General features: G+C 71.6%; 46 protein-coding genes and 1 riboswitch (1 of these 47 running past the window's edge). Of the genes, 20 read left to right on the top strand and 26 right to left on the bottom strand.

Going from position 1 to position 57,671, the window contains the following annotated elements; genetic code table 11:
• Together FAF44_RS14850 and FAF44_RS14845 are read right to left on the bottom strand one after the other, a co-directional pair.
• A protein-coding gene (locus FAF44_RS14850) for a class II 3-deoxy-7-phosphoheptulonate synthase (protein ID WP_237103725.1) crosses the window boundary here: on the bottom strand, positions 1 to 1,162 show its 5' portion. 176 nt of this gene lie to the left of the window's left edge; only the first 1,162 of its 1,338 coding nucleotides appear in the window; it begins with the start codon at positions 1,160 to 1,162; its stop codon lies beyond the left edge, outside the window.
• Positions 1,163 to 1,253: 91 nt separating this feature from the next.
• Positions 1,254 to 2,450 carry an FAD-dependent oxidoreductase gene (locus tag FAF44_RS14845; protein WP_237103724.1) on the bottom strand — a complete coding sequence of 399 codons (1,197 nt, stop codon included), beginning with the start codon at positions 2,448 to 2,450 and terminating at the stop codon, positions 1,254 to 1,256.
• A gap of 120 nt (positions 2,451 to 2,570) precedes the next feature.
• Between FAF44_RS14845 and FAF44_RS14840 the strand changes: the two genes are divergently transcribed.
• Positions 2,571 to 3,566, top strand: coding sequence for an anti-sigma factor (locus tag FAF44_RS14840; RefSeq protein WP_237103723.1), 996 nt, complete (start codon positions 2,571 to 2,573; stop codon positions 3,564 to 3,566).
• Positions 3,567 to 3,818: 252 nt separating this feature from the next.
• Entirely contained in the window at positions 3,819 to 5,942 is a 2,124-nt protein-coding gene (locus FAF44_RS14835; protein ID WP_237103722.1) for a M64 family metallopeptidase, read from the top strand.
• Here FAF44_RS14835 and FAF44_RS14830 read toward each other — a convergent pair.
• The 8 genes from FAF44_RS14830 to FAF44_RS14795 form a co-directional block, all read right to left on the bottom strand.
• A complete protein-coding gene (locus FAF44_RS14830; protein WP_237103721.1) occupies positions 5,886 to 6,881 on the bottom strand; it encodes a phosphotransferase family protein in 996 nt (331 codons plus the stop codon). The genes FAF44_RS14835 and FAF44_RS14830 overlap by 57 nt on opposite strands.
• Positions 6,882 to 6,895: 14 nt before the next feature.
• The gene (locus FAF44_RS14825) at positions 6,896 to 7,894 is read right to left on the bottom strand and encodes a LacI family DNA-binding transcriptional regulator (protein WP_237103720.1); all 999 of its coding nucleotides are present in this window, start codon (positions 7,892 to 7,894) and stop codon (positions 6,896 to 6,898) included.
• Complete coding sequence (locus FAF44_RS14820) at positions 7,875 to 9,284, bottom strand: GH1 family beta-glucosidase (protein WP_237103719.1); 1,410 nt, start codon at positions 9,282 to 9,284, stop codon at positions 7,875 to 7,877. The genes FAF44_RS14825 and FAF44_RS14820 overlap by 20 nt, the downstream gene beginning before the upstream one ends.
• The gene (locus FAF44_RS14815) at positions 9,281 to 10,111 is read right to left on the bottom strand and encodes a carbohydrate ABC transporter permease (protein ID WP_237103718.1); all 831 of its coding nucleotides are present in this window, start codon (positions 10,109 to 10,111) and stop codon (positions 9,281 to 9,283) included. The genes FAF44_RS14820 and FAF44_RS14815 overlap by 4 nt, the downstream gene beginning before the upstream one ends.
• Positions 10,108 to 11,064, bottom strand: coding sequence for a carbohydrate ABC transporter permease (locus FAF44_RS14810; protein ID WP_237103717.1), 957 nt, complete (start codon positions 11,062 to 11,064; stop codon positions 10,108 to 10,110). Before FAF44_RS14810 ends, FAF44_RS14815 begins: the two co-directional genes overlap by 4 nt.
• A 57-nt stretch (positions 11,065 to 11,121) precedes the next feature.
• Entirely contained in the window at positions 11,122 to 12,459 is a 1,338-nt protein-coding gene (locus tag FAF44_RS14805) for an ABC transporter substrate-binding protein (protein ID WP_237103716.1), read from the bottom strand.
• 602 nt (positions 12,460 to 13,061) lie between these two features.
• Positions 13,062 to 14,321, bottom strand: coding sequence for an RNA polymerase sigma factor (locus tag FAF44_RS14800; protein ID WP_237103715.1), 1,260 nt, complete (start codon positions 14,319 to 14,321; stop codon positions 13,062 to 13,064).
• A gap of 80 nt (positions 14,322 to 14,401) precedes the next feature.
• Positions 14,402 to 14,842 carry a YciI family protein gene (locus FAF44_RS14795; RefSeq protein ID WP_237103714.1) on the bottom strand — a complete coding sequence of 147 codons (441 nt, stop codon included), beginning with the start codon at positions 14,840 to 14,842 and terminating at the stop codon, positions 14,402 to 14,404.
• Positions 14,843 to 15,010: 168 nt separating this feature from the next.
• Here FAF44_RS14795 and FAF44_RS14790 point away from each other — a divergent pair, with 168 nt between their 5' ends.
• The gene (locus tag FAF44_RS14790) at positions 15,011 to 15,829 is read left to right on the top strand and encodes an alpha/beta fold hydrolase (RefSeq protein ID WP_237103713.1); all 819 of its coding nucleotides are present in this window, start codon (positions 15,011 to 15,013) and stop codon (positions 15,827 to 15,829) included.
• 99 nt (positions 15,830 to 15,928) lie between these two features.
• Positions 15,929 to 19,570, top strand: a complete 3,642-nt coding sequence (locus FAF44_RS14785; RefSeq protein ID WP_237103712.1) for an ATP-binding cassette domain-containing protein — start codon at positions 15,929 to 15,931, stop codon at positions 19,568 to 19,570.
• 112 nt (positions 19,571 to 19,682) lie between these two features.
• Here FAF44_RS14785 and FAF44_RS14780 read toward each other — a convergent pair whose 3' ends face one another.
• The 3 genes from FAF44_RS14780 to FAF44_RS14770 all read right to left on the bottom strand — a co-directional run bounded on the left by FAF44_RS14780 (position 19,683) and on the right by FAF44_RS14770 (position 22,522).
• Positions 19,683 to 20,393, bottom strand: a complete 711-nt coding sequence (locus tag FAF44_RS14780; protein ID WP_237103711.1) for a CHAP domain-containing protein — start codon at positions 20,391 to 20,393, stop codon at positions 19,683 to 19,685.
• A 12-nt stretch (positions 20,394 to 20,405) separates the two neighbouring features.
• A riboswitch (cyclic di-AMP (ydaO/yuaA leader) is annotated at positions 20,406 to 20,542 on the bottom strand.
• 118 nt (positions 20,543 to 20,660) lie between these two features.
• On the bottom strand, positions 20,661 to 21,614 hold the full coding sequence (locus FAF44_RS14775) for a Gfo/Idh/MocA family oxidoreductase (RefSeq protein ID WP_308193326.1): 954 nt from the start codon (positions 21,612 to 21,614) through the stop codon (positions 20,661 to 20,663).
• An 86-nt stretch (positions 21,615 to 21,700) separates the two neighbouring features.
• A complete protein-coding gene (locus tag FAF44_RS14770) occupies positions 21,701 to 22,522 on the bottom strand; it encodes an aldo/keto reductase (RefSeq protein ID WP_237103709.1) in 822 nt (273 codons plus the stop codon).
• Between the two features lie 98 nt (positions 22,523 to 22,620).
• On the opposite strand from FAF44_RS14770, the gene FAF44_RS14765 reads away from it, so the two are divergent.
• On the top strand, positions 22,621 to 23,565 hold the full coding sequence (locus FAF44_RS14765) for a hypothetical protein (RefSeq protein ID WP_237103708.1): 945 nt from the start codon (positions 22,621 to 22,623) through the stop codon (positions 23,563 to 23,565).
• Positions 23,562 to 24,728: a DUF6716 putative glycosyltransferase gene (locus FAF44_RS14760; RefSeq protein ID WP_237103707.1), complete on the top strand. Its 1,167-nt coding sequence runs from the start codon at positions 23,562 to 23,564 to the stop codon at positions 24,726 to 24,728. Before FAF44_RS14765 ends, FAF44_RS14760 begins: the two co-directional genes overlap by 4 nt.
• Here FAF44_RS14760 and FAF44_RS14755 read toward each other — a convergent pair.
• The 5 genes from FAF44_RS14755 to FAF44_RS14735 all read right to left on the bottom strand — a co-directional run bounded on the left by FAF44_RS14755 (position 24,712) and on the right by FAF44_RS14735 (position 31,270).
• Positions 24,712 to 25,956 (bottom strand): alpha-2,8-polysialyltransferase family protein, encoded by a 1,245-nt coding sequence (locus FAF44_RS14755; RefSeq protein WP_237103706.1) that lies wholly within the window; start codon positions 25,954 to 25,956, stop codon positions 24,712 to 24,714. The two genes, FAF44_RS14760 and FAF44_RS14755, sit on opposite strands and share 17 nt — an antisense overlap.
• A gap of 2 nt (positions 25,957 to 25,958) precedes the next feature.
• Positions 25,959 to 26,921 carry a glycosyltransferase family 2 protein gene (locus FAF44_RS14750; protein ID WP_237103705.1) on the bottom strand — a complete coding sequence of 321 codons (963 nt, stop codon included), beginning with the start codon at positions 26,919 to 26,921 and terminating at the stop codon, positions 25,959 to 25,961.
• Positions 26,922 to 26,966: 45 nt separating this feature from the next.
• A complete protein-coding gene (locus FAF44_RS14745) occupies positions 26,967 to 29,003 on the bottom strand; it encodes an N-acetylneuraminate synthase family protein (RefSeq protein ID WP_237103704.1) in 2,037 nt (678 codons plus the stop codon).
• Between the two features lie 72 nt (positions 29,004 to 29,075).
• Positions 29,076 to 29,744, bottom strand: a complete 669-nt coding sequence (locus FAF44_RS14740) for a response regulator (RefSeq protein ID WP_237103703.1) — start codon at positions 29,742 to 29,744, stop codon at positions 29,076 to 29,078.
• Complete coding sequence (locus tag FAF44_RS14735; protein WP_237103702.1) at positions 29,741 to 31,270, bottom strand: sensor histidine kinase; 1,530 nt, start codon at positions 31,268 to 31,270, stop codon at positions 29,741 to 29,743. The genes FAF44_RS14740 and FAF44_RS14735 overlap by 4 nt, the downstream gene beginning before the upstream one ends.
• Before the next feature lie 105 nt (positions 31,271 to 31,375).
• Between FAF44_RS14735 and FAF44_RS14730 the strand changes: the two genes are divergently transcribed.
• On the top strand, positions 31,376 to 32,716 hold the full coding sequence (locus FAF44_RS14730) for a cation:dicarboxylase symporter family transporter (RefSeq protein ID WP_237103701.1): 1,341 nt from the start codon (positions 31,376 to 31,378) through the stop codon (positions 32,714 to 32,716).
• A gap of 53 nt (positions 32,717 to 32,769) precedes the next feature.
• Here the strand turns inward: FAF44_RS14730 and FAF44_RS14725 are convergent, their stop codons facing one another.
• From FAF44_RS14725 to FAF44_RS14715, 3 genes are all read right to left on the bottom strand, one after another.
• Positions 32,770 to 33,588, bottom strand: coding sequence for an SAM-dependent methyltransferase (locus FAF44_RS14725; protein ID WP_237103700.1), 819 nt, complete (start codon positions 33,586 to 33,588; stop codon positions 32,770 to 32,772).
• A 69-nt stretch (positions 33,589 to 33,657) separates the two neighbouring features.
• Positions 33,658 to 35,007, bottom strand: a complete 1,350-nt coding sequence (locus FAF44_RS14720; protein ID WP_237103699.1) for a cell wall metabolism sensor histidine kinase WalK — start codon at positions 35,005 to 35,007, stop codon at positions 33,658 to 33,660.
• Between the two features lie 67 nt (positions 35,008 to 35,074).
• Positions 35,075 to 36,568 (bottom strand): glycoside hydrolase family 13 protein, encoded by a 1,494-nt coding sequence (locus FAF44_RS14715; RefSeq protein WP_237103698.1) that lies wholly within the window; start codon positions 36,566 to 36,568, stop codon positions 35,075 to 35,077.
• 309 nt (positions 36,569 to 36,877) lie between these two features.
• Here FAF44_RS14715 and FAF44_RS14710 point away from each other — a divergent pair, with 309 nt between their 5' ends.
• The 5 genes from FAF44_RS14710 to FAF44_RS14690 all read left to right on the top strand — a co-directional run bounded on the left by FAF44_RS14710 (position 36,878) and on the right by FAF44_RS14690 (position 43,638).
• Positions 36,878 to 38,125 (top strand): maltose ABC transporter substrate-binding protein, encoded by a 1,248-nt coding sequence (locus FAF44_RS14710; protein WP_237103697.1) that lies wholly within the window; start codon positions 36,878 to 36,880, stop codon positions 38,123 to 38,125.
• Between the two features lie 4 nt (positions 38,126 to 38,129).
• Positions 38,130 to 39,698: an ABC transporter permease subunit gene (locus FAF44_RS14705; RefSeq protein ID WP_237103696.1), complete on the top strand. Its 1,569-nt coding sequence runs from the start codon at positions 38,130 to 38,132 to the stop codon at positions 39,696 to 39,698.
• 2 nt (positions 39,699 to 39,700) lie between these two features.
• Positions 39,701 to 40,534 carry a sugar ABC transporter permease gene (locus FAF44_RS14700; RefSeq protein ID WP_237103737.1) on the top strand — a complete coding sequence of 278 codons (834 nt, stop codon included), beginning with the start codon at positions 39,701 to 39,703 and terminating at the stop codon, positions 40,532 to 40,534.
• Positions 40,535 to 40,540: 6 nt separating this feature from the next.
• Complete coding sequence (locus FAF44_RS14695) at positions 40,541 to 42,319, top strand: glycoside hydrolase family 13 protein (protein WP_237103695.1); 1,779 nt, start codon at positions 40,541 to 40,543, stop codon at positions 42,317 to 42,319.
• A gap of 68 nt (positions 42,320 to 42,387) precedes the next feature.
• Positions 42,388 to 43,638, top strand: coding sequence for a right-handed parallel beta-helix repeat-containing protein (locus FAF44_RS14690; protein WP_237103694.1), 1,251 nt, complete (start codon positions 42,388 to 42,390; stop codon positions 43,636 to 43,638).
• A gap of 420 nt (positions 43,639 to 44,058) precedes the next feature.
• Here FAF44_RS14690 and FAF44_RS14685 read toward each other — a convergent pair whose 3' ends face one another.
• On the bottom strand, positions 44,059 to 44,400 hold the full coding sequence (locus FAF44_RS14685; protein WP_237103693.1) for a transposase: 342 nt from the start codon (positions 44,398 to 44,400) through the stop codon (positions 44,059 to 44,061).
• Positions 44,401 to 44,828: 428 nt separating this feature from the next.
• Between FAF44_RS14685 and FAF44_RS14680 the strand changes: the two genes are divergently transcribed.
• Positions 44,829 to 45,737, top strand: coding sequence for a MerR family transcriptional regulator (locus tag FAF44_RS14680; RefSeq protein WP_237103692.1), 909 nt, complete (start codon positions 44,829 to 44,831; stop codon positions 45,735 to 45,737).
• 57 nt (positions 45,738 to 45,794) lie between these two features.
• The gene (locus FAF44_RS14675; protein ID WP_237103691.1) at positions 45,795 to 46,436 is read left to right on the top strand and encodes an FMN-dependent NADH-azoreductase; all 642 of its coding nucleotides are present in this window, start codon (positions 45,795 to 45,797) and stop codon (positions 46,434 to 46,436) included.
• A gap of 39 nt (positions 46,437 to 46,475) precedes the next feature.
• Here the strand turns inward: FAF44_RS14675 and FAF44_RS14670 are convergent, their stop codons facing one another.
• Positions 46,476 to 48,875 carry an excinuclease ABC subunit UvrA gene (locus FAF44_RS14670; RefSeq protein ID WP_237103690.1) on the bottom strand — a complete coding sequence of 800 codons (2,400 nt, stop codon included), beginning with the start codon at positions 48,873 to 48,875 and terminating at the stop codon, positions 46,476 to 46,478.
• Between the two features lie 76 nt (positions 48,876 to 48,951).
• Positions 48,952 to 49,299, bottom strand: a complete 348-nt coding sequence (locus FAF44_RS14665; protein WP_237103689.1) for a VOC family protein — start codon at positions 49,297 to 49,299, stop codon at positions 48,952 to 48,954.
• Positions 49,300 to 49,447: 148 nt separating this feature from the next.
• Here FAF44_RS14665 and FAF44_RS14660 point away from each other — a divergent pair, with 148 nt between their 5' ends.
• The gene (locus FAF44_RS14660; RefSeq protein ID WP_237103688.1) at positions 49,448 to 49,762 is read left to right on the top strand and encodes a hypothetical protein; all 315 of its coding nucleotides are present in this window, start codon (positions 49,448 to 49,450) and stop codon (positions 49,760 to 49,762) included.
• An 18-nt stretch (positions 49,763 to 49,780) separates the two neighbouring features.
• On the opposite strand, the gene FAF44_RS14655 is transcribed toward FAF44_RS14660, so the two are convergent.
• Positions 49,781 to 50,344 carry a TetR/AcrR family transcriptional regulator gene (locus tag FAF44_RS14655; RefSeq protein ID WP_237103687.1) on the bottom strand — a complete coding sequence of 188 codons (564 nt, stop codon included), beginning with the start codon at positions 50,342 to 50,344 and terminating at the stop codon, positions 49,781 to 49,783.
• Positions 50,345 to 50,397: 53 nt separating this feature from the next.
• Here FAF44_RS14655 and FAF44_RS14650 point away from each other — a divergent pair, with 53 nt between their 5' ends.
• The 4 genes from FAF44_RS14650 (at position 50,398) to FAF44_RS14635 (ending at position 56,115) form a co-directional block, all read left to right on the top strand.
• A complete protein-coding gene (locus tag FAF44_RS14650) occupies positions 50,398 to 53,508 on the top strand; it encodes a bifunctional cytochrome P450/NADPH--P450 reductase (protein WP_237103686.1) in 3,111 nt (1,036 codons plus the stop codon).
• A 234-nt stretch (positions 53,509 to 53,742) separates the two neighbouring features.
• The gene (locus FAF44_RS14645) at positions 53,743 to 54,360 is read left to right on the top strand and encodes an ACT domain-containing protein (protein WP_237103685.1); all 618 of its coding nucleotides are present in this window, start codon (positions 53,743 to 53,745) and stop codon (positions 54,358 to 54,360) included.
• A gap of 62 nt (positions 54,361 to 54,422) precedes the next feature.
• Positions 54,423 to 54,935 carry a MaoC family dehydratase gene (locus FAF44_RS14640; protein WP_237103684.1) on the top strand — a complete coding sequence of 171 codons (513 nt, stop codon included), beginning with the start codon at positions 54,423 to 54,425 and terminating at the stop codon, positions 54,933 to 54,935.
• A gap of 16 nt (positions 54,936 to 54,951) precedes the next feature.
• Positions 54,952 to 56,115: an acyl-CoA dehydrogenase family protein gene (locus tag FAF44_RS14635; protein ID WP_237103683.1), complete on the top strand. Its 1,164-nt coding sequence runs from the start codon at positions 54,952 to 54,954 to the stop codon at positions 56,113 to 56,115.
• Positions 56,116 to 56,147: 32 nt separating this feature from the next.
• Here the strand turns inward: FAF44_RS14635 and FAF44_RS14630 are convergent, their stop codons facing one another.
• Complete coding sequence (locus FAF44_RS14630; RefSeq protein ID WP_237103682.1) at positions 56,148 to 56,489, bottom strand: metalloregulator ArsR/SmtB family transcription factor; 342 nt, start codon at positions 56,487 to 56,489, stop codon at positions 56,148 to 56,150.
• A 213-nt stretch (positions 56,490 to 56,702) separates the two neighbouring features.
• On the opposite strand from FAF44_RS14630, the gene FAF44_RS14625 reads away from it, so the two are divergent.
• The coding region (locus FAF44_RS14625) for a cation diffusion facilitator family transporter (RefSeq protein WP_237103681.1) at positions 56,703 to 57,671 on the top strand (969 nt) is incomplete at its 3' end.

The following is a 57,671-nucleotide window of genomic DNA, read 5'->3' as shown; positions in this document are numbered from 1 at the left end:
GGTGCGTGCCCAGCGACCGGTGCACCTCGAAGAAGCCGGCCACCTCGTCGAGCACGTCGTCGAGCCGCCGCGTCTTGTGCCCGCTCGGCGCCTCGAAGGTGTTGCCGTGCATCGGGTCGCAGATCCAGGCCACCTTGGCCCCGGTGGCGGTGACCTCCTTGACCAGCGGCGGCAGCAGCTCGCGGATCTTGGAGGCGCCCATCCGCGTGATGAACGTGAGCCGCCCCGCCTCGTTGGCCGGGTTGAGCTTCTCGATCAGCGCCAGCGCCTCGTCGGCCGAGGTGGTGGGGCCCAGCTTGACGCCGATCGGGTTGCGGATCCGCGCGAAGAAGTCGACGTGCGCCCCGTCGAGCTGACGGGTGCGCTCGCCGATCCAGACCATGTGCGCCGACACGTCGTACGGCAGCCCCGTACGCGAGTCGATGCGGGTGAGCGCCCGGTCGTAGTCGAGGATCAGCGCCTCGTGCGAGGAGTAGAACTCGACCGTGTGGAACTCCTCGGGATCGGCCCCGCACGCCCGCATGAACGCCAGGGCCTGGTCGATCTCCCTGGCGAGCTGCTCGTAGCGGCGCCCGGCCGGCGACTCGGCCACGAAGTCCTGGTTCCACGCGTGCACCTGCCGCAGGTCGGCGTAGCCGCCCTTGGTGAACGCGCGCGCCAGGTTGAGCGTCACGGCCGAGGAGTGGTAGGCCTTGAGCAGCCGCCACGGGTCGGGCGTGCGCGCCTCGGTGGTGAAGTCGAAGCCGTTGACCATGTCACCCCGGTAGGCGGGCAACTCGACGTCGCCGCGCACCTCGGTGCCCTTGGACCGGGGCTTGGCGAACTGCCCGGCCACCCGGCCGATCTTCACCACCGGCACCCGGCCCGCATACGTCAGCACGATGGCCATCTGGAGCAACGTCTTCAACTTTTGGCGCACGTTGTCGGCCGTCGCGCCCGCGAAGGTCTCGGCGCAGTCACCGCCCTGAAGGACGAACGCCTCGCCGCGGGCTACCGCGGCCATCTGCTCCTTGAGCTGGTCGCACTCGCCGGCGAAGACCAGCGGGGGCAGGCCGCCGAGCTCGGCGACAACCTTGTCGAGCTCGCCGCGGTCCGGCCAGTCGGGCTGCTGCGCCGCGGGGAGTGCTCGCCAGGAATCGAGATCCACTAGATTGCTGCTCACGAGATACGAGGGTATTCCACTGGCTCGGCCCAACCGACCCCCATGTCCACGTTGTGAGAAGGCGGTTACCGGTGCGGAGGCCGGAAGACGGTCAAACTTCCCTGACGGCGACGTGCTCGGGCCGTACGCCGTGGCCGATGAAACCCGCCGTCAGCCGGTTGAGCAGCGGGATCTTCGTCAGGTCGGGCGGCAGCCTCGACGGGTCCAGCGAGCGCGTCAGCGCGGGGCTGATCACCCGATCCTGCACCAGCCGCTGGGCCGCCTGCGTGAGCCTGGTCGGCGGCATGCGCCGCCGCTGCAGCCGGTGCAGCGCCGACTCCGGGATCGGCGCGCCCGACCTGAGCGGGCCCGCCAGCAGGTTGGCGGTGGCCACGGCGTCCTGGACGGCCAGGTTGATGCCCACCCCGAACACCGGTGACATCGCGTGCGCGGCGTCCCCGATGCACAGGAAGCCGGGACGGTGCCAGCGGCGCAGCCGGTCGAGCGCGACGGTGAGCACGCTGACGTCGTCGTACGACTCGATCCCCGCGACCCGGTCGGCCATCCACGGCATCAGCTCGGAGACCGGCCGGCGCAGCGCGTCGATGCCGCGCGCGGTCATCTCGTCGTAGCCGCCCTTGAGGATGACGAAGGCGAGCTGCCAGTAGCTCTCCCGGTTGATCGCGACCATGATGCGGCCCGGCGCGATCCGCAGGAACGTGTCGTCGCGGTCGCCGGACTCCCGTGGGAGCCGGAACCACACCACGTCCATGGGCGCGCCCAGGTTCTCCGGCCTGAGGCCGGCCCGCTCGCGCAGCACCGAGTGCCGGCCGTCGGCGGCTACCGTCAGGTCCGCCCTGATCTCGTGCTCGCCGGAGGCGTCCCGGTAGCGCAGGCCGCGTACGGCCCCGTCCTCGCGGATCAGGTCGTACGCCTCGGCGTTCAGCACCATCCGGAAGCCCGGGTAGCGCCCGGCGGCCGAGGTGAGGAGGTTGAGGAAGTCCCACTGCGGCACGAACGCGATGTAGTTGTAGGCGCCCCGCAGCCGGCGCAGGCTCGCGAGCCGGACCTCGCCGCGGTCGGTGACCAGGCTGAGCTGGTACGCCTTGCGGTGCGGCAGTCGCAGGAACTCCTGCGCCAGGCCGAGTTCGTCGAGCACCTGGATCGTCGAGGGGTGGATCGTGTCACCCCGGAAGTCGCGCAGGAAGTCGCCGTGCTTCTCCAGGAGCGTCACCTCGACGCCGGACCTGGCCAGCAGCAGGGCGAGCATCACTCCGGCGGGCCCACCGCCCGCTATCACGCATCCCATAATTCATCACCCAATGAGATTGTCTCCGCCTCATGCGAAAAGAGCAAGTCCCTGCGGCCATCCGGCGTGCCCGAGCCGCCGAAGTACATGCGTGAGCCGCCTCTCACACAGGGAGTGGACATGAACGACGAGCTCCACACCCTCTCTGGCGCCTACGCCGTGCACGCACTGCCGTACGCCGAGTGGGCGCAGTTCGAGCAGCACCTGAACGCGTGCGGCGCCTGCGCGGCCGAGGTGCGACGCCTGCGGGAAACGGCCGCGAGGCTGGCCGAGGCGGTGGCCGAACGGCCGCCGGCCGGGCTGCGCGGGCGTCTCCTCGACGCCGCGCGGCGCTCACGGCACTCCTGGGACCGGTCCGAGCCGACTCGCGACGGTTCCACCGCCTGGCCGCCCTCCGACGCCCCGACGGTGCGCATCACCCCCGCTCCCGCCACACTCCACCTGCCCCCGGACCCCACTCCGGCCCCTTCACCGCGAACCCCCGCACCTCCTGTCACGTCGGCATCTCCTGGCACGCAGGCACCGCAGGCACCCCCTGGCACGGAGGCACCTCGTGTCCCGCAAGCACCCCCTGGCACGCGCGTGACGCCTGGCACGGGCATGGTGTTCGGGGCGTCCGTGCCGGGTGGTGCGGAGGTCGTGCCGCTGCGGCGGCGGGCGCGGGTGCCGACGGTGCTGGCCGCGCTCGCCACCGCGGCGGCCGTCGCGCTCGGCGTCGTCGCCCTCGACGCCCGCCGCGACCTGGGCGACCTCAGCGCCAGGAACGGGGAGCTGGCCGCGGTGCTGGCCGCGCCCGACGCCACCACGGTGCGCCGGCCCGTCGCCACCGGCGGCACCGGCACGCTCGTCATCTCGCGCCGCGTGGGCCGCATGGTGTTCACCACGTCCGGCCTGCCCGAACTGCCCGGTGCGAAGGGGTACGCGCTGTGGCTGATGGGCCCGGACGGCCCGCGTCCCGCCGGCCTGCTCGACCGGCGGCCGGACGGCCTGACCAGCCCCCTGGTCGTGGCCCCGCTCGGCCGTGACGCGCGTGTGGCGCTCACGATCGAGGCCGCGACCGGCTCGCGCACGCCCACGACACGCCCCATCATGCTGGCCGACCTGCCAGGGACGTGAAACGACCCGGGATGGACGGGCGGCCCCCGGCGGCCCGATAGTGCGATCATGCGTATCCTCGCGGCACTCTCACTGGCCGCAGCCCTGTTATGCCTCTCCCCGGCAACTCCCGCCACCGCCGAACCAGCAGGCACCGAACCAGCAGCCGCCGAACCAGCAGGCACCGAACCAGCAGCCGCCGAACCAGCAGGCACCGAACCAGCAGGCACCGCGCCCACTGCCACTGGGCCAGGCTCCGCGACAGTCGTGCCCGTGCAGGTCACCGGCGTCCCGGCCAAGAGGTTCAACCTGATCATCCTCGGTGACGGCTACACCGAGGCCGAGCAGTCGAAGTTCCGGTCCGACGCCGACCGGCACCTCAACGTGATGTGGTCGATCGAGCCGTTCAAGTCCTACCGCAACTACATCAACGTCTACAGAGTGGACATCGTCTCGGGGGAGTCGGGCATCAGTTGCGATCCCGGCCTGGACGCGCCGCGCCGTACGACGCCGCTCAGCATGGGCTTCTGGGGCCGCTGCAACCCCGCCAGCGTGCAGCGCCTGATCACCATGGACAACGCCGCCGCCACCCGCTACGCCGACCTGGTCACCGGCACCGCCTCGGGCAACCGGCAGATCCTGGCGCTGGCCAACAGCGGCACCTACGGCGGCGCGGGCGGCTCGTACGCCACCGCCTCCGGCAGCAACAGCATGTCCGCCCTGATCAGCCCGCACGAGCTGGGCCACTCCCTGGGCGGTCTCCAGGACGAGTACGACTACTACCAGCGCGGCGTCCCCGGCGGCGGCTACACCGGCGGCGAGCCGTCCAGCGCCCACCACACGCTGCTGACCGAGCGGGAGCTGAGCGACCAGCGGCGCAAGTGGTGGCGCTGGCTGGGTGAGCCCAGCGAGTCGGGCGGCCCGATCGCCCGCTACGAGGGCGGCCTCTACTACACGACCGGCGTGTGGCGGCCCAGCGCCCACTCCATGATGAAGACCCTCGGCTACTACTTCGACCAGGTCGGCCGCGAGGTCATGACGCAGCGCATCACCGCCAAGACCCCGGTCATCCAGGACGCCACCCCCACCGGCGCGCCGGTCGGGGCCGACCGCGTGTTGTGGGTCGAGCCCATGCGCCCCGTCAGCCACTCCCTGGTGACCGCCTGGACCGTGGACGGCAAGGCCCTGCCGGGCGACCGCGACGCCCTCGACCTGCGCACGCTCGGCCTGACCCCCGGCACCCACACGGTCACCGCGACCGTCTCGGACCCGACCGGGTTCGTCCGGGACCCGGCCGTCAAGGAGGCCATGACCAGGACCCGCACCTGGACCGTGGACACCGCGCTCAGCACCCCGCCGGACGGCGTCGAGCCCGCGTTCGTCTCCTCCACCCCGGCCGACCGGCCGCTCGGCCGCGCGGACGTCGTGTACGTCGAGACCACCCACCCGGCCGCCGCCGTCCCCGAGGTCACCTGGACGGTGAACGGCCGCCGCCACACCGGCGGCGACCTGGACCTCGGCGCGCTCGACCTGCCCAAGGGCAGCCACACCCTCACCGCGGCCCTCGGCGGGCGCACCCTGACCTGGACCGTCGACGCCACCGGGCCCGCCACCGCGTACGAGCTGTCGCGGCCGCTGGCCTCGGCCGGCGACACCTACGTCTACAACGGCCCCTTCACCATGCGCCTCACCGGCACCGACGACCGCGAGGGGTACGTCGTCTCGGAGTCGCGGGTGGACGGCGACGGCTGGTTCAACTACTTCGGCTGGCCGACCTCCTCGGAGCTGCCGTGGACGTTCTCCGAGCAGGGCACGGTGATCGACTCCCTCGTGTACGGCAAGCTGCCGCGCGGCCGGCACACCATCGAGTACCGCTCGATCGACGCCGCCGGCAACCCCGGCAGGGCGAAGGAGTTCACGGTCACGACCATCGCCCCGCCGCCCGCCTGCACCCGTACCGTCACCGGCGTCCACCGTGGTGCGCTCACCGTCGCCGGCGGCGTCACCTGCCTCGACGGCGCGCAGGTGGCGGGCGCGGTCACGGTCCGGCAGGGCGCCTCGCTGGTGGTCACCGGCGGCTCCGTCACCGGCGCGCTCACCGCCGTCGAGCCCGCCGAGGTGCACCTGCTCGGCGCGCGCGTCGGCGGCGCGCTCGTCGTGAACGGCGCGGCGAACCTGACCGTCGTGGGGGCCGACCTGCGCGGCGCCGCGCTGTTCAGCGGCAACGCGGCGGCCGTCGTGTCGGGCACCACGGTCAAGGGCACGCTGGCCTGCCCCGGCGACACGCCCGCCGACCTCGGCGTGCCGAACACCGTCAAGGGCGGCAACCGGTGCGGCGAGCTACCCGACGGGACCGGCGGACGGGCCTACGAGGCGGTCCAGCACCTCCGTCAGTGACGCCGTCGCGGCATCGCGGACCCTGGCGTACGCGTCCGGCGGGTACTGCCGGGGTCCGTTCTCGATGAGCAGGATCAGATGCAGGTAGGCACGGTAGAGGTCGAGCCGGGTGCGCGCCGCCGGGGTCAGCTCCAGCGGCGTCACCTCGCGGTAGCCCGCCAGCAGCGGGTCGTCCTCGGCCAGGTCGCCGAAGAGCGTCGGCGTGACGAACTCGGCGAGCGGGTCGCCCCAGAAGGCCCGCTCGTGGTCGATGATCGCCTGGATCCGCGGCGTCCCGCTCAGGTCGAGGAAGACGTTGCCCGCCCACACGTCGAAGTGCACCAGCCGCGGCGTCGTCACCTCGTCCAGCGCCGGCGCCGCGGCCTCGAACACCGCCATGATCTCCCCGGCGGGACGCGGCAGCGGCGTCGGGTAGCGCCGGGTGTCGTCCAGCAGCGCCGCCACCATCGCCAGGAACGCCTCCCGCCACGTGGCGCCCGTGATGCCCGCGTGCGGGTAGCCGAACACCTCGCCCGTCACCGCGTTGAACCTGGCCAGGTGGCCGCCCAGCTCCCTGCGCAGCGCCCGCTGGTCGTCGGGCTTGACGGCGTTCCACGACACGCCGTCGAGCGCGGCCAGCAGCAGGTAGTCGCCGCCCAGCACCGGATCGTCGTAACCGGCCCGCAGCAGCTCCGCCACGGGCACACCCGCCGCGGAGGCCAGCCCGATCGCGGCGGCCTCCATGCGCAGCAGGTTGCGCTCGTAGCTGAGCTGATCGAGGTCGGGCGGGGGAGACAGCTTGAGCACCGCCTCCCGCCCGTCGTCCAGCCGCAGCCGCCAGACGGCGTTGGCGAAGCCGTCGGTCAGCTCGGTGGCGTCGGTGACGCCCGTGCCCACCGCGCGGCGTACCAGCGCGTCGAGCTCGGCCCGCGACAGGCGGCGCTTCGTCCTGCTGTCCAAGAGACCTCTTTCGCTCAGGCGGACTCGCGGCGCACCAGGTGCGTGTCGAGGATGACGACGGGCTGGCGCAGCTCCTCGCCGTTGATGCGGGCCACCAGCAACTGCGCCATCTGCCGGCCCATGGACTCGGTCGGCTGGTGCACGGTGGTCAGCGGCGGGTCGGCGTGCAGCGCCGCCTTGGAGTCGTCGAACCCGATCACGGCCACGTCGCCGGGGATCGACCGGCCCTCGGCCTTGAGCACGCGCATCGCGCCCAGCGCCATCGGGTCGGACGCGGCGAACACCGCGTCGAGATCGGGATGCTCCAGCAGCAGCTCGTGCATCGCCGCGGCGCCGCTGTGCTCGGAGAAGTCACCGTAGGCCACCAGCTCCCGCAGGCCCGACGGCAGCAGCGCGTCGCGGTAACCCGACAGGCGGTCGACGCCCACGCCCATGTCCTGGGAACCGGCGATCGTGGCGATCGCCCTGCGGCCGAGACCCAGCAGGTGTTTGACCGCCTGCCGGGCCCCTGCCCGGTTGTCCATGTCCACGTAGCTGTAGGGGTCGAGGCCGACGGGCCGGCCGCCCAGCACGGTCGGCACGCCCATCGCCTCCAGCCTGCCGGGCAGCGGGTCGGCGCCGTGCAGCGACAGCAGCAGCACACCGTCGACGTGCTGACCCGTCAGGTAGTGCTCCAGCCGCGCGTGCTCCTCAGGGGTGCGCGCCATCGCCAGGATGAGCTGCAGGCCGGTCTCGGCCAGCGCCGAGCCGATGCCGCGGATGGTGCCCGCGAAGTACGGCTCGTCGAAGACCCGGAACTGGGACTCGGACACCACCAGCGCGACGGTGTCCGTGCGGCGCGTGACCAGCGCCCGCGCCGCCCGGTTGGGTACGTAGCCCAGCTCGCGGATGGCCAGCTCGACGGCCTCGCGGGCCTTGGCGCTGACGTTCGGCGAGCCGTTGATGACTCTCGACACCGTGCCCCGGCCCACCCCGGCCCGAGCAGCAACTGCCTCAAGAGTCGGTCGGTTCATGGCGCCTATTCTGCCGGATGATCTCCGCATACCAGAGCGCGCTGTCCTTCAGCACCCGCTCCTGTGTCTCGAAGTCGACGCGAACCAGGCCGAAGCGCTTGCCGTACCCCCACGCCCACTCGAAGTTGTCCATCAGCGACCAGGCGAAATAGCCCTCCAGGGGCACGCCCGCGTCGATGGCCTCCTTGCAGGCGCCCAGGTGCGCCTCCACGTACGCCAGCCGCTCCCTGTCGTGGACGCGGCCGTTGTCGAGCACGTCCTCGAAGGCCGCGCCGTTCTCCGAGACCACCATCGGGATCGGCGGGTACTCCCGCGCCACCCTGGTGAGGATCTCCACGAGGCCGCCCTCGTCGATCTCCCAGCCCATCGCGGTGACCGGCCGGCCGCCGTTGACGAACGACACGTGCTCGCTGCCCACCCACGGAGAACCCGTGTCCGTGGGGGCAGCCGCCGCCGACTGCTTGCCGCCCGGTGCTCCCGAGACCGTGAAGCGGCTGTAGTAGTTGACGAGCAGCACGTCGATGGGCGCGTTGATGGTCTTCATGTCGCCGGGCTCGATGAAGCCCTGGTCGAAGCGCAGGTCGGCGAGCACGTCCTCCGGGTAGCGGCCCAGCAGCAGGGCATCCAGGAAGAAGCGGTTCTGCAGGCCGTCGATGCGGCGGGCCGCGTCCAGGTCGCGCTCGCTGTCGGTCTCGGGCGTGATCGCGTACAGGTTGACGCAGCCGCCGACCCTGCGCGCGTTCATCGCCTGGACGGCCAGCCCGTGCGCCAGGTTCAGGTGGTGCGCGCCCCTGATCGCGTTCTCGGGCTCGCGCCTGCCGGGGGCGTGCTCGCCCGAGGCGTAGCCGAGGAACGCCGAGCACCACGGTTCGTTGACCGTGCTGAAGGTGTGGACGTGGTCCTTGAGCGCGTCGTGCACCGCCGCCGCGTACTCCGCGAAGCGGTAGGCCGTGTCGCGGTTGGGCCAGCCGCCCTTGTCCTCCAGCTCCTGGGGCAGGTCCCAGTGGTAGAGGGTCAGCCAGGGGTCGATGCCGTGCCGGCGCAGTTCGTCGGTCAGCCGCTTGTAGAAGTCGAGGCCCTTGTGGTTGATCGCGCCCGAGCCGGCGGGCTGGATGCGCGGCCAGGACACGGAGAACCGGTAGGCCGACAGGCCCAGGTCCGCCATGACGGCGACGTCGTCGCGGTAGCGGTGGTAGTGGTCGATGGCCACGTCCGCGTTGTGGCCGTTGAGCACCCGGCCGGGAACCTTGGTGAAGGTGTCCCAGATCGAGGCGCCGCGGCCGTCCTCGGCGACCGCCCCTTCGATCTGGTACGCCGAGGTGGCGGCCCCCCACGTGAAGCTCGCGGGGAAGCGCAGCCCGGCACGCGTCTGTTCTTCTTGAGTCGTCACGCCTTGACCGCACCTTCCATGAGTCCGCCGACGATCTGACGGCCGAAGAGGACGAAAACCAGTACGAGCGGGATGATGGACAGCGCCGTGCCCGCGAAGATCAGCGAGTACTCCGTGGAGAACCTCGCGTTGAGCGAGTTGATCGCGATCTGCACGGTCGGGTTGTCCTGGTTGAGCACGATCAGCGGCCACATGTAGTCGTTCCACATGAGCATGAACGTGTTGATGCCGAGCACGGCCATGCCGGGCCGCACGGCGGGCAGCACGACGTTCCACCAGATGCGCAGCGTGGCGGCGCCGTCCACCCGGGCGGCCTCGACCAGCTCCATCGGCACCGACTGCCGGGTGTACTGCGTCATCAGGAACACGCCGAACCCGTTGAGCAGGTACGGCAGGATGACCGCCTTGAGCGTGCCCGTCCACTCCAGGCTCACCATGAGCCGGTAGAGCGGCACCACGCCCATCTGCTGCAGCGGCACCGCCATCGTCAGCAGCACGAGCAGCAGCAGCGCGTTGCGGCCCTTGAAGCTGAGGTTGGCGAAGGCGAAGCCGGCCAGCGTCGAGATGATGATGACGGAGAAGGTGACGACGCTCGCCACGATGAACGAGTTCGCCAGGCCCTGCAGGAACTGGGCCTCCGGGTGGGTGAGCACCGCGACGATGTTGTGGCCCAGGTTGCCGCCCGGCAGGAAGCGCGGCGGCGAGGCCACCGCGTCGGAGTTCGTCCGCGAGGCGATGACCAGCATCCAGTACAGCGGGAACGCCGACAGGAAGATGGCCAGCCCCAGCAGGACCCGCGTCAGGACGGTCGGTTTCCAGACGGTCATTTCGTGCCCCCGATCCTGCGCACGAACAGGAAGTTGATCGCCGCTCCGATGAGGATCAGCAGGAACAGCAGCCAGGCCGCGGCCGACGCGTAGCCGTAGTCGAACTCGCGGAAGGCCTCCTTGTAGACGAACATGGCGACCGTCTGGAACTGGCCCTGCGAGCCGCCGTCGGGGTTGCCGTTGTAGAACGTCATCGGCTCCGAGAACAGCGTCAGACCGCCGATCGTGGAGTTCAGCACCACGAAGATCATGGTGGGGCGCAGCATCGGCAGCGTGATCTGCCAGAACTGCCTGCGCCGCGAGGCGCCGTCGATGGAGGCCGCCTCGTACAGGTCGCGCGGGATCGTCTGCATGCCGGCCAGGAAGATGATCGCGTTGTAGCCGGTCCAGCGCCAGTCGACCATGGTGGCGATCGCGATCCACGACGGGATGCGCTCGGCCCGCCAGTTCGTCGGATCGACCCCGGCCAGGCCCAGGAGGTAGTTGACCAGGCCCCAGTCGCGGGCGAAGAGCTGCGTGAACACCACCGCGACCGCGACGACCGACGTGACCAGCGGCAGCAGCACGCTCATCCGGATCGCCAGCCGGAACCGCAGCCGCTTGTTCAGCGCGTTGGCCAGGAACAGGGCCAGCAGCATCTGCGGGATGGTGGCCAGCAGGAACATGGACACCGTGTTGAGCGTGGCGCGCCAGAAGGCGGAGTCCGCCAGCAGCGCCGCGTAGTTGTCCAGCCCGGCCCACTCGGTGGTGCCGGTCAGGTCGTAGTCGTAGAGCGAGTAGTAGAGCGTGAAGGCCAGCGGGAAGAGCCCGAAGGCGGCGAACAGGATGAAGTACGGAGACACCAGGGCATACGGCATCGCCTTGACGTCCAGACGCGAACGCCAGCGGCGGCCGGGCGGACGGGCGCGGCGGTGGTTGTTCCGCATCGCCCGTGGAAGGGTGTCGAGGCTCATGTCAGACCTTTCGGCGGCAACAAGCCCGGCCCGCTGTCGGCGGGCCGGGCGGGAGGTTCAGCCCGCGGCCTTGACCGCGTCGTCGACCAACTGCTGCCAGGCCTTGTCGTACGGGACGGAGCCGTCGTCCATGCCCTGGACGACCGACTCGATGGCGTTCTTCACCTGGGCGTGCTTCACGCCGAGGAAGACCGGCTGGAGGCTGGCGGCGGACTTGGCGAAGATCTCACCGATGGGCGCGTCGTTGAAGAACTCGTTCTTCGCGCCCTGCACCGCCGGGTCCTGCTGGGCCTTGGTGTTGCTCGGCATGTTGCCGAAGTCGGTGAAGACGCTCGCCTCGGTCTGCGCCTGCGTCAGGTAGTCGGCGACCTGGGCGGCTTCCTTCGGGTGCTTGGACTGCTTCGGCACGGCCAGCCACGAGCCGCCCCAGTTGCCGCCGCCGCCCGGGACCGAGGCGACGTCCCACTTGCCCTTGCCGTCGTCGCCGGCGTTGCCGCTGACCACGCCGAGCATCCAGGACGGGCAGCCGACCGTGGCGAACGAGCCCTTCTGGGTGCCCGTCGCCCACTCGTCGGTGAAGTTGCGCAGCTTGGCGGTCAGCCCCTGCTGGCTCATCTTCTGGGCGAAGTCGAAGGCCGTCTTGACGGCCGGGTTCTTGTCGACGACGAGGTTGTTGGTCGTGTCGAAGTAGGAGATGTTGCCGTTCTTGGCCGCCTCCTGGTAGAGCACCACCTGGTAGAGGGTGTTGGTGCCGTCGGCGAACTTGGTGTCCTTCACCTTGTCCTGGAACTTCTTGGCGACGTTCATGTACTCGTCCCACGTCGGCCACAGGGCGCCGACCGCCTCGCGGTCCGCGGGCAGGCCGGCCTTCTCGAACAGGTCCTTGCGGTAGCAGATGCTCATTCCGCCGATGTCGGTGCCCAGGGCGAACAGCTTGCCGTCGCCGGCGACGCCGTTCTCCCACTTCCACGCCGGGAAATCGGCCTTGCGGGACTCCAGGCCGTACTCCTTCAGGTCGGCCCACCACTCGGTGCGGGCCTTGGCCAGGCCCATACCGCCCTCATCGATGCCGACCACGTCGCCCGCGCCGGTGCCCGAGGTCAGCCACTGGATCATCTGGGGCCAGTACTGCTGCTCGAACTGGTCGGTGAGGTTCTCGTACTTGATCTGGATGTCCTTGTGCTCGGCGTTCCACTTGTCGACGGCGTTCTTGTAGCCGAAGTTGCTGCCGCCGCCGAAGGTCTGCACCCGGATGGTGACCGGCTCAGCGGCGGCCGAGGAGGCCGGGGCGCTGGACTCGGGGGTGCTGCCGGAGCTACAGGACGAGACGGCGAGCGCCGCCGCGGCCAGGGCCGAGGCCGCGGCAAGACCGCCGCGACGCTTGCTGATCAACATGGTGGACCCCTTCTCGGGTGAATGTTGGGGGGAAGCACCGCGGCACGCGCTCCGCCGCGGTGGAAGTCTTTGGGAGCGCTCCCACAAAGGGTGCACTTGTGGGGTCTGAACGTCAATCCCGCGAAACGTAACCGTTACCAATGGTGCAGTTTGGACGAATGAAACCACCTTTGTTGGGATATATGCCCCAAAGGGCTGCTTGGGAGCGCTCCCACCTCAAGAGGCATGTTTCGTGTCACATCAAGGGCATGTCGCCCGCACCAGCGGCCCTTTCCCCCGGTCAGCCGCCCTGTGGGAGCCGGGGCCGCCCGCCCGGCGCCGGATCCCGGCCACCGTCACGCGACGCCGGCCGCGGGGCGCGGTGGTGGACCTCCGGGATGCCGTGCCCGGCCCGCCGTCGCGCGACGCCGGGCCTCCGGGCCCGGGACTCGTCACGGGGATGGCGGGCCTCCGGGCCCGGGACTCGTCACGGGATGGCGGGTCGCCAGGGTCCGGAGGTCGTCACGGGGATGGCGGGTCGCCAGGGCGCCGGGCCGGGCGTCGGGATGCCGCGCCGGGCCGCCGTCACGCCGTGCCGGATCGCCGGGAAGGCCGTTCGTGCCTCAGGCGGCCGGGTCCGCGGTGGGACGGCAGGCGGCGGCGCGTTCCTCCAGGAGGGTGCGCTCGCGGGCGTTGCGGGTCATCCCCGCCGCCCGCTCGAACTCCGCCCGCGCCTCCGCCCGCCGCCCCAGCTTGGCCAGCAGGTCGCCGCGCACGCTGGGCAGCAGGTGGTAGTCCTTGAGCGACGGCTCGGCCACGATCTGGTCGAGCAGGTCGAGCCCGGCCGCCGGGCCGTAGGCCATCGACAGGGCCACCGCCCGGTTCAGCTCCACGACGGGGGAGCGGGACATCCTGGCCAGCGCCTCGTACAACTCGGCGATCCGCACCCAGTCGGTGTCCTCCGCGACGACCGCGCGGGCGTGACAGGCGGCGATGGCCGCCTGCAGCGTGTACGGCCCGTACCCGCCCGACGACTCCTGCGCGCGCTCCAGCGCGGCCAGCCCGCGCCCGATGAGGAGACGGTCCCAGCGGGCCCGGTCCTGCTCCAGCAGCAGGATCGGCTCGCCCGACGGGCCCACCCGCGCCGCCGAGCGGGACGCCTGGATCTCCATGAGCGCCACCAGGCCGTGCACCTCGGGCTCCTTGGGCATGAGCCCGGCCAGCACCCGGCCCAGCCGCAGCGCGTCCGCGCACAACGCCGGGCGCATCCAGTCGTCGCCCGCCGTGGCGGAGTAGCCCTCGTTGAAGACCAGGTAGATGACCTCCAGCACGGACGACAGCCGCCCGGCCAGTTCGTCCCCCTGCGGCACTTCGAACGGGACGCGCCGGTCGGCGAGGGTGCGCTTGGCCCGCACGATGCGCTGCGCCACCGTGGCCTCCGGCACCAGGAACGCCCGTGCGATCTCCTCGGTGGTCAGGCCGCCGAGCACGCGCAGCGTCAGCGCCACCCGCGCCTCCATCGACAGCGCGGGGTGGCAGGCCGTGAACACCAGCCGCAGCAGGTCGTCCTCGATCTCGTCGATCTCCGGCGGGTCCGCCTCCAGGTCGAGGCGGTGGCCCAACTCGGCGAGGTGGTGCCGCAGGCGTTCGTTCCTGCGGATCAGGTCGATGGCGCGGCGCTTGGAGACCGTCATCAGCCACGCGCCCGGGTTGCGCGGAACGCCCGACTCCGGCCACTGCTCCAGGGCGGCGACCAGCGCGTCCTGCGCCAGTTCCTCGGCCAGCCCGACGTCGCGCACCAGCCCGGCCAGCCCGGCGATCAGCCGGGCCGCCTCGATGCGCCACACCGCCTCGATGGCGCGGTGCGTGTCGGAAGTGGTCACGGGGCCCATCAGACCAGCGGCGGGGGCACGATCGCAACCGGGCCGGCGTCCCCGCCGCCCGCCTCACCCGCGACGGCCGGTCAGCTCTCGGGGCCGTCCACGCCCAGCCGCTCGCGCAGCGCCTCCTCACGCGCGCGCTCCTCGGCGGGCATCGAGCCGTCCGGGACGTCGGCGGCGTCGAAGACCTGCCACACGTGCACCCCGATCCCGTCGTGCCCCGGCGGCACCGGCAGCCGCAGGGCCCACTCCATCGCCTCCTCGCGCGACTTGACCTGGATCAGCCAGAACCCGGCGATGAGCTCCTTGGCCTCGGTGAACGGCCCGTCGATCACGCTCGCCCTGCCGCCGCTGTAGGCGATCCGCGCGCCGCGCTCGCTGGGATAGAGGCCCTCGGCCGCCAGCAGCACGCCCGCCCTGGCCAGCGAGTCGTTGTAGGCGTGCATGGCGTCCACCAGCTCCTGGCTGGGCAGCACCCCGGCCTCGGTCTCGGCGTTGCCCTTGCCCACGATCATGAACTTCATCGGTCGTCAGGTCTCCTTCGGTCCGTACCGGCTGTTCGTCGACGCGTCGAACGGCGGTGGCGCGGATCGACACGGCCCGGGGAACCGGTTTCGCGCGCCGTCCCAGAAGGTACCGGAGGCCGTCCTGTCCGGTGTTTGACCAGGAAGGTTTCCGAACATCATGGTGGCGTGGCCACGCGAACGACGGCAGAGGTCGACGGGCGGCGCGTCAGTTACCTGACGGCCGGCACCCGGGGGCCGGTGGTGGTGCTGCTGCACGGCACGTACTGGAGCAGGGTGTGGGAGCCGGTGCTCGACCGGCTCGCGGCGGCCGGGTTGCGGCCGGTCGCGGTGGACCTGCCGGGGCTGGGCCGCTCCGAGGGCGAGCTGACGCCGGAGACGGCCGCCGTCCCGGCGCTGGCGCGGTGGGCGGGCCGGTTCGCGGCGGCGATCGGGGCCACGCAGCCGGTGTCCGTGGCCGGGCACGACATCGGCGGCGCGGTGGCCCAGTGGCTGCTGGCCGGTGAGGTGCTGAAGGTGCGCAGGCTGGCGCTGGTGAACTCGGTCCTGTACGACTCGTGGCCGGTGCCGGCGGTGGCCCGTTACCGGGACCCCGCCGTGGTGGCCGCCACGACGGTTGAGCAACTGCTGGAGGCGCGCCGTGCGGCCGTCACCGCGGCGCTGGACCGTCCGGCCACCGAGGCGGAGCTGACCGACTACCTCAGCCCCTGGACCGACCCGCGCGTCTGCCGCTCCTGGATGGCCCTCGCCGGCGCGGCCGACAGCCGCCACACCCTGGCGGCGGTGCCCGCGCTGCGGGCCGACGAGACGCCGAAACTGCTGGTGTGGGGGGAGGACGACGCCTTCCAGGAGGTACGGCACGCGGAGCGGTTCGCCGCCGAGATGCCGAACACCCGGCTCGTCCGGATCGCGGGGGCGGGTCACATCCCCATGGAGAACGACCCCGAGGGGGTGGCCAGGGCGCTGGCCCGCTTCTTCCTGGAGTAGCGCTTTCGCGATGTGACCCCATCGGTTTGACCTGGTCGGCGCGGGCGGGTTAGCGTCACGTGCATGGCAAACCAATGTGATCGCATTGGGTTGACCGGAGTGAAGGCCGTCCGAGGCGTCGCCGGACGGCGGTTCCCGGCCCTGGAGCGGACGCTCACGCTCGCCGGGCTGCTGCGGTCGGCCGGAGCGCGGCGGTTGCTGCCGTTCGCGGTCTTCAGTGCCGGGGCGGCGACGCTGGGGCCGCTCAGTACGGTGCCGCTCGGCCTCCTGGTCTCCGGGGGCGGGCTCGCCGCGCTGGTCACGTTGCTGCTGGTGCTGCTCGCTCAGGAGCTCTGCACGGCCCTGCGCGACCCGTCCGGCGCCGCCGTGGCCCGCCACGTGGACGGCGCACTCCGCCGGCGGGTACGCGCCGCCACGGCCCGCATGTCGCTCACCCGCCTGGAGGACCCGCAGGTGCAGGCCGACGTGCGCCTCGCGCTCGACGGGCACCGGGGCAGGACCGCGGGCACGGCGGCGGTGGCCGTGGCGGGCGAGGCGGGCCGGCTGGCGTCGGCGCTGCTGGGCGCGGTCGTCCTGACCGGCCACGTGTGGTGGCTGGGAGGCGTCGCGTTCGCGCTCGCCCTGGCGCAGAACCGGCGCATCGCGGGCATGCTGGTCGGCCCCGGGGGAGTGGAGTCGCCGGCCGGCGACCCCGAGCAGGCGCGCCGCCTGCGCCGGGCCGGCTACCTGGCGGAGGTGGCCGGCGGGCCGGGCGGCGAGGCCAAGGAGATCCGCGTCTTCGGGCTGCAGGCGTTCTTCGTCGGCCGGTACGTGGCGGCGATGCGCGCATACCTTGGCCCGCTCTCACGTGGCCGCCGGGCCGTGGTCCGGGGATACGGGTGGGTGCTGGCGGCGCAGGCGCTCGCCGCGTGCGGCACGTTCGCCGTGCTCGTCTGGCAGGCCGGGACGGGGCGCATGGAGGCCGGCGCGCTGGCGCAGTGCGTGCTGGCCGCGCTGCTGGTGTTCGCGTACGGGGCGGGCAGCTACCAGATGTTCGAGATCGCCTACGGGTCCGAGCCGCACCACGCTGTCACCCGCCTCCTGAGCGCCCCTGCCGATCCCGTGCCCGCTGAGGCGGGTGCGGGCGGTGGCGTCGCGCTCGCCGGGGTCGCCTTCGCCTATCCCCACACCGCCGCCCCCGTGCTGGACGGCCTCGACCTGCGCGTCCGCCCGGGGGAGCGGCTGGCGATCGTCGGACGCAACGGCGCCGGCAAGACCACCCTGGTCAAGCTGCTCGCCGGCCTCTACGCTCCGCGGCGCGGCACCGCCGCCACCCGTCCGGCCGTCGTGGTGTTCCAGGACTTCGTCCGCTATCCGCTCCCGCTGCGCGACAACATCCGCCTCGGCGCCCCCGCGTTCGACGGCACGGACGCCGACGTCCTGGCGGCCCTGGAGGCGGTGGACGCGCTGGAGCTGCTCCGCGGCCTCCCCGACGGCCTCGACACCCCGCTCTCGCGCGCCTTCACCGGCGGGCGCGACCTGTCCGGCGGCCAGTGGCAAGAAGGTGGCCCTGGCCCGCGCCGTCTACGCGCTCGACGCGGACCGCCGCCGCGTCCTGATCGTGGACGAGCCCACCGCCCACCTCGACGCCCGCGCCGAGCGCGAGGTCTTCGACCGGCTCCTCGACCACACGCGGGGCCGCACGCTGGTGCTCATCTCGCACCGCTTCGCCACGGTACGGCGCGCCGACCGGATCGCCGTCCTCGACGGCGGCGTCATCATCGAGCAGGGCAGCCACGCCGAGCTCATGTCCGCCGGCGGCCCGTACGCGCACTGGTACCGCCTCCAGGCCGACCTGATCACCAGGGGCGATCGATGAGCCCCCGGCCCGGACCGCCGGCGGCCACCACCACGCGGGGCACCCTGCGCGCCCTGCTGCTCCTGGCCTGGCGCACCGACCGGCGGGCCGGGCTCGCGCTGGCCGCGTTCCTGCTGTCGGGTGCGGTGAGCCAGGGCTTGGTGGGCGTGTTCCTGCGCGGGCTCACCGACGCCGCGACCTCCGGCCGTCCGCTCCAGGCCGTGTTGTGGGCCGGGGCGGCGGGGACGGCGCTGGCGGCGGGCGTCGCGCTGGGGCGCGCCGAACTGGCCCTGATGCAGGAGCTGGCCGAGCGCATGGGCCTGGCCGTACAGGAGGAGATCCTCACCCTCACCGCCGGCGTCCCCACGATCGAGCACCTGGAACGGCCCGCCTACCTCGACCGGCTGCAGGCGCTGCGGGAGGAGAGCGGGCAGCTCTACTTCGCGGTGTGGGCGCTGGCCCTCGTGGCGGAGCACGCGGCGCAGATCGGGCTCGGCGTGGTGCTGCTGGCCGCCGTGCACCCGCTGCTGCCGCTCCTGCTGGGCGGCGCGGTCCTGCCGTCGCTGCTGGTGCGGGGCCGCTCGGCCCGGCACGTCGATGTCGCCGCCGAACGCAGTGCCGAGGCCGCCCGCCTGGAGCGGCGTCTGTCGGAGACGGTCACGGCCGCCGACCCGGCCAAGGAGGCCCGCCTCAGCGGCGCCGCACCCGTCCTGGACGCCCTGGCCGGGCGGCACTGGGACGAGGTGACGGCCGTCCGGTCACGGGCCGGGATCCGCGCGGGGCTGCTCACGTTCGCCGGATCGGCCACCTTCCTGGCCGGGTACGTGTCCGCGCTCGGTCACACCGCCTGGCTCGCGGGCCAGGGGGCGGCCGGGGCCGGGGACGTCGTGCTGGTGGCCACGGTCGGGGTGCAGTTCGCCACCCAGGCGTCCCGGCTGGCCTTCCACTTCGGCTCGGCCGCCGCGGGCCTGCGCGCCGCCGCCCGCCTGACCTGGCTACGCACCTACGCCCGCCACCCCACCCCGCATAACCCACCGGGCCAGCCGGACCGGCCGGAGTGGCGGGGCCCGGCGCACAAGCCGGGCCAGTCGGGCCAGTCGGGCCAGTCGGGCCGGACGGGTCTGCCGGAGCGGCTCGTCGGGGGGATCACGTTGCGTCAGGTGTCCTTCAGCTACCCCGGCACCAGCCGTCAGGTCCTGCACGACCTCGACCTGCACCTGCCCGCCGGAGCCACCGTCGCCCTGGTCGGAGCGCACGGTTCGGGCAAGACCACCCTGGCCAAGCTGCTGTGCGCCCTCTACCACCCGGACCGGGGCGAGATCAGGGCGGACGGCCTGCCGATCCACCACCTCGCCCCCGAGGAGTGGCGAAGCCGGGTCAGCGCGGTCTTCCAGGACCTGGCCCGCTTCGAGCTGACCGCCGCCGAGACGGTCGGCGTGGGCGACCTGCCCCGCCTGGACGACCACGAGGCCGTCCGGGCGGCCCTGGCCCGCGCGGGCGCCACCGCCCTGATCGACCGCCTCCCCGGCGGCCTGTCCACCGAGCTGGGCGACACCTTCGCACGCGGCCACCGCCTGTCGGGCGGCCAGTGGCAGCAACTCGCCCTGGCCCGCGCCTCGATGCGCCCCGACCCGCTCCTCCTCGTGCTGGACGAGCCGACCGCCTCCCTCGACGCCCCCGCCGAGAGCGCGGTCTTCGCCCGCTACGCCGCGGCCGCCCGCCGTCACCCCGGCGCGGTCACCCTGCTGATCACCCACCGCTTCCCGACGGTCAGGACGGCCGACCTGATCGTCGTCCTCGACGGCGGCCGGATCGTGCAGCGGGGCACGCATGACGACCTCGTCACCCGCCCTGGGCCGTACGCCGAGTTGTACGCCATCCAGCGGGACGCCTACACCGCCTGACCCGCAGGCCGGCGTGCGGGCAAAGCGAAACGCGCGTCCCCTTGGCAGGGACGCGCGTTTCCTCGCGTCATGGAGGGCGAGGAGCGGGCTCCACGCCGTTCCCGAGAGCGGGTCAGGCGGCGTACGAGGGGTAGCCGTAGCCGACGACCTGCGACTTCGGACGGACGCGCTCCTCGACCTTGCCGTTGCCGGTGTTGCCCTCGACGGTCGAGATGGTGCCGTCCTGGTTGTCCTTCACGACGAACCCGACGTGCTGGATGTCGTTCAGCTTCTTGCCGCCGTCCCAGGCGAAGAACACCACGGAGCCGGGCTTGGCGACGGTGCCCCAGCGGCCGTTGGCGGCGAACCACTTGGCGTGGGTGACGGTGTAGGCGTCCCAGCCGATCTGCGGGCGGGCGCCGCTGTGCTCACCGACCCAGGAGACGAACATCGAGCACCAGGCGGCGTTCAGGTACGCGGCGCGGTTGCCGCCGTCCCGGGCGACGGTCTCACTGGCGCGCGGGGAGTCGGCGTACCACTGCTGGAACTTGGTGCCGCCGCCGGCGGCGTTCTCGGAGATGCCGACCTGGGCCTTGGCCAGGGTCAGGACCTGGTCAGCGGTGACGTTGACGGTGGTCTCGGCCCGCTCGTCCATCGCTCCGGCCTTGTGGGCGGCGATGGCGGTGTTCGGGTGCTTCGCGGCGGTGGCCGCGGCGACGCCGGTGGCGGTGTCCGCGTTGGCGGTCACGGCGCCGGTGCCGAGTGCGGTGGCGATGACGGTCGCGCCCAGAACGGCGCGGGTGATGCTGGACTTCGCGACATCGGTAATACGGTGCTTGGCCATCGTGGGAGGTACTCCTTGCTTCCATGCCGCTTACCGGGTTAGCTGACGGGTTCGGGCGTGGAAGCTGCCCTACGGCACCGGAGTGCCGATTCACCCCAAGGACCTGGGTCCCCGGTTCCGCCCGGAGGCGGATTCAGCGGTCGCAGGACTATCCTGCGATCTTGTCGTGCGATGGTCTGACATAGCCGGACAAACCGGACTTATGCCTCAAGATGCCCCATAAGGTAATACATGAGGCAAGAGGATTACAAATCCATAAAAGCCCATCTAGGCAAGTTGCCGGCGGGCATCGGCCAGAAGCCCCATCATGGCAAGGGATTCGTCAAGGGGCATGATCGAGGATTCGGTCCTGCCCTCGGCCGTGGCGGCGCGGACTTCGCGGAGCTCTCCGGCATATCCGTTGTCGGCCGGATCGAGCACATGTTCTTCCGGCTCCATCGAAGGCCCGGTGAGAACGATCCGCTGCGGAGCCCAGAACGGCGCCTGGATGTCCGCCCGCATCTGAGTACCTACAACACTGGCCAGGTTGGGGTAATTCCCCAGCAATGAGGTGGCCACGAGAGCGTGCCGTCCGCCGGGGTAGAGCAAGACGCCGGCCGCCTCGGCGTCCACCCCGTTCGGGGCCAGGGAGCCGGTGATGCGCAGGTCAGAGGGCATGCCGAGGAGGAGCTGAGCCAGCCCGAACGGGTAGATCCCCAGGTCGAGCAGGGCCCCGCCGCCCAGTTCCGGGGCCCACAGCCGGTGCGCGGGGTCGTAGGGCAGGGAGAAGCCGAAACTGGCCTGCACCGAGCGGATCTCGCCGAAGCGCGGATCGGCCGCCACCCGCCGGATGAGCGGGTTGAAGCGCATCCACATGGCTTCCATCAGGAACACGCCCGCCTCGCGTGCCAGGCGTACCATCTTCTCCGCGTCGTCCACGGTGGCCGCCAGGGGTTTCTCGCAGAGCACGGCTTTACCTGCGGCGATGGCCGCCTCGGCGACCTGGAGGTGCTGCGCGTGCGGGGTGGCCACGTAGACCGCGTCCACCGCCGGATCGGCGCACAGGGCCTCGTAGGAGCCGTACGCCGACTCCGCGCCCAGTTCCGCGGCGAGGGCCCGCGCCTTGGCCTCATTCCGTGAGCCGACCGCGGCCACCCGCATTCCGGGCTCCGCCACGATGGCGGCCCCGACCGTACGGGCGATGCCGCCGGTTGCCGCAATTCCCCAAGTGAAATCTCGCACGCGGGAGATCGTATATCAGGGTAAAGAATTGGTTATGGCGGCATATGTCGTTTTTGGGGATGTGGAACAAATGCCACATCCGTCACTCAGGTCAGATTGAACGTGTCCGGATCCGGTCCGAGACGCTGGCCCTTGTTCAGCGCGCCGATGGCCGACATGTCCTCGGCGTCGAGAATGAAGTCGAACACGTCGAGGTTCTCCGCGATCCGGGCCGGCGTGACGGACTTCGGGATCACCACGTTCCCGAGCTGCAACTGCCAGCGCAGCGCGATCTGCGCCGGGGTCTTGCCGTACTTGCCCGACAACACCGCCAGCGCCGGGTCCGACAGCAGCCCCTTGCCCTGCCCCAGCGGGCCCCACGCCTCGGTGAGGATGCCGTTGGCCTCGTGGAAGGCCCGCATCTCGCGCTGCTGCAGGTACGGGTGGAGCTCGATCTGGTTGAGCGCGGGCGTGATGCCGGTCTCCTCCATGAGCCGGGTGAGCGTGTTCACGGTGAAGTTGGAGACCCCGATGGCCCTGGCCCGGCCGTCACGGTAGATCTTCTCCATCGCCTTCCACGCCTGCACGTACCTGTCCTGCTCCGGCACCGGCCAGTGGATCAGGTAAAGATCTACGTGGTCGAGGCCCAGCCGGGCCAGGCTGTCGTCGAAGGCCGCCTCCGCCCGGCCGTGGTCGCCGTTCCACAACTTCGTGGTCACGAACACCTTCTCGCGGGGCAGCCCGCTCCCGCGCACAGCCCGGCCCACGCCCTCCTCGTTGCCGTAGGCGGCGGCGGTGTCGACGTGCCGGTAACCGGCCTTGAGAGCGGCGGCGACCGCCTGCTCGGCCTCCTCGGCCGGGACCTGGAAGACGCCGTAGCCGAGCTGCGGGATCTGCACGCCGTCGGTGTTGAGCATGAGCGAGTTCATACTCTCCATTGTTCACGCCGCGTTTCTGGGGGCTTAAGCCGGTGGGGCTAGCTTGAAGCGGTCGTTAACGCGTCATCACCCCGCTGGGAGGGCAACGAGTGGTCGAACAGGCGTCGGCCTGGGTGGAGTCCCCCCTCCAGATGCTGTGCGCCGTCGAGGCCCACCACGCCGGGCTGCTCGGCCCCGAGACGGTCGTCGTGCCGCGCGCGGGCCTGCGTCCGCTGAAGGCCACCCGGCGCGAGCTGCGCTCGCTGGGCCTGCCCGACGGGCTGGTGCTGGCCGAGCCGCGCGATCGGATGCCCAGGCGGGTACAGGCCGTCGGGGACGCCTTCTCCGGCAAGGTGCAGCTCCGCTGGCTCACCTCCAGGCCCGGCCACATCGTCATCGTGGACGACGGGCTGGCCACGCTGCGGCTGCTCGAACTGCTCGCCGCCGGACCGTTCCGGCCGCTGCTGCGCGCCCGCGCCCGGCCCACCGGGCCGCGCTCCGCCCTGGGCCTGGCGGCGGCGCTGCGGCTGCGCCTGAGCAAAGTCTCCGTCTTCACCGCCCTGACCGTGGACGAACAGCTCGCGGCGGACGTCCGCCGGGCCGGAGTCGATCTCGTCCACCACGAGTTCGCCTGGCTGCGCGCCCAGCCGCCCAGCAGCCAGGGCCCGGCCGAGCGCACGGTCGTGCTCGGCACCTCCCTCGTGCGCAACGGCCTCGTGCACCGCGAGCGCTACCTGCGCTGGCTGACCGACCTGGCCGCGCGCGAGCCCCTCGCCTACTATCCGCACCGCCGCGAGGACCCCGTGGACGTCGCCCTGATCCGGGAGCGCCCCGGCATCACCGTGCACGACGCGGGCGTGCCCGCCGAGCTGACGCTGCGCGGCCTCGACGCCGGCCAGCGCGTGCTCAGCCTCCCCTCGACCGCGATCACCTCGCTGCGGGTGCTGCTCAGCCCGCGCGGTGTCGCCGTCGAGCCCGTGGACGTTCCCGATGACTGGTGGACCAGCAGGGCGGCCCCCGCCCTGCGATCGCATTTGACTGGAGTGTCCGGGTGAGAGTGTTGGCGGTCGCCGACTCCGACTCATATCTGAAGTGGGCGGCCTGCCTGCTCGGTGACCTGCCCGCGGGCTGCGTGACCGAGCTGGTCGTGGTGCGCACGCCGATCGCCCCCTCGCAGGAGCAGATCGCCGCCGCCGTGGGCGGCGCGCAGCCTCCGCCGGTGCTGAGCGCCCGCTCGGTGCGGCGGCTGGCCGAGCGCACCCGTCCTGACGTGATCCTCGTGGCCTGCACCGGCCCCGTGGTGGACGTCCTGGTGGCCGAGGTGCTGACCGGGCTGCGCCCGCGGCCGGTGTTCGTCAGCGGGCTGCCGGGCATCTCGGTGCCGGCGACGGAGAAGGCGTGGGTGTTCCGCAGCGGCTGCGACCTGTTCGTGCTGCACAGCGAGCGGGAGGTGGCGGAGTTCTCCGAGATCGCCGCCAGGCTCGGCGGGGGCGGGGCGGTGGGCCTGGCCCGGCTGCCGTTCCTGCGGCCCGACCTGACCGCCCAGGGCGGCGACCGGGTCGTGTTCGCCACCCAGGCCAAGGTGCCGAAGGGCCGGGAGGAGCGCGAGCGCATCCTGCGCGCGCTGGCCGAACTGGCCGGACGCCGTCCCGACCTCGACGTCGTGGTCAAGCTGCGCGCGCTGGAGGACGAGCGGCAGACGCACAACGAGCGCTTCCACTACCAGCGGCTGTGGCGGGAGATGGGGGAGCCGGGCCGGCTGACGTTCGCGGCCGGGTCGATGCAGGACCAGCTCCGGCAGGCGGCCGGGTTCGTGACCGTGAGCTCGACGGCCGCGCTGGAGGCCGTCGCGATGGGCGTGCCGTCGCTCGTGCTGCGCGACTTCGGCGTCAGCGCCGAGATGATCAACCTGGTGTTCGAGGGCAGCGACCTGCTGGGCACCATGGAGGAGCTGGCCGACGGCGACTTCCGCGCCGCCTCCGCGCACTGGTGCGCGGCCAACTACTTCCAGCCGGCCGAGCGCAACGACTGGACGGGGCTGCTGGCCGGGCTGGTGATCGCCCGGCCGCGGACGCCCGCCAGGTCGCTGCTCGACGGGCCGGAGTTCGCGTCCGCGCGGCGCCGGGCCCGCCTCCGGGTGGAGGTGCCGCCCAAGATGTTGCGGGTGGGCTACCGGGCCAAGCGCCGCATGCGCCGCTACCTCAGATCGCTGACCTGATCTTCCTGCGGATCCTGGCCAGGGCGCCGGGCTTGTCGGCCTCCGTGACGAAGCCCAGCGTCTCCAGGCGCTTGCGCTTGAAGTAGCGCGGGTCGTGCTCGATGTGCTCCGGCCGCAGGTCGGGGTAGGCGTCGGCCTGCATGCAGTAGCCGACCGCGCGCACCAGCGCCTGCAGGTCGGTGACCGGCGGGCGCTCGATGTGCCCCTCGGGGGACAGCTTGGGCAACATCGCGTCCACGACGGTGACGGGGATCCGGTTGCTGTTCTCGTACGGGGCCAGCCGCTCCAGCACCACGTCCGTGCCGTACGAGGCCACCTGGAGCCCGAAGTAGCGCCGCGCGGTGACCAGCCCCGTGGAGAAGCAGCCCACCACCAGCTCGGGACGCAGCGCCGCGAAGCACACCTCGGCCGGCACGCTCTCCCCGGCCACCGACAGCCGCACGCCCAGGTCACCGGCGGCGGCGCGCAGGAGCTGGGCGTGCCGGCGGCCGGCGGCCGGATGCGGCTTGAAGACGACGTCGGTGCAGCCGCGCGCCGCCAGCGCCCTGAGCATGCTCTCGTGCAGCCCGGCCTCCTCCTCGGGCGTGAGCAGCTCCAGCGCCGACAGGTACTGGCCGAGGATCATCGCCTGCCCGGCCATCATGTCGGGGGCGGTGGCGGTGACCTCGTGCACGACCGACAGGAACCGCTCGTCCGGCAGGATCTCGGGGGCGACGCCGTACTCGCTGAGCAGCAGCGGCTTCAGGCCCGGCACGAGGTCCAGGTGGAGCAGCCGGTCGATGCGACGGAAGATCTCGGCCGGCAGCGGGTCGCGGGTCGGGCCGTAGCTCATCAGCCCGTCGGAGTAGACGGAGATCGGGCAGTCGCGCACCAGGCCCGCGATCGTGCGCGCGGGCGGCACCGCGATCGACTCCAGCACCAGCTCCTCGACCTCGTCCAGCCCCCAGTGGGAGCGGATGAGGCGCTCGGTCATCGGCACCTCGATGACGCGGGCCCGCCAGTCGGAGGGGTGCAGCGGCGCGATCAGCTCGTTCCACGAGCGCACCTCGTCGAAGCGCGAGCGCAGCACGGTGAAGCCGGGCGTCCGGTCCAGCGGCACCGCCACCTCGGGGATGGCCGCGTTGTTGGAGACGATCAGGACGCGGCGGCCGTCGCCGAACCGCCCGTCGTCGATGGCGGCGGCCAGTGACATCGCCCCGAACAACGTCGAGGCGTAGAAGACCTTCACCTTCAGGACTCCTCCCGGTCGCGGCGGACCCGGACGTGCGGGCTGGGGGGCAGGTCGGGCACCAGGGCCCGCAGGACGGCCGCGCGTTCGACGGACATCCGCGACACCGAGTCGGTCACCAGCTCCGGCGGCAGCGCCCGCACCATCTGCGCGCCGCGCTCCCCGAAGCGGGCCCGCAACTCCGGCGTGAGCCGGTCGCCGATCTCCAGATGGTGGGCGAGCAGTGCGCAGAAGTTCCGCGTGGCCTTCGGCAGGAACTCCGGTTCCAGGTCCTTGAAGACCAGCTCGAACGCGTCGAAGAAGTGCAGTTGGCGCTCGTCGCCCACCTGCGTGAGCGACCCCGGCACCATGCGCCGGTAGAACACCCCCGCCAGCGACGCCACCGCGAACGTGGCGGCCTCCCGGTGCAGCCGCCAGATCCACGGCCGGTCCTCGGCCGTGTGCAGGGAGCCGGGGAAGTGCAGCAGGTCGCCCAGGGAACGCCGGTAGACGCCGGCCCAGGCGTACGGGTAGTCCACCATGGTGCGCACCCCGGCCGGCAGGATGGCCTCACGAGGGTCGAGCACCACGCCCCGCCGCGCCTGCGGAGCGCGGTGCACGACCCGCTTGCGGCCCTCGGCCTGCACGTGGTCCACGCGCACGAAGTCGCAGCCGAGCCCGTCGATCACCTCGACGAGCCGGGCCAGGTAGCCGGGGGCGAGCCAGTCGTCGCCGTCCATGTACGTGACGTACCGGCCGGTCGCGATTGACAGGCCCGTGTTGCGCGCGTCCGCCAGCCCCAGCGGGGCGGGGTTGCGCACCACGACCAGGCCGGGCAGCTCACCGATGAAGTCATCGATGATCGCGCCCGTGGCGTCCACGGACCCGTCGTTCACGACGATGAACTCGAAGTCGTCGCGCCGGTTGCGCGCCAGGGAGGTGAGCGCGTCGGCGATGAACCGCTCGCCGTCCCGGATGGGCACCACGACCGAGAGTGTGATCAATGTGTTGGTTCTTCCTGATGGGAACGGTCAGACGGTCACCCGGCGCAGGCGGGCCTTCGGAGCCTCCTCACCGGGGAAGACCCGCTTGACGCCGTCACCCAGCGCCTGCTCGATGATGCGGATGTCGCGGACGAGGTGCTCCAGCCCGGACGGCTCCAGCGAGGCGGCGTGGTCGGAGCCCCACATGGTGCGGTCGAGGGTGATGTGCCGCTCCACGCAGACCGCGCCGAGCGTGACCGCGGCCAGCGAGATCTGCAGCCCGCGCTCGTGGCCCGAGTAGCCGACGGGGACGCCGTAGCGCTCCTTGAGCGCGGTGATCGTCCGCAGGTTCGCCTCCTCGGGCGGCAGCGGGTACGTGGACGTGGCGTGCATCATGATCAGCTTCTCGGTGCCGAGGATCTCGACGGCCGCGTCGATCTCCGGCAGCGTGGACATGCCGGTCGAGAGGATCAGCGGCTTGCCGGTGGCGGCCAGGGCACGCAGCAGTTCGTGGTCGGCCACGCTGGCCGAGGCCACCTTGTGCACCAGGACGTCCATCTCCTCCAGGAACTCCACCGACGGCACGTCCCACGGGGAGGCGAACCAGTGCAGCCCGCGCTCGTCGCAGTACTTCGCGATCTGCGTGTACTCGTCGCGGCCGAACTCGGTGCGCTCCTTGTACTCCAGGTACGTCATCTCGCCCCACGGCGTCTGGCGGATCTGGCCCTTCTGCTCCTCCGGCACGCAGATCGCGGGCGTGCGCTTCTGGAACTTCACCGCCTGGCAGCCGGCCTCGGCCGCCACGTCGATGAGCTGCCTGGCCAGGTCGATGTCGCCGTTGTGGTTGATGCCGATCTCGCCGATGACGTACACCGGCTCGCCGTCGCCGACCGGCACGTCACCGATCGCCACCGGCCCGAACCGCGGTCTCGCGCGCACCTCCACGGGGGCCGGCTCGGGACGGGCGGCCACCACGCGCTCGCACAGCTCGCGCACCGCCCCGCTGCCGCCGGCGCTGGTCAGCACCACGCGGGCGGCGGCCCGCACCCGCGGGTGGGCGTCGGGGGTGGCGACGGGCCAGCCGACCTCGCCCATCGGGCCCAGGTCGTTGACGTCGTTGCCGACGTAGGCCACGCGGGCCGGGTCGAGGCCCTCGATGCGCAGCCAGTCGCGCAGCACGGTGCGCTTGTCGGCCAGCCCCTGCAGCACGGGCACGCCGAGCTTGCGGGCGCGGGCGGCCACCACCGGGTTCTGCTCGGTGGACATGATCAGCACTTTGACGCCGGAGCGCCGCAGCAGCGAGACGCCCATCCCGTCGGAGCGGCTGACCAGCACCATCTCGCGGCCCTCGGAGTCGACGTAGGCGCGGTCGTCGGTGTGCACGCCGTCGAAGTCGGTGATGACCGCGTCCACGTCGATCGGCTCAGGCAGGTCGATGAACGGGGCGAGGGCGCGCACGAGCTCGAGGTCCTCCGGGTTGTCGATCTCGATGGCGTGCTTGACGGGCACCGGCTGGACGGCGATCTCGCCGAAGAAGCGGTGGCCGTGCGCGCGCAGGCCCGCGGTGCGCATGACGTAGAACGCGCCGTTCTCGCGGAACTCCGGCGCGCGGTCCTGGCGGCGCTGCCTGACGGCCGGGTCGTGGTTGACGCCGGAGCCGCCGGCCGTCCAGAGGAACTCGTGCGTGGGCAGGCCCGACACCACGGCGTCGGCCTCGCCGTCGAGCACCTTGCGCACCGCCGCCGACAGGTCATCGGGGTCGATGAACGCGCTGGTCGCCTGGACCAGCACGACGATCTCGGGGTCCGCGCCCAGGGCGTCGAGCGCGTGCAGCACCGCGGACTCGCTGGAGGCGGTGGCGCCGCTCAGCTCCTCCGGGCGCTCGACCACGATCGCGCCCGCCTGCCTGGCGGTCTCGGCGATCCCGTCGTGGTCGGTGCTGACCACGACCTGGTCCACCAGCTCGGCACGCAGGCAGGCCCGCACCGCCCGGGTGACCAACGGAACGCCCCCGACCAGGGCGAGGTTCTTCAGGGGTACGCCCGCTGAACCTCCGCGGGCGGGAACAACGGCCAGGACTCGCAACTGTGTCTCCTCAGTGCATCGGATTGCACCCAGAAGCTAGAGGGCCGGATTGAACGGCCAGCGTCACCGCCATTAACTTTCCATGGGGATCCGGTAGAGCAACTCTGGCCGGCCCACTCCGCCGTAGCGCGGCAGGCGGACCGCGACCCCCAGCTCCACCAGGTACTCCAGGTATCTGCGCGCGGTCACACGGGACACCCCCATCGCGTCCGCCACCCCCTGCGCGGCCATTCCCTCCGGGCGCTCGCGCAACCGCGCGGCCACCGTGTCCAGGGTGTCGCGGGCCATGCCTTTCGGCAGCTCCGAGGGGCCGCGCAGGGCGCCGAGCACCCGATCCACGTCACCCTGCCCGACCGCCAGGCCCGCCTCCTCCTTGAACCGGGCGTAACGCGTCAGCTTCTCGGCCAGTGTCGCGAAGGTGAACGGCTTGAGCAGGTACTGGGAGACCCCCAGCGACACCGCCGACCGGACCATGGCCAGATCGCGGGCCGAGGTCACCGCGATCACGTCGCACATCAGGCCGCCCGCCCGCACCGCCCGGCACACGTCCAGGCCGTGCATGTCGGGCAGGTACAGGTCGAGCAGGACGAGGTCCACCGGCCGCCCGCGCAGGAAGCGCAGCGCCTGCGCGCCGGACCTGGCCACCCCGGCCACCTCGAAGCCCGGCACCCGCCCGACGTAGATGCGGTTCGCCTCGGCGGTGATCTCCTCGTCCTCCACCACCAGCACCGAGAACGTCATCGGACGTGCTCCGGAACCGGCAGCCGCACGGTGAACACCGATCCTGACGATGGCCCTTTCTCCGGGCCATTCTCCGGGCCCGTCATCTCGATCGTGCCGCCGAGCCGCCGCACCGCCTGCCCCACCAGCGCCAGCCCGAGCCCGTGACCGTCGCCCTTGGTGGTCCAGCCCTTCTCGAACGCGCCCCGGTCGGCCAGCCCCGGGCCGTCGTCGGCCACCCTGAGCAGCACGCCCCGCTCGTCCGCGCTCAGGTGCACCTCCACCCGCGAGGCCGCGTCGATCGCGTTGTCGATCAGGTTCCCCAGGATCGTGACCAGCTCGCGGGCGTCCAGGCCCAGATCGTCCAGCTCGCTGTCGTCGCTGATCACCAGCTCCGCGCCGCGCTCGGCCGCCTCGGCGCTCTTGCCCAGCAGCAGCGCCGCCAGCACCGGCTCGCGCACCGCGCCCACCACCCGGTCGGTCAGCTCCTGCGCGGCCCGCAACTCGGCCGTGCCCAGCGCCACCGCCTGCTCGGTGCGGCCCAGCTCCACCAGCGTGATCACCGTGTGCAGCCGGTTGGCCGCCTCGTGCGCCGCCGAGCGCAGCGTCTCGGCGAAGCCGCGCTCCGCGTCGAGCTGGCCGCTCAGCGCCTGCAACTCGGTGTGGTCGCGGACGGTGACGACCGTGCCGAGCCTGCTGACGGCGCTGTTGACGGCCAGCACCCGGTCGCCCACCAGGTGGATGCGCTCCTCGTCGTCGGCCAGCACCTCGGCCAGGCCCAGCTCCCGCACGTGCCGCCCCTCGGCGTCGGCGGGCAGGTCCAGCAGCAGCCGGGCCGCGTCGTTGCACAGCGTCAGCGTGCCCTCCCGGCCGACCAGCAGCAGGCCCTCCCTGACGGCGTGCAGGACCGCGTCGTGGTGCTCGTGGATGCGGCCCAGCTCGACCGGGCCCAGGCCGTGCGTCTGGCGGCGCAGCCGTACGGTGACCAGCCAGGTGCCGGCCGCGCCCAGGCCGAGCGCCAGCGCCACGATGAGGCCGCCCCAGGCGAGCTGGTCGCGCAGCCTGGCGCTGATCCGGTCGATCGTGATCCCGGCGCTGACCAGCGCCCGCACCCGCCCGCCGGCCATGACCGGCGTCACCGCCCGCTTCGACGCGCCGAGCGTGCCGGTGTAGGTCTCCGTGAACGTCTCGCCGCGCAGCGCCCGCTCGATGTGGCCGAGGAAGCGCCGGCCGATCTCGGACTCGTTCGGATGGGTGTAGCGGGTGCCGTCCGGCTTCATGATGGTGATGAAGTCGACCCCCGTCGCCACGCGCACCCGCTGCGCGTACGGCTGCAGCCGCGCGGTCGGGTCCGGCTCGCCGAGCGCCTCCAGCACGTCCGGCGAGGCGGCCACCGCCACGGCCGCGGCGGTGGCCGTGGCCCCCGCCTCCTCTGTGAGCAGCTCGTGCGCCTGCACCAGGGCGAGCGTCGCGCCGCCCGTCGCGGTGACGGCGACCACGAGCAACTGCAGCACCAGCATCTGGCCCGCCAGGCTCCAGCCCCGCATCCGGGTTCCTTTCATGTACGAAACTTACGCAATGGTGACCTGCATCACTCTGACCCGCATAGTCGCACAACGAGAAGGTCACTCAAACCGCCGGAGAACCCCCCTATGCGTGATCGCACCCGCTACCTCTATCTGGCCGTCATCGTGGCGGTCCTGTTCGGGATCCTGGTCGGCTTCATCTGGCCCGACCTGGGCAGAGAGCTCAAACCCCTCGGCACCGGCTTCGTCGCGCTGATCCAGATGGTGATCGGCCCGATCATCTTCTGCACGATCGTGCTCGGCATCGGCTCCGTACGCCAGGCCGCCCAGGTCGGCAAGGTCGGCGGGCTCGCCCTCGGCTACTTCATCGCCATGTCCACGGTCGCCCTGATCATCGGCCTGGCCGTGGGCAACGTCATCGACCCGGGCTCGGGCCTGCAACTCACCGAGACCGCCAAGGAGGCCGCCGAGGCCGAGGCGGCCAAGGTCGCGGAGGCCAGCACGGTCGACTTCCTGCTCGGCATCATCCCCAAGACGGTGGTCTCGGCGCTCACCGACGGCTCGGTGCTCCAGGCGCTGCTGGTCGCGCTGCTCGCCGGCTTCGCGCTGCAGGCCATGGGGGCCAAGGGCGCGCCGATCCTGCGGGGCGTGGAGCACTTCCAGCGGCTCGTGTTCCGCATCCTCGCCATGATCATGTGGGCGGCGCCGGTGGGCGCGTTCGGCGCGATCGCCGCCGTCGTGGGCGCCACCGGCATCGAGGCGCTCAAGAGCCTGGCCATCATCATGATCGCCTTCTACGTGACGTGCCTGCTGTTCGTCGGCGTGGTGCTCGGCACGATCCTGTGGCTGGTGGCCCGGATCAACCTGTGGTCGCTGCTGCGCTACCTCGGCAGGGAGTTCCTGCTCATCCTGTCCACGTCGTCGTCGGAGACGGCCCTGCCCCGGCTCATCGCGAAGATGGAGCACCTGGGCGTGAGCAAGACCGTGGCCGGCATCACCGTGCCGACCGGCTACTCCTTCAACCTCGACGGCACCGCCATCTACCTGACCATGGCCACGCTGTTCATCGCCACGGCCACCGGGTCGCCGCTGGAGTTCGGCGAGCAGGTCGCGCTGCTGCTGTTCATGATGGTCGCCTCGAAGGGCGCCGCCGGCGTCACCGGGGCGGGCCTGGCCACGCTCGCCGGCGGCCTGCAGGCGCACCGGCCCGAGCTGGTGGACGGGGTCGGCCTCATCGTGGGCATCGACCGGTTCATGTCGGAGGCGCGGGCGCTGACCAACTTCGCCGGCAACGCCGTCGCCACCGTGCTCGTGGGCACCTGGACCGGGGAGTTCGACCGGGACCGGGCCGAGCGGGTGCTGGCCGGGCAGGCGCCGTTCGACGAGGCCAGGCTGCTCGACGAGGACGACGACACGGACGGGGAGGACGGGCCGCGCGAGCAGGCCAAGGAGATGTCACCCGCCTGACCGCCCCGCTCCCGCCGCCCCCGTGCCACCGGTGCGCGGGGGCGGTCAGGGGGTCACGGCTTGCGGCCGATGCCCGCGTACGCCATGCGGGCCAGGTCCTCGTCCACGAAGACGGGGTTGGCCGGGTCGGTGAACGGCCAGATCTGGTGCGGCGGCAGCCCCGAGGCCAGGCCGGGCGGGATGAGCTCGAAGTCGCCGAAGAAGGCGGCGATCTCCTTGCCCGGCCGCGGCGTGAAGTCCGCGTTGGCCTTGCGGTAGAACTCCGTGACCTGCGCCGCGCGCTCGGTCGCCACGTCGTTGGTGACGTGCGAGATGGCCAGGTAGCTGCCCGGCGCCAGCGCGTCCCGGTAGGCGGCCACGAACCGCTGCGGGTCGTCCTGCTCGCCGATGAGGTGCAGGACGAACATCATGAGCACCGCCACCGGCCGGTCGAAGTCGATCAGCCCGCGCACTTCCGGGTCGGCGAGGATCTCCTCCGGCCTGCGGCAGTCGCCCAGCACCATCGCCACCCGGTTCGGGTCGGCCAGCAGCGCCCGGCCGTGCGTGGCCACCACCGGGTCGCTGTCCACGTACACCACGCGGGCCTCGGGGGCGTGGCGCAGCGCGACCTCGTGCACGTTCTCCTGCGCGGGCAGGCCCGAGCCCAGATCGAGGAACTGGGTGATGCCCTGGTCGCACAGGTAGCGCACCACCCGGCCGATCAGCCCCCGGTTCTCCCTGGTGCCCTCGCGCACCTCCGGCATCACGCTCAGCACCATGTCGCCCAGGTCCCGGTCGGACTTGAAGTTGTCCTTGCCGCCGAGAAAGTAGTCATACATCCGCGCCGCGTTGGGGATGTGGGGGTTCACGCCCTGCGGCGCCTGCTCCGTCATGCGCTCCATGATCCAGGACCGAGGCGGGGGAAATCTAGCGAAACGTCGCGATCGTCCCGCAGCGAACGGTCACACGGCGGGCAGGCGCAGGACGAAACGGGCACCGCCCGGGTAGTCCTCGACGCAGATCCGGCCACGGTGCGCCATCGCCACGTCGCGGGCGATGGCCAGGCCGAGCCCGGTCCCGCCCGCGTCGCGGCTGCGGGCGGCGTCCAGGCGGGTGAAGCGCTCGAAGATGCGCTCGCGGTCGGCCTCGGCGATCTCCATCCCGTCGTTCTCGACCGCCAGCACCGCCGTGCCCGGGTCGCCCTCGGCGCGCGCGACCGTGACCCGGACGGTGTGCTCGGCGTGCCGCTGGGCGTTGTCCAGCAGGTTCGTCAGGACCCGCGTCAGTTGCAGCCGCACCCCCTCGACCACCACCCCGTCCTCCAGCTCCACCTGCACGGGCAGCTTGTCGCTGCGCACGGCGAGTTCCTCGCGGACCAGGTCGGCCAGATCGACGCGCTCCTTGGCCACGTCCACCCGGGAGCCGATCCGGGCCAGCAGCAGCAGGTCCGTGATGATCGCCTCCAGCCGGTCGGTGTCGCGCAGCGCGCTCTCCACCAGCGCCTCCAGGTCGGTGTCCTGCGGGTAGAGCTGGGCGCTCTCCAACTGGGCGCGCAGCCCGGCGATCGGGGTGCGCAGCTCGTGGGAGGCGTCGGAGGCGAACTGGCGCTGCTGCTCGGCCGAGCGCTCCAGCCGGGCCAGGGTGCCGTTGACGGAATGGGCGAGCTGGGCCACCTCGTCGTCGCCGGCGGGCTCGGTGACGCGGTGGCTGAGGTCGGCCGCGTGCACGGCGTCGAGCTCGGCCCGCATGGTGGCCACCGGCCGCAGCGCCCGCCCGGTGACCAGCCAGGTGGCCCACGCCGTCAGCCCGATGAGCAGGGCGATCTCCGCGAACACGATGAGGTCGAGGGTGCGGGAGGTGAGCAGTTCGGGGGTGCTGCGGCCGGCGTAGACGATGGGGGAGTCGGCGAAGATGCTCACCCGCACCGCCGACAGGTACACGCACTCGGTCGGCAGGCAGCTCGTGGTGTTGATCACCCGGTTCTCGGCGGTCGGGCGCACGTCGCTGAGCGGCGGCAGGTTCCTGGCCGCGTCGCTCGTGGACAGCAGCCGCCCGTCGGGGCCGACCACCTGGATCAGGTCCACCGACGGGTTCGGCACCGGGATGGCCGCGCCCAGGGGCAGCGCGCCGCCGCGCATCTCGTACGCGATCCGCTCGGCCGTGTCCCTGGTCTCGTCGAACACGTTGGAGGCGATCACGGACCGGGTCACGACCACGCCGCCGACGCCCACGGGGACGAGCACGAGGGCGGCTACGGCCGTCGCGATGAGGGTGACGCGCCCCCGCAGGGACCTGGCCCACCAGGGTGCCATCCCACGAGGCTACCGAGAGTGATCGCCGACAATTGCCGCGTAAGGGGAAAGCTTTCCCCAACCCCGCTCAGCGCTGCAGCCAGAGCGTGGCGTCCGGAGGGAGCACGCCAGGCTCCGGCAGCGGGCCGCTGGACAGCAGCACCTCGCCCGGCACGTCCAGGCGCACCGGCTCCTCGCCCGTGTTGAGCGCCACGACCAGGCCCGGCTCGCGCTCGATGAGCAGCACGTCCTTGGGGGAGTCGAGCCACGCGAGCGGGCCGCCGCCGAGCGCGGGGTGCCGCCTGCGCAGGGCGAGCGCGGCCCGGTAGAGGTTCAGCGTGGAGGCGGGGTCGTCCTCCTGGGCCTCGGCCGACAGCTCCGCCCAGCCGGCGGGGATCGGCAGCCACGGGTCGCGCCAGCCGAGGTCGCCGCCGGCGGTCCAGGGCAGCGGCACCCGGCAGCCGTCGCGGCTCTCGCCCCGGTGCCGGAACGCGGGGTCCTGGCGCAGCTCGTCCGGCAGGTCGAGCACCTCGGGCAGGCCGAGCTCCTCGCCGTTGTAGAGGTAGGCCGAGCCGGGCAGCGCCAGCATGAGCAGGGTGGCCGCGCGGGCGCGGGCCAGGCTGCCGTGCCGGGTGACGTGGCGGGGCTTGTCGTGGTTGGACAGCACCCAGGTGGTGGGCGCGCCGACCAGCTCGGCCTCGCGCAGCGACTTCTCGATGACGGTCCGGAACGACTTGGCGTGGAAGTCCGCCATCATGAACTCGAAGTTGAACGCCTGGTGCAGCTCGTCCGGCCCCACATAGCGGGCCAGCCGCTCGGGCGAGGACACCCACGCCTCGGCGACGGCCATCCGCCCGCCCGGGTAGGAGTCGAGGATCGGCCGCCACTCGCGGTAGATGTCGTGCACGCCGTCCTGGTCGAAGTACGGCACCTGCTCGTCGCCGAGCATCTCGGCCTGCGGGCCGTCCTTCTGGCCCACGTCCGGCAGGCCCTCGGCCTTGATCATGCCGTGCGCCACGTCGACGCGGAAGCCGTCCACGCCCCGGTCGAGCCAGAAGCGCAGGATGTCGCGGAACTCGGCGCGCACCTCGGGGTTGGCCCAGTTGAGGTCCGGCTGCTCGGGGGCGAACAGGTGCAGGTACCACTGGCCGTCCTCGACCTGGGTCCAGGCGCTGCCGCCGAAGATCGACTCCCAGTCGTTGGGCCGGTCGCGGAAGACGTAGCGGTCGCGCAGCCCGGCCTGGAACCAGGGGTGCTGGTCGGAGGAGTGGTTCGGCACCAGGTCGGCGATGATCCGGATGCCCCGGGCGTGGGCGTCGGCGACGAGCGCGTCGAAGTCGGCGAGCGTGCCGAACATGGGGTCCACGTCGCGGTAGTCGGCGACGTCGTAGCCGCCGTCGGCCATGGGGGAGGTGTAGAAGGGGCTCAGCCAGAGGGCGTCCACGCCGAGCCGGGCGAGGTAGTCCAGCCGCTGGCGGACGCCTTCCAGGTCGCCCATGCCGTCGCCGTCGGCGTCGGCGAAGCTTCGCGGGTACACCTGGTACACGACGGCGTCACGCCACCAGTCGTCGTTGCCGAGCATGGCTGTCCTTCCCCGGATGGCCCGAGCTGTCGGGTGATGTCGCGGTCAACGATGTCGCGATCATCCGCAAACGGTCAAGCGCAAGTTGCGGAAACTTGCGACCGCGCCCATCAGGATACGAGAGCCCGTCACGAGGTCAGACGCGATGCGCGGATGTGGATCAGGTAACGCTCTTTCGCAAGTTCTTCCAATTCTTGCAAAGAGCCGCTAACGTCCCGGAAACGTTCAAGGTTTCCCCCGGCGGCGCGCGCCGCGCCGCCCTTCTTCCGTGACCTCGGGAGGTCCCCCATGCGCATGCGGGCTCTGGGTGTGGCAACACTCGCGACCCTGGCGTTCACCGCGACGGCGTGCGGCAGTTCCCAACCGGCCGCTCCGGCGGCGAGCGCCGGCGCGTCCTCCTCGGCCCCGGCCGTCGGCGGCGGCACCCTCGTGATCTGGGCCGACCCCCCGCGGGTCAAGCCGCTCAAGCCCTTCGCCGACCGGTTCGGCGCCGAGAACGGCGTCACCGTCGAGGTGAAGGAGATCAGCAAGGACAACCAGGTGACCTTCCTGACCGCCTCCCAGCAGGGCAGCGGCCCGGACATCATGATCGGCGCCCACGACTGGATCGGGAACCTGGTGCAGAACGGCGCCATCGACCCGGTCACGCTCACCGAGGAGCAGAAGGCGTCGTTCTCCGCCAAGGCCGTACAGGCCGTGACGTTCGACGGGCAGATCTACGGAGCCCCGTACGCGCTGGAGAACATCGCCCTGATCCGCAACACCGACCTCGCCCCCGACGCCCCCGCCACCATCGAGGACATGGTCGAGCAGGGCAAGGCGCTCAAGAAGGACGGCAAGGTCGACGAGGTGCTGTGCATCCCCGTCGGCCAGAAGGGCGACGCCTTCCACGTCTACCCGATCTTCGCCTCGGGCGGCGGCGCGCTGTTCGGCGCCACCCCCTCCGGCGACCCCGACCCCAAGCAGGTGCTGCTCGGCTCGGAGGGCTCGGTCAAGGCGTTCGGCAAGCTCAAGGAGCTCGGCGAGAAGGGCGACGGCGCGCTGCGCACCTCCCTGACCAACGAGAACTACATCGTCAACTTCGCCGGCGGCAAGTGCGCCTACCTCGTCTCGGGCCCGTGGGCGATCAGCGAGGTCAAGAAGGCCGGCGTCGCCTACGACATCAGCGCCGTCCCGCCGTTCGAGGGCGGCCAGGCAGCCACCCCGTTCGTCGGCGTGCAGACCTTCTTCGTGGCCTCCAAGGGCAAGAACAAGGCCCTGGCCCAGGAGTTCGTCGCCAACTACGTGACGAACAAGGACGTCGCCAAGGCCCTGTACGAGGCCGACCCGCGGCCCCCGGCGCTGACCGCCGCCCTGGAGGAGGTACGGGCGAGCGACCCGGACGCCGGCAAGTTCCTCGACGCCGGCAAGGACGGCCTGCCGATGCCCGCCATCCCCGAGATGGCCGCCATCTGGGAGCCGTTCGGCATCGCCGAGAACGCCGTGGTCAAGGGCGGCGACGCGGCCAAGGCCGCCACGGCGGCGCAGAAGGCCATCGACGGCTCGCTCAAGAACTGACGTCATGGCTCTCGACGCGCGAGAGGCCACGCGGGCGAGCGCGCACGCACGGCCCCGCCGGGAGATCACCACGGCGTTCGTGGTGAGCAGGATCGCGGTGCTCGCCGTGACCGCCGCGATCCTGCTCTACGCCGCGCCGCCGCTGGCCGCCACCGGGTCGTGGGTCGCGCTCGGGCTGCTGTGCGCCGTGAGCGCGACCGCCGCCTGGCTCTACCTGACCCGGCGCTTCATCCCGGCCAAGTACCTCATCCCCGGCACCGTCTTCCTCGTCGCCTTCCAGGTGTTCCCGGTGGTCTACACCCTGACCACCGCGTTCACCAACTTCGGCGACGGGCACCGCGGCGACAAGGCCGAGGCCGTCACCGCCATCGAGACCGGCTCGGTCCGGCAGGCGCCCGGCTCGCCCGAGTACACCATGACCGTGGCGCTGCGCGGCGACGAGCTGGTGTTCCTGCTCGTGGACCCGGCCACCAAGCAGGTCTCGCTGGGCGCGGCCGGCGGCCTCACCCCGCTCGACGGCGCCCGGCTCGGCGCCACCGGCAAGGTGCTCGCCGCGCCCGGCGTGAGCGTGCTCAAGGCACCCGAGGCCGCCGCGCGCGGGCCGGAGATCTCCGCGCTGGCCGTCCCCACCCCCGGCGGCCTGATCAAGGCCAACGGCCTCAGCCGCGCCGTCGAGGGCAAGGCCACGCTCGGGTACGACGCCACGTGCGACTGCGTACGCGGCGACGGCGGCACCTGGACGGCCGACGAGAGCCGCGGCTACTTCGTCAATGCCAAGGGCGAGAACCTTTCGCAGGGCTGGCAGGTCAACGTCGGCCTGGACAACTTCTCGCGAGTGCTGACGAACCCCACCATCTCCGGGCACTTCGCGGGCGTCCTCGGCTGGAACCTGGTCTTCGCCCTCGCCTCGGTGGTCGGCTGCTTCGCCCTCGGCATGGGGGTCGCCCTGGCCCTGCACCATCCGCGCATGCGCGGCACCCGCGTCTACCGGATCGTGCTGATCCTGCCGTACGCCATGCCCGCCTTCGCCATGCTGCTGGTCTGGCGCGACATGTTCAACCGCGACTTCGGCCTGATCAACCAGCTCCTCGGCACCGAGATCGACTGGCTCGGCCAGACCATGACCGCCCGGTTCGGCGTCATCCTGGTCAACCTCTGGCTCGGCTTCCCGTACATGTTCCTCGTCACCACCGGGGCGCTGCAGGCCATCCCGCGCGAGCTGACCGAGGCCGCCTCCATCGACGGGGCCGCGCCCTGGACGGCCTTCCGCCGGGTCACGCTGCCGCTGCTGCTCGTCGCGCTCACGCCGCTGCTGATCTCGTCGTTCGCCTTCAACTTCAACAACTTCAACGCCATCGCGCTCACCACCGACGGCGGCCCGTTCCCCGCCGAGAGCCCGCAGGTGGGCGGCACCGACCTGCTCATCACCTACACCTTCAGGCTGGCCTTCGGCGCGGGCGGCGCGCAGTTCGGCTTCGCCGCGGCGATCTCGGTGTTCATCTTCGCCATCGTGGCCGTCATCTCGGCCGTGGCGTTCCGCCGCACCCGCAGGCAGGAGGAGGTCTACGCGTGAGGATGACGCTCCGGCACGTCTTCGTGCTCGCCGTGTGCGCGTTCGCGGTCTTCCCGATTCTCTTCGTGGTCTCGGCCGCGCTCAACCCGATGGGCACGCTGGCCTCCACCTCGCTGCTGCCCGCCGGCGCGAGCGCGGACAACTTCGCGAACCTGCTGACCTCCGACGCCTACCCCTTCGGACGGTGGTTCCTCAACTCGGTGTTCATCGCGCTGGCCTCGTCGTTCGCGAGCCTGCTGCTGTCGATGCTGGCCGCCTACGCCTTCAGCCGGATGCGCTTCGCCGGCCGCCGGGCCGGCATGATGGCGCTGCTGCTCATCCAGATGTTCCCGCAGTTCCTCGCCATCGTGACGATCTTCATGATCTTCACCGAGGTGACCGAGCTCTACCCCGCCTTCGGCTTCAACACCGCGTGGGGCCTGCTGCTGCTCTACCTCGGCGGCGCGCTCGGCGTGAACACCTGGCTGATGAAGGGCTTCCTCGACACCGTGCCCAAGGAGCTCGACGAGGCCGCCACCATGGACGGCGCCTCGCACGCCCAGATCTTCTGGCGCGTCATCATGCCGCTGGTCACGCCGATCCTCGCGGTCACCGCACTGCTGGCGTTCATCGGCACCATGAGCGAGTTCCTCATGGCCAACGTGTTCCTGCGCGACACCGAGAGCAAGACCCTCGCCGTCGGCATGTACGGCATGATCGCCGGCGACCACCGCAACGCGAACTTCGGCATGTTCGCCGCCGGCACGCTGATCACCGCCGTTCCCACGGTCGGTGTGTTCCTCTGGTTGCAGAAGTACATCGTCTCCGGCCTGACCGCCGGGGCAGTCAAGGGATAGGAACCCGTGCTGCGTCATCTCGGGGAGCCGCATCACGACGGCTCGGCACTGTACGTCCCCGACCAGCGCCCCACGCTCGGGGCGCGGGTCACGCTCTGGCTGCGCGCGCCGCGGGCCGCCGGCGTCACCGCCGTGCTCGTACGCGCGGTGCACGACGGCGAGCCGCGCTACGCCGAGGCCGCCGTGGACCCCGGCCGGCAGGCGACCGGCTACGGCAGGACCGACGACTGGTGGCGGGCCGAGATCACCGCCGTCAACCCCGTCACCCCGTACCGTTTCCTGCTGCGCACCGCGACCGGCCAGCAGTGGCTGACCGCGGCCGGGCTGACCGGCCACGACGTCACCGACGCCGGCGACTTCCGGCTGGTCTGCCACCAGGCGCCCCCGGAGTGGATGCCGGACGCGATCGTCTACCAGATCTTCCCCGACCGCTTCGACCGCTCCGGGCCGATGGCCGACGTGCCCGACTGGGCGCTGCCGCGCGACTGGGACCGCGACCCGGTCATCCCCAGCGGCCACGGCACCGCCGAGCAGTTCTACGGCGGCGACCTCGACGGCGTCACCAGGCGGCTCGACCACGTCCAGAGCCTCGGCGTGGACACCGTCTACCTGACGCCGATCTTCCCCGCCCGCTCCAACCACCGCTACAACGCCTCGACGTTCGAGCACGTGGACCCGCTGCTCGGCGGCGACGAGGCCCTGCGCCGGCTGTCGGACGCGGTGCACGCGCGCGGCATGCGGCTGCTCGGCGACGTCACCACCAACCACTGCGGCGACACGCACGAGTGGTTCACCGCGGCCGTCTCCGACGTGCACGCGCCCGAGCGCGAGATGTTCTACTTCGACCCGGAGACGGGCGGCTACGCGTCGTGGTGGGGCTTCAAGAGCCTGCCCAAGCTCAACTGGGGCAGCGAACGCGTCCGCGCCGGCATGACGGCGGTGCTGAAGAAGTGGCTCGGCCCGTTCGACGGCTGGCGGGTGGACGTGGCCAACATGACCGGCAGGCACGCCGGCGACGACCACAACCACGAGGTGGCCGCCCGGCTGCGCGCCGAACTCGGCCCCGGCGTCGCCCTCATCGCCGAGCACAACCACGACGCCACCCGCGACCTCGACCTCGACGGCTGGCACGGCACCATGAACTACGGCGGCTTCACCCGTCCCGTCTGGGCCTGGCTGCGCGGCCCCGACCTCGACCTCGACCACTTCCTCGGCGTCCCCGGCGGCGTGCCCCGGCGCGACGGCACGCAGGCGCTGGCCACCTACCGGGCGTTCGCCTCGCAGATGTCGTGGCGCTCGCTCGTGCACTCCTGGCAGCTCCTCGACTCGCACGACACCCCCCGGATCCGCACCGTGACCGGCTCGCGCGAGCGCCACCTGCTCGCCCTCGGCCTGCAGGCCACGCTGCCAGGCACGCCCATGGTGTTCGCCGGCAGCGAGTTCGGCCTGACCGGCGTCAACGGCGAGCACTCCCGCACCCCGATGCCCTGGAACCGGCCCGCCGACCAGGACCTGCGCACGCTGGCCGGCTACCGCGACCTGCTCGGGCTGCGCCGGGCCGAGCCCGCCCTGCGCCGCGGCGGCCTGCGCTGGCTGCACGCCGACGCCGACTGCCTGGTCTTCGCCCGCGAGACGGAGGAGGAGACGATCCTCGTGGCCGCCCGCCGCGCGCCCGGCCGGCCGCTGGCCATCGGCACGCACGCCACCGGCCTCTACAACGCCCAGGACGGCGACGTCGTCCCGGGGGACGGACCTTCTCTGCGTATGTGGCGCCTCACACACTGATCACGCTACGGTGTCCTCTGCTGACTCTCCCGTCCCATCCGTGGCCTACTCGTTAGTGGTGTGCTCGTATGAGGTTGCTGTCCGTGGCCGTCCTGGCTTCGCTCCTGCCTGCCGTGCCGTCCGGGGCACTGGCCGCCGCGGGCACCACCTACTACGTCGACTCACGGGCCGGTGACGACGGCGCGGCCGGCACCAGCGCCGCCACCGCGTGGAAGTCGCTGGACAAGCTCGCCGCCGCCGAGCTCAAGCCGGGCGACACCGTCGCCGTCAAGCGCGGCAGCGGCTTCGCCGGCCCGCTCGAGCTCGAGCCGAGCGGCACCGCCGCCCGGCCCCTCACGATCAAGGCGTACGGCAAGGGCCCGCTGGCCAAGATCAGCGGCACCCAGGACGACTGCGTGATCGTCAGCGGCAACCACTGGCGCATCAGCGGGCTGCGCGCCTCCAACTGCCGCTGGGCCGGCTTCGAGCTCCGCGGCGACTCCAACGAGCTGAGCGGCGTCGAGGCCGACCGCAACATCGCCGGCGTCCTGGTCACGCCGTCCGGCTCGCGCAACACCATCCGCGACAGCGTGCTGCGCGACAACAACCGGATGAGCGTCAACGACGAGGGCGGCGACAACGACTCCGGCGCCTTCGGCGTGCTGCTCAACGGCGACGACAACGTGGTCACCGGCAACACCATCACCGGCAGCTACGCCAAGAGCGCCGACTACGGCACCGACGGGGCCGCCGTCGAGATCTTCAACGGCGACCGCAACACGATCACCCACAACACCGCCAGGAACAACGAGACGTTCACCGAACTCGGCGCGCAGAAGGGCAAGACCGCCACCGGCAACGTGTTCGCCTTCAACGTCGTCACCTCCTCGCGCAGCCGCGGCAGCTTCCTCATCACCCGCGGCTCCCGCCACGCCGTCGGCCCCGTCAAGGGCACGGTCGCGGTGCACAACTCGGTCTACCTGCCGGCCAGGGACACCATCGGCTGGTCCTGCCACGACGGCTGCTCCCCGTCGATCCTCAAGCTGCGCAACAACGTCATCTCGGTCGGCGGGGAGGCCGGCTGGGAGGACGGCGCGGGCGCCGACGACGACGGCGGCGTGTACAAGGGGCGCACCGCCAGGTTCAAGCCGGGCCCGAAGTCCGTCATGGCCGACCCCAAGTTCCGCTCCCGCACCGACCTGCGGCTGCGGCCCGGCTCACCGGCGCTCGGCCGCGCCGTCGCGCTGACCCCCACCTGGTTCGGCGGCAAGGCGTACGCCAAGGACTTCACCGGCAAGGCCCTGTCCACGCCGCTCGACTCCGGGGCCTACCAGCACTGAGCTTGATCTTTAACCTGCCTGCCCCAGCCGGGCGGTGCGGGTGGTCGCTCGGGCAGATGGTCCTCGCGCGGATGTTCCGGAACCCGCGGCGAACCCGGGCAGGGGTGAGGCGACCCGTGGGGGCGGGCCGTTCCCAGGGACGGCGCAGGTCATCGGCCAACGTGCGGGCGGGGCGGAGTTGGGTGTGCGCAGCGATGATCAGCCAGGTCCACCGGTCGGCGGCTTCCGGAGCCCGAATCTTGGGGACGGTCCAACCCAGAGTCTGCTTGAACAGCCGAAACGTATGTTCAAGATCGAATCTGCGGAGGAACGCCCGCCAGAGCCGGTCGACCTGGCCGGCGGTGAGGCCGGTGCGCGAGGACCACAACCACACCGGCTTGGGCTCGCCATTGCCGGGCAGGCGTTCGATCCGGAGCCGGATCAGCGTCCCTTCCAGGATCGGTAGTTCGCCCTGGTGGTCCAGCCAGGCCGCGCGGTGGGTGAGGCGGGGGCCAGCAGGAACGCCAGCCGGGTGACGTCGTAGCCGGCGTCGGCCACGATCAGGATGTCCGCATCGCCGGGGTGCCACTGGCCGGCGTCCAGCAGCCGCGTCACCACCTCACGCAGTTGTGCGGCGGTGACCGCGGTGGCGTCGTCTTCGGGTCCCAGACGGATCGCGTCCAGCATCGCGGTCCAGGAGGTCCGACCGCTTTCCAACGCCGCGACGAACGAGTACGGCCAGCCAGGGATGAACGGCGAGGCACTCTTGGCCCGCCCATACACGTGACAGAACAACCGCTCCGCGCCGGTGCTTGAGCGCCAATGCTAGATCCACCAGCGTCTTGACCGGACCGTCGGTGCACAGCACCGCCTCGGTCAACTCGAACAGTGCATCGGCCCGCGCGCTCAGGCAGCCGTAGAAGCCGATCCGAAACCGGGACAACACGGCCAGGGACTCGACACGGGCAGTTTCGTTCAGCGCACTCATCCTGACGGCCTTGGTAGTGATCGGCAGCGTCTTCAGCAACGCACGTGATCACGCCAAGGCCGTCTCACCGTCCCGCGAACGGCCAATCCTTCACCCAGCTCAACGAACCGGCTGAGTCAGCCGACGGGTATAAGAACGGAAATAACGCCCAAACGGCCGCTCTGTGGCGAAAATTTGGGGCATCGCTTGAGGTTCCAGTGGGTGGAAGGTGCAGATTCGAGCCATGAGCAACGCGACGGATCTCTACACGGTCGGGCAACTGGCCCAGCGCACCGGGCTGCAGGCGCGCACGATCCGCTTCTGGTCCGATAGCGGCGTTGTCCCCCCGGCCCACAGGTCGAGCGGGGGATACCGGCTTTATGACGCGGAGGCGGTTGCCCGGCTGGACCTGGTCCGGACCCTTCGCGATCTCGGGCTCGGTCTCGATGCCATCCAGCAGATCCTGGAGAAACGGGCCACGCTGAGGGAGTTGGCGGAGACCCACGTCAAAGCGCTCGACGCGGAGATCCGCACCTTGAAGATACGGCGTGCCGTCCTGCATGTTCTCGCCAAACGTGACAGCACCACCGAGGAGATCACCTTGATGCACGCGCTAGCCCGATTGTCGGCGCGGGAACGCCGGCACATCATCGACGAGTTCGTTAACGGGGCATTCGCTGACGTCATCGACGAGGACGCCGCTCTCGTCGCGGAATGGATGCGCGATATTCCCTCCGAGCTTCCAGAAGACCCTACGTCCGAGCAGGCGAACGCCTGGATAGAGCTGGCCGAGCTGGTCGCCGACGAGAGCTTCCAGCGGACGGTCCGGCAGATGGTCTTGAGCGGAAAGCACGACAATCGCCTCGAATTCGGCCTCAACCTCCGGCCCCTGGTCCTTGAGCACGCGGCAGACGCCCTGAAGAAGGAGATCCCGCCGGAGTCGCCTGGCGCAAGGGTGATTCTGGACCGGATCATCCCCGTGGAGCTTCCCGCCGAGGAAACCGTCTCCCTGACGGACTGGCTGGAACTGGTCGCCGAGCCCCGGGTGGAGCGGTACTGGCAGCTTCTGAACCTCCTCCGAGGGCTGCCGCCGGCCCCGCCGGCGGTGCCGGCCTTCCAGTGGCTGCTCGCCGCGCTGCGCGCCCACCGCTGATCCCGTCCCGTACTTCCTGCTTCCATCTCTCTACCGGACACCATTGAGGGGACCACTATGCCAACCCTGCTCCACATCGATTGCAGCATGCGCCAGGACAGTTCGGTGACCAGGGAGATCACTGCGATCTTCGTCGAGGAATGGCGCCAGGCAAATCGGGACGGCAAGTATGTGTACCGGGATCTGGGTACCTCGCCGATTCCCCATGCCGATGAGGCGGCGGTGGTCGCCGGCCTACTTCCCCGGGAGGCGCTGAACGACTATCAGCGCGTCGCCTGGGCCGTCTCTGAGCCACTGATCAACGAACTGCGCGAGGCGGACACGATCCTGCTCGGAGTCCCCATGTACAACTATTCGATCCCGTCGGTGCTGAAAGTGTGGTTCGACCGGATCACCGTCAAGGAGCACATGATCGGGGACCCCACGAGCGAGGGCCTGCTGACCGGGAAGCGGACGGTCGTGGTGACCGCCCGAGGCGGCGCGTATGGCCCCGGCACGCCTCGCGAGCGCTACGACTTCCAGACGCCCTATCTCCGGGCGCTGCTGGAGCAGATCGGCCTGGACCGCAATCTTGAGTTCGTGCATTCCGAGATGACGCTTGCGCACTCCGTTCCCTCGCTGGAGCAGTTCAAGCCGATCGCCGACGCATCCCGCGAGGAGGCCGTGAAGGCCGTGTGCAGGCTGGCCCTCGCCTCGTAAGATCCCGTCGGGCCGGACTCCGCCCGGGCGGCACGGCGCTCAGCCGTCGGCGTAGGTCGCCAGGTGCTCGCCCGTGAGGGTGGAGCGGGCGGCCACCAGGTCGGCGGGCGTGCCCTCGAAGACGATCCGGCCGCCGTCGTGGCCGGCGCCGGGGCCGAGGTCGATGATCCAGTCGGCGCGGGCCATGACCGCCTGGCTGTGCTCGATCACGATGACCGACTTGCCGGCCTCCACGAGCCGGTCGAGCAGGCCCAGGAGTTGCTCGACGTCGGCGAGGTGCAGCCCGGTGGTCGGCTCGTCCAGGACGTAGACGCCGCCCTTGTCGGCCATGTGCGTGGCCAGCTTGAGCCGCTGCCGCTCGCCGCCCGACAGCGTGGTGAGCGGCTGCCCGATGCCGAGGTAGCCGAGCCCCACGTCGGCCAGCCGTCCGAGGATGGCGTGCGCGGCCGGCGTGTGCGCCTCCCCGCCGCCGAAGAACTCCCCGGCCTCGCGCACCGACATCGCGAGCACCTCGCTGATGTCCCGCCCGCCGAGGCGGTGGTCCAGCACCGACGCCTCGAACCGGCGGCCCTCGCACTCCTCGCACGTGGTGCTGACCCCGGCCATCATCCCCAGGTCGGTGTAGACGACGCCGGCGCCGTTGCAACCGGGGCAGGCGCCCTCGGAGTTGGCGCTGAACAGCGCCGGCTTGACGCCGTTCGCCTTCGCGAACGCCTTGCGGATCGGGTCGAGCAGCCCGGTGTAGGTCGCCGGGTTGCTGCGCCGCGAGCCGCGGATGGGCGCCTGGTCGACCGACACGAGGCCGGCCGAGGCGGGCACCGAGCCGTGGATCAGCGAGCTCTTGCCGGACCCGGCCACGCCGGTCACGACGCAGAGCACGCCGAGCGGGACGTCCACGTCCACGCCGCGCAGGTTGTGCGTGCTCGCGCCGCGGATCGGCAGCGTGCCGGTCGGCCGGCGCACCGTCTTCTTGAGCGTGGCCCGGTCGTCGAGGTGGCGGCCGGTGACGGTGCCGGCCGCCCGCAGCCCCGCGACGGTGCCCTCGAAACAGATGCTGCCGCCCGCCGAACCGGCCCCCGGGCCGAGGTCGATGACGTGGTCGGCGATCGCGATCGTCTCCGGCTCGTGCTCCACGACCAGCACCGTGTTGCCCTTGTCGCGCAGCCGCCGCAGCAGGTCGTTCATCCGCTGGACGTCGTGCGGGTGCAGGCCCGTGGTGGGCTCGTCGAAGACGTAGGTGACGTCGGTGAGCGAGGAGCCGAGATGCCTGATCATCTTGGTGCGCTGCGCCTCGCCGCCCGACAGCGTGCCCGAGGGCCGGTCGAGCGACAGGTAGCCCAGCCCGATCTCCACGAAGGAGTCGAGGGTGTGCAGCAGCTTGGCCAGCAGCGGCGCGACCGACGGCTCGTCGAGCCCGCGCACCCATGCGGCCAGGTCGCTGATCTGCATCGCGCAGGCGTCGGCGATGTTGACGTCGCCGATCCGCGACGAGCGGGCCTCCGCGCTGAGCCGGGTGCCGTCGCACTCGGGACAGGTGGTGAAGGTGACCGCCCGGTCCACGAACGCCCGGATGTGCGGCTGCATCGCCTCCCGGTCCTTGGCCAGGAACGACTTCTGGATCTTCGGGATCAGCCCTTCGTAGGTGAGGTTGACGCCCTCCACCTTCACCTTGACCGGCTCCCCGTACAGGAAGTCGTGCAGTTCCTTCTTGGTGTACTCGCGGATCGGCTTGTCCGGGTCGACGAAGCCCGACTCGGCGTAGACCCGCACCGTCCAGAGGCTGTCGGACTTCCAGCCCGGAATGGTGAACGCGCCCTCGGACAGCGACTTGGAGTCGTCGTAGAGCTGGGTGAGGTCGAGGTCGGTGACCGAGCCCCGGCCCTCGCAGCGCCCGCACATGCCGCCGACGCGGGTGTAGGTCGCCTTGACGGCCTTCTTGTTGCCGCGCTCGACCGTGATGGCGCCGCTCGCCCGCACCGTCGGGACGTTGAAGGAGAAGGAGTTCGGCGAGCCGATGTGCGGCAGCCCGAGCCGGCTGAACAGGATGCGCAGCATCGCGTTGGCGTCGGTGACGGTGCCGACCGTGGAGCGCGGGTCGGCCCCCAGCCGCTGCTGGTCGACGATGATCGCGGTCGTCAGCCCGTCGAGCACGTCCACCTCGGGCCGCGCCAGCGTCGGCATGAACCCCTGCACGAAGGCGCTGTAGGTCTCGTTGATCATCCGCTGCGACTCGGCGGCGACCGTGCCGAAGACCAGCGAGCTCTTGCCCGAGCCGGAGACGCCGGTGAACACCGTCAGCCGCCGCTTCGGGATCTCGACGCTGACGTCCTTGAGGTTGTTCACCCGCGCGCCGTGCACGCGGATCATGTCGTGGCTGTCGGCGACGTGAGACGTGTCCGGCATGGTGTCCGCCGGATCCGTGCTCGGGGGAATGCTCATCGTCTCTCCATCTTTCACTCGAAGCGGCCTGCTCGATGGGCCTGCTCGATCGGGCCGGCTCCGGAAGGGGGCGGGGTCAGCGGTCCTGCAGCAGCCCGAGGACGTTGCCGTCGGGGTCGACGACGGTGGCCACCAGCCGGCCGCCGCCCACGTCGTGAGCCGCGTCCCGCACGGTGGCGCCCGCGGCGGTCACCTCGGCCAGCTTGGCCTCGATGTCGGCGACGTGCCAGTAGGCGACCGGCGAGGTCGCGCCCTGCGGCCCGCCGTTCGGCACGAGCCCGATGTGCTGGTCACCGGCCTCGAATCCCACATAGTACGAGCTGTCGGCACTCGGCTGGACACCGAGCAGGGCGGCGTACACCGCCTTGGCCTTCTCCAGGTCGGTGACGGGGTGCAGGATGGTCTTGGCGCCCTGGGTGGTCATGTTCACTCCTGAAAGCGGGTCGCGCGGGCCGGTGAGCCCGGCGGCGACGTTCGATGTTCTCGCAGATCAGGTTAGGCGCGGGCCGCTGAGCGGCGCTTCTCGATTCCTGACCGCTTCGCCCTGCGGCCGCAGGCCCTAGAGTGGCGCTGTGGTTCCAGATCTTCGCCGGCCGCTCGTGCGGCAGCTCGCCGAGTCCGACGCCCCCCGCCACTACTGGCACATGGGCGACGACGACGGGCGGGCCTGGCTGTTCGAGAGCGTCGAGGGCGACGGCAGCGAGCACTGGGCGGTGCGGCAGGTCGAGGTGGGCGCCCACCACGCGGCCGACCGGGGCGCGCGCCGCTACTGGTGGCGGCACCTGCAGGACGAGCACGGCTTCCTCACCGACCAGCCGCTGGAGATCTGGGAGCTGACCGAGATCACCCCCGAGGCGTTCCAGGCGGTCTGGGAGGCCGCGGGCTGAGCCCGCCGATGTGCACGCTCAGCGGCTCCACCCCGCCAGCCCGCCCGTGATGAGCCGGATCGCGGTGTCGAAGCCGCGCTCGATCTCCTCCGGGTCGCCCGGAAGGTGGCCCTTCGTCCCGGCGATGACGTAGCCCATCACGAACGCGTGCAGCACGTCGCTCGTGCGCCGCTGCTCCGGCTCCGGCACTCCGGCCAGGCGCAGGATGCGGTAGAGGGCCTGCCAGATCACCAGGTTGCGGTCCGCGATGATCTCGGGGTGGTTGTGCAGGTGGCTCCACATGGCCGGATGGGCCAGCGCGTTGCGGTAGTAGCCGAGCGCCAGCGCGCGTAGCTGGTCCTGCCAGGGCGAGCCGTCGTCCGGCGGCAGGTCCATGCGCTGCGCGGCCGTGGAGCAGATGAGCCTGACCAGCGCGTCCTTGCTCTCCACGTGGTGGTAGAGCGACATCGGGTTGACGTCCAGCTCGGCCGCCAGCTTGCGCATGGACAGCCCCTCGACGCCGCCCTCGTCCATCAGACGGAGGGCGGTGGTGCTGATCTCTTCGAGGGTCAGGGGTGCGCCCCTGCGCGCGCTCACGGCCATACACCGTATGGTAGCGTCAGCCATACGGTGTATGGCTATGGAAGGGAGCACAGATGGCTCGGATCCCCACCCCGCAGGGCCTGCCGATCGTGGGCAACACGCTGCAGATTCCCGCGCACGCCCCGGTGGAGCACTTCGTCAAGGTCGCCTCCCAGTACGACGAGGGCATCTTCCAGCTTGAGATCGCCGGCCGCCGCGTGGTGCTCGTCTACGACCCCGACCTGGTCGCCCAGGCGTGCGACGAGAGCCGGTTCGTCAAACGGATCAGGCCGCCGCTGTCGATCGTGCGCGACTTCAGCGGAGACGGCCTGTTCACCGCCGACCACGGCGAGCCGGTGTGGGGCCACGCGCACCGCATCCTGATGCCGGCCTTCAGCCAGCGCTCGATGAAGGCGTACTACCCGCAGTTCCTTGAGGTCGCCGAGCAGCTCGTCGAGTCGTGGGCGGGCCGCCAGGGGGAGGACCTGCCCGTCGCCGACGACATGACCCGGCTCACCCTCGACACGATCTCCCTCACCGGGTTCGGCTACCGCTTCAACTCCTTTGAATCGCCCGAGTTGCACCCGTTCCTGGTGGCCATGGGCGGTGCGCTGACCGAGGCCATGCACCGCAACCAGCAGCTCCCGTTCGTCACCAGGCTCAAGAAGAAGAACGAGGAGAGCTACCGGCGCGACATCGCGACCATGCAGGCCCTCGTGGACGAGGTGGTCAAGCAGCGCCGCTCCGAGGGCGGCACCGGCCCGAAGGACCTGCTGGGGCTCATGCTGGAGGCGTCCGACCCGCGCAGCGGCGCCCGGCTGTCGGACGAGAACATCCGCAACCAGGTGCTCACCTTCCTGATCGCCGGCCACGAGACCACCAGCGGCCTGCTCTCCTTCGCCCTGTACAACCTGCTGCGCGAGCCGCACATCCTGGCCCGCGCCTACGACGAGGTGGACCGGCTGCTGCCGGGCGACGAGCCGCCGTCGTACGAGACGATCATGAAGCTGGACGTCATCCCGCGCATCCTGGAGGAGACGCTGCGGTTCTGGTCGCCGATCCCGCTGTTCGGGGTGAGCGCCGTCCAGGACACCATGCTCGGCGACTACCCCATCCCGGCCGGCCAGGGCGTCGGCGTGCTGCTGCCCCCGCTGCACCGCAGCGCCAAGGCATGGGAGCGGCCGGACGAGTTCGACATCGACCGCTGGCTGCCCGAGCACCGGCAGGGCCGGCACCCCGGCGCGTACAAGCCGTTCGGCAACGGCGAGCGGGCCTGCATCGGCCGGCAGTTCGCGCTCACCGAGGCCAGGCTGGCACTGGCGCTGATCCTGCGGCGCTTCGCCCTGTCCGACCCGAACGTCTACCGGATGAAGATCAAGCAGACGCTCACCCTCAAGCCGGACGGCTTCACGCTGCGGGTGCGCGAGCGCCGTGCCCACGAGCGGACCACGGCCGTCGCGGCCCCCGAGCCGGACGACGAGCAGCAGGACATCGCGGTGACCGGCGTGCCGCTCACCGTCGCCTACGGCTCCAACCTCGGCACCAGCGCCGACATCGCCGAACGGCTGGCCGAGCGGGCCGGGCGGGCCGGGTTGGCCGTCACGCTGAGCACGCTCGACGGGCTGACGCCGCCCGCCGAGGGGCTGCTCGTCGTGGTGGCCTCCTCCTACAACGGCAAGGCGCCGGACAACGCCCAGCGCTTCGACGCCCTGGAGACGCTGCCCGACCTGTCCGGGGTGCGGCTGGCCGTGCTGGGCTGCGGCAACACGCAGTGGCCGACGTACCAGGACTTCCCGCGGCGCGCGTACGAGAAGCTGACGGCGGCGGGGGCCGTCCCGCTCGTCGAGCGGGGCGAGGCCGACACGGACGGCGACTTCGACGGCGACGTGTCCACGTGGACCGGCCGGCTGTGGGCGGCGCTGGCCGAGGAGTACAGCGCCACGGCGGACGACGCCGGGCCCCGCTACGAGATGGAGGTGCTCAGCGAGGCCGAGGTGCGGCCGTCGGTGGTGTCCGCGCGGGCCTTCCCGCTGACCGTGGTCTCCACCGAGGAGCTGACCGGCGACCCCGAGGGGCTCTGGGACTTCTCGCTGGAGGCGCCCCGGCCCGGCGCGCGCTCCATCGTGGCCAGGCTGCCCGAGGGCGTGACGTATTCGGCGGGCGACCACGTGGCCGTCTTCGCCAAGAACGACCCGGAGCTGGTGGAGTGGGCGCTGCGCTGCCTGCGCGTGCCCCGGGAGCAGGTCGTCCGGCTGCGCGCGGCCGGCGCGACCCACCTGCCCGTGGACACGCCGGTCACGGCCGGGCTGCTGCTGACCGAGTTCGCCGAGTTGCAGGAGGTGGCCACCCGCGCCGACCTGGAGGCGCTGGCCGCGCACACGGCCTGCCCGTGGACCAAGGGCCGGCTCGCCGGGATGACCGCGGACTACGCCGACGAGATCCTCGCCAAGCGTCTCTCCCCGCTCGCGCTGCTGGAGCGCTTCCCGGCGATCGAGCTGCCACTGGCGGCGTTCCTGGAGATGGCCGGGCCGATCAAGCCGCGCTACTACTCCGTCTCCTCCTCGCCGCTGGCCGACCCCGGCCTGGTGCGGCTGACGGTCGGCCTGGTCGAGGGGCCCGCCTGGTCGGGCAGCGGCACCTACCAGGGCATGTGCTCGGCGTACCTGGCGGGGCTCAAGGAGGGCGAGGTGTTCTACGGCTACATCCGGGTGCCCGCGCCGCCGTTCCGGCTGCCGGAGGACCCGGCCACGCCGGTGATCCTCGTCGGCCCCGGCACCGGCTTCGCCCCGCTGCGCGGCTTCCTGGAGGAGCGGGCGCTGAGCGGGGCGAGCGGGCGGGCCGAGGTGTTCACCGGGTGCCGCCATCCCGAGCACGACCTGCTCTACGCCGGTGAACTGGCCTCCTGGGAGACGGCGGGGGAGGTGCGGGTGCACCGCGCGTACTCGGCCGTGGCGGGGCATCCGCACCGGTTCGTCCAGGACGCCGTCGCGGCCCACGCGGACGAGGTGTGGGAGCTGCTCGGGCAGGGCGCCCACGTGTACGTCTGCGGTGACGGGCTGCGGATGGCGCCCGCGGTACGGCAGGCCCTGCTGGACATCCACCTGGCCAGGACCGGCGCGGACGGCGCGGGGTGGCTGGCCGGGCTGGAGGCGGAGGGCCGCTACCAGCAGGACGTCTTCGCCTGACGATCATCCGCCGGCTCGCCTGGTGCCGGCGGGCCGTCCGTCCTCCGGCCCCGGCCCTTCACGGCCGGGGCCGGGTGCGTGGGCGGGCCGGTGGAGAACCGTCGACGTCCCTTTATCGACAATCCGGACTTAACACTGCATTTTGGGATATAAGCGCAGCATGCGCGACATGTCCGTGGAACAAGCTCGAAACCATTTCACGGCACTGTGGGAGCCTCTGGAGAGGAGGCGGAAATGCTGCTGCGACTGAGGGTGTCGTTGCCCGACCGGCCGGGCGGTCTCGGCCAGGTCGCCAAGGCGCTGGGCGCACTGGGAGCGGACATCCTGCAGGTCATCGTGCTCGAACGCGAGGCCGGCCGGGCCGTGGACGACTTCACCGTCTCCTGGCCGGGCCCGGTGAGCGCGGCCGAGGCGCGCGAGCGGCTGTCCGCCATGCCCGGCGTACGGGTCGAAGGGGCGTGGGCCACCAAGGACGTGCCCGGCTCGGCCCCCGACTACGACCTGCTCATGCACGTCGCCTCCGAGCCGTCCAGGGGCTACGCCACGCTCGTGGACGCCCTGCCCGCGCTGTGCGGCGCGGAGTGGTCGATGGCGGTGGCCGACGGCGCGGTGCGGCACGCCTCGCTGGCCGCGCCCGAGGCGCTGCCCGCCGGCTTCGACCTGCCCGAGCAGCCGCCGCGGGCCATCACCGTGGAGGCCAAGGAGGTGCGGCTGATGCTGCTGCCCGTCGTGACGGCCGGGCTGCACGTGGTCGTCGCCCGCGCGGACGGGCCGGTCTTCCACCGCGCCGAGGTCGAGCGGGCCGCCCGCATCGTGGACGTGGTCGCGAAACTGGCCACGCGCGCGAGGTGATTGACCGAACAATCATCTGGTCACTAACGTGGGCGTCCTGATCGTGTGAACAGGAGCAGCCCGTGACCGTCCACGAGCCCGCCATCGGCCGCTACTACGAGGACTTCACCGTCGGGGACGTCTACCAGCACCCCATGGGCCGCACGATCAGCGAGACGGACAACACCTGGTTCACGCTCCTGACCATGAACACGAACCAGAACCACTTCAACGCCCACCTCGCCGCCAGTTCGCCCACCGGCAGGATCATCGTCAACTCCGGGCTGAGCGTGGCCATCGTGCTCGGGCTGTCCGTCATCGACGTCAGCCAGACCGCGATCGTGAACCTGGGCTGGGAGCAGATCAAGCTCAGCCACCCGGTGTTCGTGGGCGACACGCTCTACGCCGAGTCGAAGGTGACCGCCAAACGGGAGTCCAGGTCCCGCCCGTACGCCGGGATCGTCACCTGCTACACCCGCGGGCTCAACCAGGACGGCGACGAGATCATGTCCTGGACGCGGACCGTCATGGTCTACCGGCGCGACGCCCCGCACGACAAGGGTTACTTCCCCCAGGCCAGGACCGGCCCGCTCTGAGAAGAAGAGGCGGCACATGGACTTCGAGCTGACCGACGAGCAGAAGGCGTTCCGCGAGACCCTGCGCGCGTTCGTGGACAAGGAGATCGTGCCGGTCGCGACCGAGTGGGAGCACTCGGGACGGTATCCCGCCGAGATCGTCGAGAAGATGAAGCAGATGGGACTGTTCGGCCTGTCCGTGCCCGAGGAGTACGGCGGCATGGCGGCCGACATGGTGTCGTTCGCGCTGGTCTTCGAGGAGATCGCACGCGGCTGGATGGGCGTGGCGGGCACGATCGGCTCCCACTCGCTGGCCTGCTGGATGATCGCCCGTCACGGCACCGAGGAGCAGAAGCGGCGGCACCTGCCCGACCTGGCCTCCGGCGCGCGCCGCACCGCGATCGCCCTCACCGAGCCCGGCGCGGGCACCGACCTGCAGGGCATCCAGACCCGCGCGGCCCGCGACGGCGAGCACTACGTCGTCACCGGCACCAAGACGTGGATCACCAACGCCCGCCACGCCGACCCGCTGCCCGTGCTGGTCAAGACCTCGATCGAGGAGCCCGCGCACAAGGGCATGTCCGTGCTGCTCGTGGACCCCTCCGCGCCCGGCTTCGGCGTCAGCCGCGACCTGCCCAAGCTCGGCTACAAGGGCACCGAGACCTGCGAGGTGGTGCTCGACGAGGTGCGCGTGCCGGTCTCCTGCCTGCTCGGCGGCGTCGAGGGACGCGGCATGCAGCAGGTGCTCGGCGGGCTGGAACTCGGCCGGGTCAACATCGCCGCCCGCGCCGTCGGCGTCGCGCAGGCCGCCTACGACGCCGCGCTCGCCTACGCGCGCGAGCGCACCGCCTTCGGGCAGCCCATCGCCGACTTCCAGGCCATCCAGCTCAAGCTCGCCGACATGGCCACGGAGATCCAGGCCGCCCGGCTGCTCACGTACTGGGCCGCCTCGCAGGCCGACGGCGGCAGGCGGGTGGACATGGAGGCGGGCATGGCCAAGTACTTCGCCTCGGAGGTGGCGCTCAAGGCGACACTGGAGTCGATGCGCGTGCACGGCGGGTACGGGTACTCGCAGGAGTACGTGGTCGAGCGCCTCTACCGGGACGCGCCGCTGATGGCGATCGGCGAGGGCACCAACGACGTGCAGCGCATGGTCATCGCCCGCGCGCTCGTCTCGGGCAAGGGGAAGGTCGGCTGGTAGACGGGGCCGGGCGGACGCGTTCGATCTCCCGCTCAGTCGTGACGGGGCAGGCCCGAGACCTCGTGGTCGGCGTGGAACAGGGCCTCCGCGATGAGCGCCCGGACGTGGGAGTCCCTGGCGCGGTAGAGCACGCGGCGGCCCTGCCTGCGGGTGTCGACCAGGCCGGCCAGCCTGAGCTTGGCGAGGTGCTGCGAGACCGACGGGCGGGGCACGCCGATCGCCTCGGCAAGTGAGTTCACATCACGCTCGTCGGACGACAGGAGCCACATCAGACGCAGGCGGGTGCCGTCGCTCAGCAGGCGGAAGGCGTCCACGGCCGCGTTCACCTGTGCCGGGGTGGGTTCCGGGGTGGAGGTGTTGTCGCGTGCGTACATGACTACATATCATGGTCAACGTGGACAAAGTGTGCAAGTGGGGATGCCATGTCTGACCAGCGAGATTCCTCCCCGGATCCGCTGCCGTCCGGCCACGGGCACGATGCCGAGCCCGGCGGTGGCCACGGGCAGGGGCACGGTCATGGCCATGGTCACGGTGATGATCACGGTCACGGGCATGGGCACGGCGAGGGGCGGCGTGGTCGCGGGATCATGGCCAGGCTGGGCGGAATCGTGCACGCCGTCACGCCCCACAGCCACGACACCGCCGGCAAGACGGACAGCGCGCTGGAGTCCAGCAGTCGCGGCATGCGTGTGCTGGCCATCTCGTTCGCCGTCCTGATGGTCACCGCCGTCGTCCAGGCCGTCATCGTCGTCGCCTCCGGCTCGGTGGCGCTGCTCGGCGACACGCTGCACAACTTCGCCGACGCCCTGACCGCCGTGCCGCTGGCGATCGCGTTCTCCGTCGGACGCCGCGCCGCCACCCGCCGCTTCACCTACGGGTACGGCCGGGCCGAGGACCTGGCGGGCATCGTCATCGTGCTGCTCATCACCGCCTCGGCGGCCTTCGCCGGGTACGAGGCGTTCCGGCGGCTGCTGGAGCCCCAGGAGATCAGGGCCGTGGGCTGGGTGGCCGCGGCGGCGCTGGCCGGGTTCGCCGGGAACGAGTGGGTGGCCCGCTACCGGATCAAGGTCGGCAGGGAGATCGGCTCGGCCGCGCTGGTGGCCGACGGCCTGCACGCCAGGACCGACGGTTTCACCTCGCTGGCCGTGCTCCTGGGCGCGGGCGGGGCGGCCCTCGGCTTCCCGCTGGCCGACCCCGTCGTCGGGTTGCTGATCACGGTCGCCATCTGCTTCGTCCTGCGTGACGCGGCCCGCGAGATCTACCACCGGCTCATGGACGCCGTCGATCCCGCCCTCGTGGACGACGCCGAACGCATCCTGGGCACGGTGGAGGGGGTGCGGCGGGTGGAGTCCGTACGGCTGCGGTGGATCGGGCACGCGCTGCACGCCGAGGTGGAGATTCTCGTCGATCATGACATGTCCGTCGTGGCGGCGCACAAGGTGGCGGTGGAGGCCGAGCACCGCCTCATCCACGACCTGCCCCGCCTGCGGGCCGCCACCGTCCACACGGACCCGGACGGCCCCGCGGGCGCCGACCACCACGCCACCCTCACCGCC

The organism is Nonomuraea sp. MG754425 (assembly GCF_021699195.1).
Classification (GTDB): Bacteria; Actinomycetota; Actinomycetes; order Streptosporangiales; family Streptosporangiaceae; genus Nonomuraea.
This window is presented reverse-complemented; position numbering and strand designations above follow the sequence as displayed.

What these genes read in the sequence shown, in the direction of transcription:
- FAF44_RS14810 (WP_237103717.1), bottom strand. Translation starts at nt 11,064, where the DNA reads ATGAGCCTCGACACCCTTCCACGGGCGATGCGGAACAACCACCGCCGC.
- FAF44_RS14740 (WP_237103703.1), bottom strand. Translation starts at nt 29,744, where the DNA reads ATGACGTTCTCGGTGCTGGTGGTGGAGGACGAGGAGATCACCGCCGAG.
- FAF44_RS14665 (WP_237103689.1), bottom strand. Translation starts at nt 49,299, where the DNA reads ATGACCACCCAGGGCGCCAAGACCATCCTGCACCCCGTCACCGACCTG.
- FAF44_RS14690 (WP_237103694.1), top strand. Translation starts at nt 42,388, where the DNA reads ATGAGGTTGCTGTCCGTGGCCGTCCTGGCTTCGCTCCTGCCTGCCGTG.
- FAF44_RS14655 (WP_237103687.1), bottom strand. Translation starts at nt 50,344, where the DNA reads ATGGCCGTGAGCGCGCGCAGGGGCGCACCCCTGACCCTCGAAGAGATC.
- FAF44_RS14720 (WP_237103699.1), bottom strand. Translation starts at nt 35,007, where the DNA reads ATGGCACCCTGGTGGGCCAGGTCCCTGCGGGGGCGCGTCACCCTCATC.
- FAF44_RS14805 (WP_237103716.1), bottom strand. Translation starts at nt 12,459, where the DNA reads ATGTTGATCAGCAAGCGTCGCGGCGGTCTTGCCGCGGCCTCGGCCCTG.
- FAF44_RS14715 (WP_237103698.1), bottom strand. Translation starts at nt 36,568, where the DNA reads ATGCTCGGCAACGACGACTGGTGGCGTGACGCCGTCGTGTACCAGGTG.
- FAF44_RS14650 (WP_237103686.1), top strand. Translation starts at nt 50,398, where the DNA reads ATGGCTCGGATCCCCACCCCGCAGGGCCTGCCGATCGTGGGCAACACG.
- FAF44_RS14645 (WP_237103685.1), top strand. Translation starts at nt 53,743, where the DNA reads ATGCTGCTGCGACTGAGGGTGTCGTTGCCCGACCGGCCGGGCGGTCTC.
- FAF44_RS14735 (WP_237103702.1), bottom strand. Translation starts at nt 31,270, where the DNA reads ATGCGGGGCTGGAGCCTGGCGGGCCAGATGCTGGTGCTGCAGTTGCTC.
- FAF44_RS14845 (WP_237103724.1), bottom strand. Translation starts at nt 2,450, where the DNA reads ATGGGATGCGTGATAGCGGGCGGTGGGCCCGCCGGAGTGATGCTCGCC.
- FAF44_RS14680 (WP_237103692.1), top strand. Translation starts at nt 44,829, where the DNA reads ATGAGCAACGCGACGGATCTCTACACGGTCGGGCAACTGGCCCAGCGC.
- FAF44_RS14700 (WP_237103737.1), top strand. Translation starts at nt 39,701, where the DNA reads ATGACGCTCCGGCACGTCTTCGTGCTCGCCGTGTGCGCGTTCGCGGTC.
- FAF44_RS14675 (WP_237103691.1), top strand. Translation starts at nt 45,795, where the DNA reads ATGCCAACCCTGCTCCACATCGATTGCAGCATGCGCCAGGACAGTTCG.
- FAF44_RS14815 (WP_237103718.1), bottom strand. Translation starts at nt 10,111, where the DNA reads ATGACCGTCTGGAAACCGACCGTCCTGACGCGGGTCCTGCTGGGGCTG.
- FAF44_RS14840 (WP_237103723.1), top strand. Translation starts at nt 2,571, where the DNA reads ATGAACGACGAGCTCCACACCCTCTCTGGCGCCTACGCCGTGCACGCA.
- FAF44_RS14635 (WP_237103683.1), top strand. Translation starts at nt 54,952, where the DNA reads ATGGACTTCGAGCTGACCGACGAGCAGAAGGCGTTCCGCGAGACCCTG.
- FAF44_RS14770 (WP_237103709.1), bottom strand. Translation starts at nt 22,522, where the DNA reads ATGAACTCGCTCATGCTCAACACCGACGGCGTGCAGATCCCGCAGCTC.
- FAF44_RS14825 (WP_237103720.1), bottom strand. Translation starts at nt 7,894, where the DNA reads ATGAACCGACCGACTCTTGAGGCAGTTGCTGCTCGGGCCGGGGTGGGC.
- FAF44_RS14630 (WP_237103682.1), bottom strand. Translation starts at nt 56,489, where the DNA reads ATGTACGCACGCGACAACACCTCCACCCCGGAACCCACCCCGGCACAG.
- FAF44_RS14670 (WP_237103690.1), bottom strand. Translation starts at nt 48,875, where the DNA reads ATGAGCATTCCCCCGAGCACGGATCCGGCGGACACCATGCCGGACACG.
- FAF44_RS14725 (WP_237103700.1), bottom strand. Translation starts at nt 33,588, where the DNA reads ATGACGGAGCAGGCGCCGCAGGGCGTGAACCCCCACATCCCCAACGCG.
- FAF44_RS14705 (WP_237103696.1), top strand. Translation starts at nt 38,130, where the DNA reads ATGGCTCTCGACGCGCGAGAGGCCACGCGGGCGAGCGCGCACGCACGG.
- FAF44_RS14795 (WP_237103714.1), bottom strand. Translation starts at nt 14,842, where the DNA reads ATGAAGTTCATGATCGTGGGCAAGGGCAACGCCGAGACCGAGGCCGGG.
- FAF44_RS14730 (WP_237103701.1), top strand. Translation starts at nt 31,376, where the DNA reads ATGCGTGATCGCACCCGCTACCTCTATCTGGCCGTCATCGTGGCGGTC.
- FAF44_RS14780 (WP_237103711.1), bottom strand. Translation starts at nt 20,393, where the DNA reads ATGGCCAAGCACCGTATTACCGATGTCGCGAAGTCCAGCATCACCCGC.